This window comes from Allobrachymonas sp., assembly GCF_041912815.1.
Classification (GTDB): Bacteria; Pseudomonadota; Gammaproteobacteria; order Burkholderiales; family Burkholderiaceae_C; genus Brachymonas.
Genome location: NZ_JAYRLV010000003.1, coordinates 167,529 through 223,201, shown reverse-complemented (window position 1 = coordinate 223,201; position 55,673 = coordinate 167,529). Strand labels below are relative to the sequence as shown.

Below are 55,673 nucleotides of genomic sequence, written 5' to 3'. Positions count from 1 at the left end.
ACAGCTTCAGGGTCATGCCCAAGCGCTGGGTGGTGGAGCGCAGCTTTGCGTGGCTGGAGAAGAACCGCAGGCTCTCGAAGAACCATGAGCGATGGCTCAACACCAGCTTGCAGTTCGTTCACTTGGCATTCTTGGCTCTTTTGCTCAGAAGATTGTGAACACGTTCTGAGGCGCAGGCGAGGCGAGGCGAGGTGCAGGCAAGGGTCAGTCTCTTGCCACCCCCGTGACGCCGGGGCTGGCTGCAGGACGGGCCTTGCGGACTCTGCGCGAGCCTTACCGGGGCCACAGCACCCAGAGCTGCAGGGGCTGGCGCAGGCGATGGGCCAGGTCGGCGGCTTCGGGGCTCCAGCCGGCGAAGTAGTCGGCGCGCACGGCCCCGCGGATGGCATTGCCCGTGTCCTGCGCCAGCACGAGGCGGTGCAGACTGGCGGTGGGGCCGCTGGAGCTGAGCCACACCGGCGTGCCGTAGGGGATGCTGGAGCGGTCCACGGCAATCGAGCGGCCCGGGGTAAGGGGCACGCCCTGCGCCCCGCGCGGGCCGGCATCGGCATCGAGGGCACTGATGGGCTCCTCGCGGAAAAAGACATAGCGCGGGTTGCTCCATGTCATCTCCTGCACGAGTTCGGGATGCTGCACCGCCCACGTGCGAATGGCGTTCCAGCTGCCGCCCCGGCCCCCATGGGCACTGACCCAGGCCGAGGGGCTGCGGAAGGGGCGGTTGTTGGTGCCGGCATAGGCGAGCCGCACGTCGCGCTGGCGGCCGTCGGGTTCGGTCACGCGCAGGCGCCCCGAGCCCTGCACGTGCAGGATCATGGCGTCGATGGGGTCGGCCAGATAGAGAATCTCCCGGCCGCGCAGCGTGGACTGGGCCTGGGGGTCGGTCTCGATCTGCTGGCGGGTGAACCACGGGCTGCGCGGTGCCCCGCCCAGCGGCACGCCGTAGATCGGCACGCGGCGTGCGGACGTGGGCCGGCGGCTGCCTTCCAGCACGGGTTCGTAGTAGCTGGTGAGCAGGCCCTGGGCGTTGCCGCCGTGGCTCTCCACCCGGTAGGGCTGCAGGCGCTCCATCATCCAGCGGCGCTTGTCGGCATCGCTGGCGGTGCGCAGGCTGGCCGCCTCGCGACATACGCGGGCAAAGACCGGACCCGGCTTGGCACAGCTGCGCAGCCAGGCGTGCCAGGCCTCCCCGACGCGGTCGTCGGCAAAGCCGGGCACTGCCGTCCAGGGCACAGGCACCCAGCGGCTCGCTCCCTGCTCGATGACGCTGCCCGACACTCCCGGCGCTGCTGGCGTGCGCGAGGGGGTGCTGCTGCAGCCTGCCAGCAGGGCGGACACCACGGTCCCCACGGCTGCCAGGGCACGCCACCCCCAGCCGCCCGCCGTCGGGGTTGCGGCACGGGGGCGTGAGCAAAGCAGGCGCTGCCCCCCGGCAGGCGGGAGCAGGGCAGAGCCGGACAGAGACCAGAGGGAAAGGGCAGGGGCCGAGGCGGGAGTGGAGCGCATGGGCTCTACTGTAGCGAACTTGGCTGGCGCAGGCGTGTCAGGCCGCCAGCACGCGGCGGCTCACCCACACCAGGGGCCGCTCGACCATGCGCTCCACGCCCGGCGGCAGTGCCATGGGCTTGAGCAGCATGCGGGCCGCCTGATCGAGGGGCAGGCTGTGGCTCACGAGCGAGTAGATGCGGCCGCTGATGCGCGGAAAGTCGTCCGGCCCCTGGTCGAATCGGGCCGGTCGGTGCGCCCACACATGCCGCAGGGCCACGTCCGAGTCGCTGTTGCGCATTTCCTGCAGGCGATCCCACAGCACGCGTCCCACCTGCAGGCGGCTGCGGTGGGACTGGGTCTGGAGCGAACGGAAGTAGCGGAAGAAGTACTTGTAGTGCTGGACTTCGTCGGTGCGGATGCGCGTGACCAGATCGGCCAGCACGGGTTCGTCGGTCAGGGCATGGATGGTCTGGTAGTAGGTGGTGGTGCCGGTTTCCACGACGCAGCGCGCGGCCAGCTCCAGCACGCGGTCGCCTTCGAGCTCCTCGGTGGTGCACAGGCGGGAATATTCGGCAAAGAAGCTGTCGTAGGCTGCGGGCCAGTCGAACTCGGGCCACACCGCCTCCACATAGCGGCGCAGGGCACGACCGTGCTGCAGTTCCTCGGGCTCCCAATGCTGCTGCAGCCACTCGGCCAACTCGGGATAGGCAGCGTAGTGCGCCACCAGGTTGCGGGTGTAGGTGTCAGACCCCGTCTCGATGAAGGAGGCACTCGCCAGCATGTAGAACAGGTCTTCGCGGTCGCGGATGCGGGACTGGTCGATGTGGTCGTATGCAATGTCTTCGAGATGCCAGCGCATGCGCGGGACGTGCGAGGGGGAAACGGAGGCTGTGGACGGAGTGGTGGACATGGCAGAGCTCGTCTGGAAGGGCGGGGGTGCGGACGCGGGGCAGTCCCGTCAGGGCGGCTGCCTGCGCGCTGTGCAGGACACGCCTGCCACGTGCACACGCCAGCCGGGAAGGCATGAACCCATTGTGCAGGTGCCCGGGCGCCGATCCTGCGCCCAATGGTGTGCAAATGTGACCATCCTCGCCCAATCCCACGCCGCGTCCACGCCCCGTGCGAAAGGGGCACGGGGGTGGGTGGCGCCGTGGATCGTGACTGGGGCAGGACAGGGCAGGGGTGCGTGACGGAGGCGGCCCGGCCTATACTGGCGTGTGGTGAGGCGGGGCCTGCGCGCGTGGTGTGTCTGCGGGTCCGCTGCCTGTCTTTCTGCAAGGTTTTTTCGATGGCTTCCCCCGCATCTCCCGATACCTCCGCTCCCCATGCCCATGACCTGAGTGCCCGGCTGCACCGGCAGCCGCTGCCCGATGCCCTGCGGGAGGCGCTGGTGCAGCGCTTCGGCCCGCAGTTCAGCGTGGCGCTGGCCGTGCGCGAGCAGCACGGGCGGGACGAGTCGGTGTTCAATGTGCCGCCGCCCGAGGCCGTGGTGTTTGCCGAAACGACGCAGGATGTGGTCGATGCCGTCTCGCTGGCTGCACGCCACGGGGTGCCCCTGATTCCCTTCGGGGCGGGATCGTCCGTCGAGGGGCATCTGCTGGCGGTGCAGGGCGGTATCAGCCTCGACGTGAGCCGCATGAACGCCATCCTGTCCATCCACTCCGAGGACCTCACCGTCACGGTGCAGCCGGGGGTGACGCGCAAGCAGCTCAACGAGGCCTTGCGGCATGAGGGGTTGTTCTTCCCGATCGATCCGGGGGCCGATGCCAGCATCGGCGGCATGTGCGCCACCCGCGCGAGCGGCACCAACGCCGTGCGCTACGGCACCATGCGCGACAACGTGCTGGCGCTGGAAGTGGTCACGGCTGCCGGCCAGGTGGTGCGTACCGGCACCCGCGCCCGCAAGAGCAGCGCCGGCTACGATCTCACCCGGCTCATGGTGGGCAGCGAAGGCACGCTCGGCATCTTCACCGAGGTGACGCTGCGCGTGCATCCCCTGCCCGAGGCGGTGTCGGCTGCCACCTGCATGTTCCCCTCCATCGCCGAGGCGGTGCACACGGTCATCCAGACCATTCAGCTCGGGGTGCCGATTGCGCGCTGCGAGCTCATCGATGCCAACACGGTGCGCATGGTCAACGCCTACAGCAAGACCACGCTGGCCGAGCGGCCCATGCTGCTCATGGAGTTCCACGGCTCTCCCGCCAGCGTGCAGGAACAGGCCGAGACGGTACAGGCCCTGGCGAGCGAGCATGGCGGCGAGGCGTTCGAGTGGGCGTCCACGCCCGAGGAGCGCACCCGGCTCTGGACGGCGCGGCACAACGCGTTCTTTGCCGCCGTGTCCTCGCGGCCGGGCTGCCGCGCGATCAGCACCGACACCTGCGTGCCCATCAGCCGGCTCGCCGACTGTCTGCTCGTGTCGGTGGAGGAGGTGGAAGCCTCGGGCATTCCGTACTTCCTCGTGGGGCATGTGGGGGACGGCAACTTCCATTTCGGCTACCTCGTCGATCCGCACGATGCCGACGAATGTGCCCGGGCCGAGCAGCTCAACCAGGCACTGGTGCGCCGCGCCATCCGCATGGAGGGAACCTGCACGGGCGAGCACGGCATCGGCCTGCACAAGATGCGCTTCCTGCCCGAGGAAGCCGGCGAGGCCGCGCTCGACATGATGCGTGCCATCAAGCAGGCGCTCGATCCGCACGGCATTCTCAATCCCGGCAAGATCTTCGACTGAGGCGCGCAGGGCTCTCTGGCGTGTCTGCGCTGCCGGGAGGCGGCAGCCTGTTGCGCGTCAGGCGGGGGTGTTTCGCAGCAGTGCCAGCAGGGCAGCCGGAGGCGGGCGGCGCAGCGGCCTGAACACGGCAGGGTCTGCACGGAAAGCCGGCTCCGTGTCGGCTGCGGCCCACCAGCCCGGCACGCCCAGTACAGGGAGGTGGGCAAAGGGCTTGTCCGCCAGCCGCTCGGCCGTCAGCGTGCTGGCCAGCCAGGCATCCCAGCGTGCGCGCCAGTCGGTCGCATCCGGGGCACACAGCGAGGCGGGCACCGGGTAGACATGGGCGGTCAGGGCCTTGTAGGGGTGCACCAGCTGTTCGAGCAGCGCATGCCCGAACAGTACCAGCCGCGCCGATTGCCACAGCGGCCGCATGGCCGCCCCGAACAGGTCCGGCCAGCGCTTCCAGGCCAGGGCGTCCCACAGGGCATCGGGGGCCTGCAGCAGGGCCACGTTCTCGTCGAACAGGGTGAGTGCATCGCGCACGGGGCCACGCGTGGCCTGCACGCCGCCCATGCGGGCAAGCTCAGCGGCCTGCAGCGCATTGAGGCGCAGCTTGGTGCGCGGAAAATGCAGCCACATCAGCCCGTTGTAGAAATCGTGCAGGTTGTCGCGCGTGGGCACCTGCCGCGTGTCATGGATGAACTGCTCGTAGGCCATGCCGTCCGGCAGCCGGTGCTGGGGCACGAACTGCACCGGCGCGGCGCAGGGAAACGCGCCCAGAGCCGCCGCACAGGCGCCCTCGGGGTGCCCTTCGGAGCGGCTGCGGAGTTCGCACGGGCCGGCCTGCCAGACCTGCCACACGGCGGGCGCCAGGGGCTGCAGAGGCGCATGCCAGGGAGCCTGCCAGTCCGGTGCGGCAGGGAGACGATCCGCTGCATGCGTGGCAGCAGAGGGCGTGACGGGCAGGGCCATGGGCAGGGTGCGTCCCGGAGAGCCCGGAACACAGGAGAAGGGGGCGGAAATTGTAGACTGGGGGCGCTGCCTTCTCCCGGCCCCCGGCAAGCCGGAACCTTTTCCCCCTGAGTGAGCCCCCATGCCCGCTTCTCTCCTTCTGTTCCTGCATCTCGCGCTCGTGGGAGGCTTTGGGCTGCGCATCCTGCTGCGCGAGGACCTGGCCCCCGATGCGCGCATGGCCTGGATCGTGGTGCTCATGGTGCTCCCCTACGTGGGCGGGGTGCTCTATTTCCTGCTCGGTGAGGTGCACATCGGGCGCAACATCGCACGGCGCCACCGGCAGGCACTCGCCTCCATTCAGGCGCAGCTCATCGACGAGGCCGAGATCCGCCGCGTCATGGGCACTCCCGAACAGGTCGATGCGCTCATTGCGCCCCCGTTTCGGGGCGCCTTCCGCTATGCCGGGTCGATCAACGGCTTTGCGCCCATGCCCGGCAATCGCGCGGAGCTCATGCCAGACGGGGCCACCGCCCGCGCCCGCATGATCGCGGACATGGAGGCCGCCCGCCACGAAATCCACGTGCTGTCCTACATCTGGCTCGACGACGACACCGGCACCGCCGTGGCCGAGGCGCTGATCCGTGCCGCGCGCCGGGGCGTGACCTGCCGCGCCATGGTCGACGGCCTGGGGTCGCGCCTGCTGCTGCGCACACCCCTGTGGCGCGCCATGGGCGAGGCGGGCGTGCACACCGCCGTGGCTCTGTCCATCGACCACCCTCTGCATGTGCTGCTCACCAGCCGCATCGACCTGCGCAACCACCGCAAGATCACCGTCATCGACGGCCGCATCACCTACTGCGGCAGCCAGAATCTGGCCGACGAAGCCTTCCGCATCAAGGCCCGCTACGCTCCGTGGGTGGACATCATGCTGCGCATGGAGGGGCCTGTGGTCACGCAGAACCAGCTCCTCTTCGCCAGCGACTGGATGCCCGCCACCGGCGAGGGCATTGCCCGCTTCATGCGGCCTCAGGAGCCGCTGCCGCAGGGGTTTGCCGCCCAGGTGGTGGCCGACGGGCCCACCGAGCGCAGCCGCGCCACCCCTCAGCTCGTGGCGACGCTCATTGCCGCCGCGCGGCGGCAGCTCACCATCACCACCCCCTATTTCGTGCCGGATGCCACCGTGCTCGAAGCTCTGTGCGCAGCCGCCTGGCGGGGGGTGCAGGTCACACTCGTGCTGCCCCAGCGCAACGACTCGCGCGTGGTCGCCGCAGCCAGCCGCAGCACCTATGTGCGCCTGCTCGATGCTGGCGTGGCCATCCATGAATACATCGGCGGACTGCTGCACGCCAAGACGCTCACGGTCGATGGCGAGATCACCCTCATCGGCTCCACCAACCTCGATCTGCGCAGCTTCGACCTCAACTACGAAAACAACGTCCTGCTGCAGGACGCAGCCCTGACCCAGGCCATCATGGCGCGCCAGCACAGCTACATGGCACAGTCGGATCGCGTGCTGCTCACCCATGTCCAGCAGTGGCCGTGGTACCTGCGTATCTGGAACCACCTGCTCTCCACCATGGGCCCTGTGCTGTAGCGCGGCCGCATGCATGTCCATCGGCGTCCGTCGATGCCGGAGGGGTCTGCACCGGTGGCGGGTGAGCGGGGCATTCAGCCAGGCTGGCGCAGGCGCAGCACCATCAGGCCGAGCACGGCCAGATTCACCCCCAGCACGGCCGCCGCGATGGCACCCGGGCGGTGCAGCAGATGTTCCAGCTCGAAGGGCAGATAGATGGCAGTGGAGAGCGCTGCCAGCCAGGCCGCCCAGCGACGTCCGTGCCACAGTCCCCAGCTCTCCGTGAACCGCATGGCGGCATACAGGGCGGCCACCGCGCCGATCTGTCCGGCATGCACTTCCTGCAGGTGGTCCACCCCCTGCAGCGCCAGACTCGGCCACAGCGCATGGGGGTGCAGTCGCACCCTTCCGGCCAACGCCACGGCCAGCTCGTGCAGACCGCCGTCACGTTCGGCCGTCAGGAGCCCCAGCACCAGCAGCACGACCGCCACCCCCTTGAGCGCCTCGAACCCGGCCACGCTGCGCACCGAGCGCCGCAGCCAGGCAGGGGAGGATGCCGTTGCGTCCGGCATCCGTGTTCCGGGAGCCTCCTGCACGGCGTGCCTTCTCACTTCTTCGGCAGATGGGACTCGATGCGGGCGCGCAGTTCGGTGAGCTGTTCGCCGACCTCTTCCTTCCAGGTGTCGAACTTGGCGAGCCATTCTTCCTCATGGCGCTTGCGCAGCACCGTGCGGGCTTCCTGCGCCGCGACCTCCTCGGCCTCCTGGGCGACCTCGACCTCGCGCATCACGGCTTCGGCCGGACGGCGCAGCACCAGCGCGCCGAGCGTGCGGGCAATGCCGTCGACCACGGCGGTGCCGTCTTCTTCGACACTGGCAAACAGCGCCGTGGAGCCGACGGGCACCGAGTGGCCCATCTGTTCGAGCAGGCTCAGACGTTCGTCCACCGTGTCGAGCGAGGCCAGCGAGCCGAGCGCTGCGCCTGTGGCACCCACCAGCAGCACGCCCAGCGGGCCGGCCATCACGCCCAGCAGTCCGCCCAGCAGCCCGCCCACGAGCGTGGCGTCCACCGGGGCGCCGTCGCTGAAGCCGTCCCGCACCTTGAGTGCGCCTGTCGCGTCGCGGTCGACCACGGCAGCGGTCTTGAGCTGGAGCTTGTCCTGCGCATGGGCTTCCTTGAGCTCGCCCAGTGCCTGATAGGCCTTGCTCGGTTCGCTGAAAGTCAAGAGGATGATGCTGTCCTGCATGGTGTGTGCTCCTGTTCGTAAGGTGGCAGAAAAAAGAAAAAGAAACCTCTCTCCCGGTGGCCCTCTGCGGCGAAGCCTGGGCAGGTGGCCGGAGCCGGGACGGTGGCCCCATTGTGGCCCACCTACTGCGGCAGGCAAGGACAGATGCACAAAGATGCATCTGCCCGAGGGGCTGTCCCTGTCGCGCCTGCTGCCCCCCCCTGGCGGCCCCCTGTGCGATGGCTGGGGGCTTGGAGGGGCGCTGCGGGCAGGGCGAGCCGGCGCTGCACTACAATTGAAAATCAGTGTCTTGCGCCCGCAGGCGGCGCGCGAGGCTGTGCGCAGGTCGCGGCAGGGCCGCACGGACGCGGTGCGTTGCGTGTGATCCCCGGCCCCCTGCTTGTCGGCATCCAGAGCATCCGGAATCACCATGCAAGTCTTGAAAGCACCCCAGGCCCAGGTTTTGAACGCCCTGCAATCGGTTGCGGGCATCGTGGAGCGGCGCCACACCCTGCCCATCCTGGCCAATGTGCTCCTGCGCAAGCATGGCGAAACGCTCCAGCTCATCACGAGCGACCTCGAAATCCAGATCCGCACCACGGCCGAGCTCGGCGGCGATCCGGGCGACTTCAGCACCACCGTGGGTGCGCGCAAGCTCATCGACATCCTGCGCACCATGCCGTCGGACCAGACCGTCACCCTCGAAACCAAGGACAGCAAGCTGCTCCTCAAGGGCGGCAAGAGCAAGTTCACGCTGCAGACCCTGCCGGCCGAGGACTTTCCGCTCGTGCAGGAATCGGCCAACTTCGGCCCCGTATTCAGCGTGCCCCAGAAGACGCTCAAGCAGCTCCTCTCGCAGGTCTCCTTTGCCATGGCGGTGCACGACATCCGCTACTACCTCAACGGCATCCTGTTCGTGGCCGAGGGCAACACCCTGAGTCTCGTGGCCACCGACGGTCACCGGCTGGCCTTCAGCAGCGCCACGCTGGAAACCGAGGTGCCCAAGCAGGAAGTGATCCTTCCGCGCAAGACCGTGCTGGAGCTTCAGCGCCTGCTGAGCGACGCGGACGGCGCCATCGAGATGCAGTTCGCCAACAACCAGGCACGCTTCACCTTTGGCGGCATGGAGTTCGTCACCAAGCTCGTCGAGGGCAAGTTCCCCGACTACAACCGCGTCATTCCCAAGGACCACCACAACCACCTCACCGTGGGACGCCAGCCCTTCCTGAGCACGCTGCAGCGCATCGCCATTCTCACGAGCGACAAGTTCAAGGGCGTGCGCCTCACCCTCGAAAACAACACCCTGCGCGTGGCCTGCAACAATGCCGAGCAGGAAGAGGCCGTGGACGAGCTCGACGTGGACTACGAGGGCGACCCGATCGAGATCGGCTTCAACGTCACCTATCTCATGGACGTGCTGGGCAACATGGGTCAGGAAATGGTCACCGTGGCCCTGCAGGACGGCAACAGCTCGGCCCTGTTCACCATTCCCGACAACGACCGCTTCAAGTACGTCGTGATGCCCATGCGCATCTGAGCAGCGCACCGTTCCCCTTGCTCTGTGGCCCTCCGCGTGGAGGGCGTGGCTGCCGCCCCGGTCAGGGGAGGCAGCTTTTTTTGCGCGCTCGCTCGCACGGCACAGCACAAGGCGAGGCGAAAGCGTTCACGCGCCATCCGAAATGGTGCATGAATCTCCCCTTCGGTGCATGCCGAGCGCCTGGGACACCGACGCTGGCATGGGGGCTGCGCAGCGGCGGGGAGCGTTCGGAGGCACGCCAGCGCCACCTCAAGCGCCGTCTGTCTGGCCCGCAGGGGCCGAAATCTTCCACGTTCCTCTGTCTGTCATGAAGGGAGATGCACGTCATCTGCATCTTTGGCATCGAATTTGCTTGTACTGGTCTACCCAGCAGCACACCGTGGCAATGGCGGGCTGCAATGCACCACTCTGGATCAACTGTGAAGGTATTTTTGACATGGCGAAACCGCGACTGGTACTGATAGGCAATGGCATGGCCGGCATGCGCACGGTGGAAGAGCTGCTGGCACTCGAGCCTGACATGTACGACATCACTGTCCTGGGCGAGGAACCCTATCCCAACTACAACCGCATCCTGCTGTCGCCCGTGCTGGCAGGAGAGCAGCAGGTCGAGGACATCATCCTCAACCAGGTGCAGTGGTATGCCGACCACGGCATCCAGCTCGAACTCAACACCAAGGTGTCCCACATCCACCGCGGCCGCCGCACCGTGGAGACCGAAGACGGACGCCAGTTCCCGTATGACCGTCTCCTGATCGCGACCGGCTCCAATCCCTTCATCCTGCCCGTGCCGGGCGCGGATCTGCCCGGGGTCATCAGCTACCGCGACATCAAGGACACCGAGGCCATGATCGAGGCCGCCCGCGTGTATCGCCATGCGATCGTGATCGGCGGCGGCCTGCTGGGTCTGGAGGCGGCCAACGGCCTCAAGCTGCGTGGCATGGATGTCACCGTGGTGCACATTGCGCCCTGGCTCCTGGAACGCCAGCTCGACGAGACTGCCGCACGCCTGCTGCAGAAGTCGCTGGAGGACAAGGGTCTGCGCTTCCTGCTGCAGAAGCAGACGGCCGAGCTCGTGGCGGGTGAATCTGGCCGCGTGGCCGCCGTGCGCTTCAAGGACGGCGAGGTCGTGCCCGCCGATCTGGTGGTCATGGCCGTGGGCATTCGTCCCAATGTGACCGTGGCCGAGGCGGCCGGGCTGTACTGCAACCGCGGCATCGTGGTCAACGACACCATGCAGACCTATGACCCGCGCATCTATGCCGTGGGCGAGTGCGTCAACCACCGTGGCACGGCCTACGGCCTCGTGGCGCCGCTGTTCGAGCAGGCCAAGGTCTGTGCCAACCACCTGGCCAACTTCGGCATCGGGCAGTACAAGGGCTCGGTGCTGTCTACCAAGCTCAAGGTCACGGGCATCGACCTGTTCTCGGCAGGAAACTTCATGGGCGGAGAGGGTACGGAGGAGATCGTGCTGTCCGACCCGGCCAGCGGCATGTACAAGAAGCTCGTCCTCAAGGACGACAAGTTGGTCGGGGCCTGCCTGTATGGAGACACGGCCGACGGCGCCTGGTACTTCAAGCTCCTGCGCGAACAGCGCGACATCGCCGACATGCGCGAGCAGATGATCTTTGGCGAGACCAACCTCGGCGACACCGGCCACCAGGGCCAGAACCGTGCGGCTGCCATGGCCGATACCGACGAGGTCTGCGGCTGCAACGGCGTGTGCAAGGGCACGATCGTCAAGGCGATCAAGGAAAAGGGCCTGTTCACCATCGACGAGGTCAAGAAGCACACCAAGGCGGCCAGCTCCTGCGGGTCCTGCTCCGGTCTGGTGGAGCAGATTCTCATGAACTGCCTGGGCAGCAGCTACGAGGAATCTCCCCGCCTCAAGCCCATCTGCGGCTGCACCAGCCACACCCACGAAGAAGTGCGCATGGCCATCCGCGAGCACAAGCTGCTCACGCACCGCCAGGTCTACGACTTCCTGGAATGGCGCACGCCCAACGGCTGTGCCAGCTGCCGCCCGGCCATCAACTACTACCTCGTGTCCACTTGGCCCCATGAGGCTACGGACGATCCGCAGAGCCGCTTCATCAACGAGCGCGCGCACGCCAACATCCAGAAGGACGGTACCTTCAGCGTGATCCCGCAGATGAAGGGCGGTGTCACCAGCCCTGAGCAGCTCCGCCGCATCGCCGACGTGGCCGACAAGTACGAAGTGCCCATGGTCAAGCTCACCGGCGGCCAGCGCATCGACCTGCTGGGCGTGCGCAAGGAACAGCTCGTGCCCATGTGGCGCGATCTGGGCATGTCTTCCGGCCATGCCTACGGCAAGTCCATCCGCACGGTCAAGACCTGCGTGGGCAGCGAGTTCTGCCGCTTCGGCACCCAGAACAGCACCCAGATGGGCATCGATCTCGAAACCATGCTGGGCAACATGTGGAGCCCCCACAAGGTCAAGCTTGCCGTCTCCGGCTGCCCCCGCAACTGCGCAGAGGCCAGCATCAAGGACGTGGGCGTGATCTCCGTGGACAGCGGCTGGGAAATCTATGTCGGCGGCAACGGCGGCATCAAGACCGAGGTGGCCCAGTTCTTCGTCAAGGTGAAGACGCCCGAGGAAGTCAAGGAGTATTCCGGCGCCTTCCTGCAGCTCTACCGCGAGGAAGCCTGGTATCTGGAGCGCACCGTGCACTGGCTCGAACGCGTCGGTCTGGACTACGCCAAGGCCAGGGTGCTCGACGACGAGGCCAACCGCAAGGCGCTCTACGAACGGCTGCTTTATGCTCTCAAGGATCTGCCCGATCCGTGGAAGAAGCGCGTGGAAGGCTTCCAGGCCAACGAGTTCACGCCGCTCACCGTGCCGGCCTGAGTATCCGGTCCGTCCGTCCGCATGCCCGGACGGACAGACGGCGCGGACGCGCGGAACCAGGAGGTGCCCCTGTGGGCGCCTCGGCGTTCCGTAGCGGTCGCGGGCACTCCTTTTCTCTGCCGCAGCAGACCTCCCGTAACCCCTGATTCATCCATCATGGAAACCACTCTCAACGCCGACAACCTCTCCTCCGCCGTCCACTGGGTGCGCATCTGCACCGTGGAAGACATCCCGCTGCTGGGCAGCCGGGTGGTGGAGCGCGCCAGCGGCAACATCGCCATCTTCCGTACCGCCGACGGCAACGTCTTTGCCCTGCTCGACAAGTGCCCGCACAAGGGCGGCCCCCTCTCGCAGGGCATCGTCGCTGGCGAAAGCGTCACCTGCCCGCTGCACAGCTGGAACATCGACCTCAGCACCGGCGAGGCCAAGGCGCCCGATGTGGGCTGCGCCCGCCGCTATCCCGTTCGTGTCGAAGCCGGCAGCGTGCTGCTGGCGCTGGAGTAAGGAGTAAGGCCCATGGGCAGCCCCGCGCCGAGCGCTGCATCGCGCATTCCCGACCTGGAAGCCACCGGCACCCAGCCGATCCGTCTCGACCTCCAGACTGACCGAGAGGGGAGCCGGGGCGCCAGACAGGAAATCGCCTCGACCTGCTGCTACTGCGGCGTGGGCTGCGGGGTGCTCATCGAGACCGACGGCGAGCGCGTCACCGGCGTGCGTGGCGACCCCAGCCACCCCTCCAACGCCGGGCGACTGTGCAGCAAGGGGCTCAATCTGGCGCGCACCGCCGCCAGCCTCACCGGGCGCCTGCTCACACCCGAGCTGCGCACCGAGCGCAATGCCGAACGCCGCCCCGTGAGCTGGGACGAAGCGCTCGACCATGTGGCCGACCGCTTTGTCGACATCATCCGCACCCACGGACCCGATGCCGTCGCCTTCTACCTTTCGGGCCAGCTCCTCACCGAGGACTACTACGTCTTCAACAAGATTTCCAAGGGCCTCATCGGCACCAACAACGTCGACACCAACTCGCGCCTGTGCATGTCCAGCGCGGTCATGGGCTACAAGCTCGCCTTCGGTGCCGACGGCCCGCCCAACTGCTACGAGGACATGGAGCTCGCCGACTGCGTGCTCTTTGCCGGCACCAACACGGCCTGGGCGCATCCCATCCTCTTCCGCCGGCTCGAAGAAGCCCGTGCCCGTCGCGGACAGAAGTGGATCGTGGTCGATCCCCGCCGTACCGACACCGTCAGCCAGGCCGACCTGCACCTCCAGATCCAGCCCGGCACCGACGTGGCGCTGTTCAACGGCATGCTCCACCACCTCATCTGGGAGGGCAAGACCGATCCGGCCTACATCGCCGCCCATACCGAAGGCTTCGAGGCCCTCAAGGCCGTGCTGCGCGACTACCCCCCGCAGCTGGCAGCCGACATCTGCGGCATCCGCGTCGAGGACCTGCGCCAGGCAGCCGACTGGCTTGCCGACAGCCCTGCGAGCCTGTCGCTCTACACCATGGGCCTGAACCAGTCGAGCCGCGGCACCGACAAGAATCTCGCCCTCATCCACCTGCACCTGGCCACTGGCCAGATCGGCCGTCCCGGAGCCGGCCCCTTCTCGCTCACCGGGCAGCCCAACGCCATGGGCGGCCGCGAAGTCGGCGGCATGGCCACCATGCTGGCGGCGCACCGCGACATCGCCAACGACCAGCACCGGGCCGAGGTCGCGCAGCAGTGGGGCATCCCCTTCGAGCGCCTGAGCGCCACCCCGGGCCTGCCGGCCATCGACCTGTTCGAGTCCATCCGTTCCGGCAAGGTCAAGGCCGTCTACATCGCCTGCACCAACCCCGCACACTCCATGCCCGACCTGCCCCTCGTGCGGCAGGCCCTGCGGCAGGCCGAGCTGGTCGTGGTGCAGGACTGCTTTGCCAACATCGACACCATGGCCTACGCCGACGTGGCCCTGCCCGCCACCACCTGGGGCGAAAAGCAGGGCACCGTCACCAACACCGAGCGCCGCATCTCGCGCGTGCGTCCGGCCGTGCCGGCCCCCGGCCAGGCCCGTGACGACTGGCGCATCGCCATCGACTTCGGCCAGCGTCTGCAGGCACGCCTGCATCCCGATGAGCCCGATCTGTTCGCCTGGCCCGACCAGGCGAGCCTGTACGACGAATACTGCCGCCTCACGGCAGGACGCGACCTCGACATCTCCGGCCTCAGCCACGCGCTGCTCGACCGCGAAGGCCCCCAGTTCTGGCCCTATCCGGCTGGCGCTTCCACCGGCCAGGCACGCCGCTACACCGACGGGCAATTCGTCACCGCCAGCGGCAGGGCACAGTTCTTCCCCACCGCCTACCAGCCCGTGGCCGACGCCACCAGCGCGCGCTACCCCTTCCACCTCACCACCGGCCGCCTGCGCGACCAGTGGCACGGCATGAGCCGTACCGGGCGTGTGGCGCAGCTCTGGCAGCATGCCCCCCTTCCCGAGCTGTCCATGCATCCACGCGATGCCGCCAGCCGCGACCTGCAGGCCGGGGCCCTGGTGCGTGTGTCGAGCCGGCAGGGCGCCTTCGTCATGCCGCTGGCCGTGACCGAGGACGTCCCCCCCGGCACCGTGTTCGCTGCCATGCACTGGAGCGGGCAGGTGCTCAACACCAGCGGCTCCAACGAGACCATGGGCAGCGCTACCTGTCCGCAGTCCCGCCAGCCCGAGCTCAAGCACACCGCCGTGCGCATCCAGCCGCTCGAAGTGGCGTGGCACTGCACCCTGGCCTGCCATACCTCCGACGTCATCGCGCTCCAGCAGAAGCTGCAGCCCCTGCTGTCGCAGGTCGACTACGCCAGCTTCAGCCTGGCGGGTGAGCAGGTCGTGGTGGTGCGGGCTGCCGCCCTCAAGGCCCATCCCCGCTGGCTGCAGGAGCTGGTGCGGCTGGCCGATCTGCCGGCCGGAGACGACGCCCTCGAATACCGCGACGAGCGGCGCGCCATCTACAAGCGTGCAGGCTGGCGTGGCGACTACCTCGAAGGCGTCGTGATGGCCGGCCCCGAGGCCCCCCAGTGCGATGCCCTCATCGCCCAACTGGTGGAACGCTCTCCCTGGCAGGGACCGCACATCACCGTGTTCGCCGCGCCCCGCGCAGGCGCCGTGGCCGACCGCGTGGTCTGCAGCTGCAAGGGCGTGCGGCAGTCCCAGATCGAGGCGCAGTGGCGCGAGGAACCCGACATGGCCGTGCTCCAGGCCAAGCTCGGCTGCGGCACCGTCTGCGGCTCCTGCAAGCCCGAGCTGCAGCGGCTGTGCGGCGCCATTCCGGTGGCCACTGCCAGCTGATCCGGTCGGGTCGGCAGGGCAGGCCGCAGCCTCCCTGCAGGCCCGCTGTTGTGGCCGCTCGGGCCAGCGGCTGGCGTGCTCGGCGCAGGAGGCACGGTGACTGCCCCGGCAAGTGGCCCAACCCCTTGCCGCCGCACGGATTTTTGCCCATTCCCCCATCGTGTGCAGGGGGTGCGGGAGAGGGGTAAATCTGCGAAAATGAAAAGATGAGCGAATCGCAGAATCCTTCCACCAATCCCTCCCCCAACCCAACCTCTCCCGGTGCCGACGGCTACGGGGAAGGGGCCATCCAGATTCTCGAAGGGCTCGAAGCCGTGCGCAAGCGCCCCGGCATGTACATCGGGGACACCTCCGACGGCACCGGCCTGCACCATCTGGTCTTCGAGGTGGTGGACAACTCCATCGACGAGGCTCTTGCCGGCTACTGCGACGACATCCTGGTCACCATCCATACCGACAACTCCATCAGCGTGGTCGACAACGGACGCGGCATCCCCACCGGCGTCAAGATGGACGACAAGCACGAGCCCAAGCGCAGCGCTGCCGAAATCGCCCTCACCGAGCTGCACGCTGGCGGCAAGTTCAACCAGAACAGCTACAAGGTCTCCGGAGGCCTGCACGGCGTGGGTGTGTCCTGCGTCAACGCCCTCTCCACCAAGCTGCGCCTCACCGTGCGCCGCGAGGGCAAAATCCACACCCTGCTGTTCGCCCATGGCGTGGTGCAGGACCGCATCCTGGAGCAGGTCGACGGTGCAGAAATCTCCCCCATGCGCATCACCGGCGACACCGACCGCCGCGGCACCGAGGTGCACTTCCTGCCAGACACCGAAATCTTCAAGGAAAACAACGAGTTCCATTACGAAATCCTCAGCAAGCGCCTGCGCGAACTGAGCTTCCTCAACAACGGCGTGCGCATCCGCCTCAAGGACGAGCGCACCGGCAAGGAAGACGATTTCGCCGGCAGTGGCGGCGTCAAGGGCTTCGTCGAATTCATCAACGGCAACAAGAAAGTCCTGCACCCCAACGCCTTCTACGCCACCGGCAGCCGGCCCGCCGAAAGCTACGGCGGCATCCCCGGCACCGAGATCGGCGTCGAAGTGGCCATGCAGTGGAACGACGGCTACAACGAACAGGTGCTGTGCTTCACCAACAACATCCCCCAGCGCGACGGCGGCACCCACCTCACCGGCCTGCGCGCGGCCATGACCCGTGTCATCAGCAAGTACATTGCCGACAACGACCTCGCCCGCAAGGCCAAGGTCGACGTCACCGGCGATGACCTGCGCGAAGGCCTGTGCGCCGTGCTCAGCGTCAAGGTGCCCGAACCCAAGTTCAGCAGCCAGACCAAGGACAAGCTCGTCTCCAGCGAAGTGCGCGCCCCGGTCGAGGACATCGTTGCCAAGGCCCTCACCGACTACCTCGAAGAACGCCCCAACGACGCCAAGATCATCTGCGGCAAGATCGTCGAAGCCGCCAAGGCCCGCGAAGCCGCCCGCAAGGCCCGCGAAATGACCCGCCGCAAGGGCGTGCTCGACGGTTTCGGCCTCCCCGGCAAACTCGCCGACTGCCAGGAAAAAGACCCCTCCCTGTGCGAAATCTACCTGGTGGAGGGCGACTCCGCCGGCGGCTCCGCCAAGCAGGGCCGTGACCGCAAGTTCCAGGCCATCCTGCCCCTGCGCGGCAAGATCCTCAACGTCGAGAAGGCCCGGTACGAAAAGCTCCTCACCAGCAACGAAATCGTCACCCTCATCACCGCGCTCGGCACCGGCATCGGCAAGGCCGCCGAGGAAGCCAACGGCAAGAACTCCGGCAGCGACGACTTCAACATCGACAAGCTCCGCTACCACCGCATCATCATCATGACCGATGCCGACGTGGACGGCGCCCACATCCGCACCCTGCTGCTCACCTTCTTCTACCGCCAGATGCCCGAACTCGTGGAGCGCGGCCACATCTACATCGCCCAGCCGCCGCTCTACAAGGTCAAGGCCGGCAAGGAAGAGCTCTACCTCAAGGACTCCGTTGCGCTCGACGGCTTCCTGCTGCGCGTGGCCCTGCGTGACGCCAGCGTCTACACCGGCGGCAGCCAGCCGCAGACCCTCTCGGGCGACACCCTGCAGACCCTGGCCACCCGGCACCAGCTCGCCGAGCGCGTCGTGCACCGGCTCTCCGCCTTCCTCGACGCCGAAGCCCTGCGCGCCATCGTCGACGGCGTGGACATCCGCCTCGACACCACCGCTGAGGGCGAAACCAGCGCCCGCGCCCTGCAGGAACGCCTGCGCGAACTCGACACCACCGGCGAACAGGCTACCGTCACCTACGAGCACGACCCCCACACCGACAAGCCCTTCCTGCGCATCAGCCGCCACCACCACGGCAACATCAAGAGCAGCATCCTCTCGCAGGAATTCGTCCACGGCGCCGACTACGCCACCCTGGCCGAGGCCGCACACACCTTCCGTGGACTCGTGGGCGAAGGCGCCCGCGTCGTGCGCGGCGAGGGCGAGCGCCGCAAGGAGCAGGAAGTCACCGACTTCCGCAGCGCCATGCTCTGGCTCCTCAACGAGGCCGAACGCACCACCAGCCGCCAGCGCTACAAAGGCCTGGGCGAAATGAACCCCGAACAGCTCTGGGAAACCACCATGGACCCCACCGTCCGCCGCCTCCTGCGCGTCCAGATCGAGGACGCCATCGAAGCCGACCGCGTCTTCACCATGCTCATGGGAGACGAAGTCGAACCCCGCCGCGACTTCATCGAATCCAACGCCCTGCGGGCGATGAATATCGATGCGTGAATAAGGACGGGATTTCACCATGCTGCTCAAGCGCGCAGATGACAAGACCAAGCGGATGGCTCTGCTCAAGGACCTGCAGCAGTCTCCTTGCCTGGACAGCAGCCAGAGAAAATGGCTGGCAGAGGAGCTGAGCAACCTTGCCAAGGGGATGACGGGCGAGCGAGAGGCTGCGTATTACCTCGACAGCTATTTCAAGGAGAGTCCCAACCACATGGTGCTGCACGATCTGCGGCTCATGGTGCAGGGTGAAGTGGTTCAGATCGACCATCTGGTCATTGGCCGTGCCTTCATCTATCTGGTGGAAACCAAGAACTGGGCCTGCAATGTGTGGATCAACGACCATGGAGAATTCACAGTCGAATACGGCAATCATTCCAGGTTCGGGGTGGCTTCTCCCATTGAACAGAGCCATCGGCACGAGCGTGCGCTGCGCGCCGTGCTGGATCAGCTCGGCTTCAAATCCCGTTTTGGCACGGCAGTGGACATTCGCAATGTGGTGATGTTCCATCCCCAGGCCATCATTCACCGACCGGATGCCAAGGCATTTGACACCAGCATGGTGATCAAGGCAGATGCCTTCCCTTCCTGGATCAATCGTTTCGTGGAACGTGAACTCGGAGTGGGAGCGACGCTGAAGGCCCTGGCCACCCTGCGGGGGCAGGACACGATTGCCGAGTGGGGCAAGGCGCTGATGCGCTGCCACCAGCCGGTGGACCTTTTGGCTCTGCCGGATTTCATGCGTCCCCAGTCTCCGCCTGTACCCGCTCCCGTGTCTTACGAAGCGGCACCTGCGCCTGCCCGTCGAAAGGTGCAGGAGCCAGCCGCTGCAGTGACACGGCGACCTTCCCCCAGGAGCAGACAGCCTGAGGCCAGACACGCACCTCCCCCGGATAGCCAAGTTCCCATGCCTTATGCTGTGCCGGGCGAAAAGAAGTGCATCTGCGCCCATTGCGGCTGCAAGATCAGCTACGAAGAAGGCATGTATTGCTGGCATCACAGCCAGCGCTTCCACGGACAGCAGTTCTGCCGCGAGCATCAGAAGCTTTTTCCATTTGCATCCAGGGAAGCGGTGCGGTAGTCCGGTTGCCGGAGTGCTGTGGCATCCGTGGCTCTGAATATGGAATGGGCCAGAGTCAGGCACTGGTCACGCTGCCGGCGTCTGGGGGTCTTCAGGCTTCATCCGCTGGCACCTGCCTTTCCAGACATTCGCGCGTGACGATGTCGGCGAGCCAGTGGCAGAACGTGCGGACACGGGGAGATAGATGCCGGCGGTGGGGATACACGATCTGTATCGGCATGGAGGGGGCGGGCCATTCGGGGAGCACTTCCACCAGCGCTCCGGCTTCGAGGTGTTCGCGGACATCGAAGGCGGGGATCTGGATCAGGCCCATGCCGGCGAGGCTGCAGGCGATGTAGGTTTCGACGTTGTTGGCCGCGACGCGGGACGGCATCGGCTGTACATGCCGTGCGCCGTCGGCCATCCATTCCCAGGGAGCAGCCCTGTGGCTGGCAGACGAGATGTAGTTCACCGCAAGATGGTGCACCAGATCGCCGGGCTGGCGGGGCACGCCATGGCGGTCGAGGTATGCCGGGCTGGCGCAGTTGATGAGCCGGATGCTTCCCAGCGGCCGTGCCACCAGGCTGCTGGCTTCCATCTCGCCCACGCGCAACGCGCAGTCGATGCCTTCGCGCACCAGGTCCGTGAGGCGATCACTGGACCCGATTTCCAGTTCGATGCCGGGATACCGTGTCAGAAAATCCGGCAGGGCGGGGGCCACCTGACGGCGAGCGATGCGGCTGGGCAGGTCCACGCGCAAGCGCCCCTGCAGGGATTGATCGGCAGGGCGGAAGAGTTGTTCCAGTTCCTCGCTGTCGGCCACCAGCGCGGCAGCCCGTTCCAGCAGGAGTTCGCCGTCCGGGGTCACGTTCACGCGCCGCGTGGTGCGATGGAGCAGGCGTGTGCCCAGCCGGGATTCCAGTTGCCGGATGGCGAGCGAGACGGTAGGGCGCGGCACGCCCATCTGTTCGGCTGCTGCGGTGAAGCCGCCGCTTTCCGTCACTCGCCTGAAGATGCGGAGTTGTTCGATCAGATCCATGATTGGTAGTGATTCATGTACAGATATGTGGAAAATCGCTGATTTATTGGATTATTTTCGCTCAATAGAATCTTCTGCATCCCATCACTCACCATGCAGAGGTTTCCCATGTCCACACACAGCATCCAAGACAAGGTCGTCCTGATCACGGGCGGAGCCAAGAATCTGGGAGGGTTGATTGCACGCGATCTTGCGGCGCAGGGTGCGCGGGCAGTGGCCATTCATTACCACCGCGCGGCGGACAAGGCCGATGCGGAGGACACGGTGGCTGCGATCGAGAAGGCCGGTGCCAGAGCCGTGGCGTTTCAGGCCGATCTCACCACGGCGGGCGCGATGGAGCAGCTTTTCTCCGACACGGTGGCGGCTGTAGGGCGGCCCGACATCGCCATAAATACCGTGGGCAAGGTGCTCAAGAAGCCCATTGCGGACATCACCGAGGGCGAGTATGACGAAATGAGTGCGATCAATGCCAAGTCTGCCTTCTTCTTCCTCAAGGAAGCAGGCAGGCACGTCAATGACAATGGCAAGATCTGCACACTGGTCACCTCGCTGCTGGGGGCGTTCACTCCGTTCTATGCGGCCTATGCGGGCACCAAGGCGCCGGTCGAGCATTTCACCCGGGCGGCAGCCAAGGAGTTCGGGGCGCGCGGCATTTCGGTGACGGCTGTCGGCCCGGGGCCGATGGATACCCCCTTCTTCTACGGGCAGGAAGGGGCTGATGCCGTGCGCTATCACAGGACGGCGGCTGCGCTTTCGGCCTTCAGCCGGACGGGGCTGACGGATATCGAGGATGTAGTGCCATTCATCCGCCATCTGGTCAGTGAGGGCTGGTGGATCACGGGGCAGACGATACTCATCAATGGAGGCTACACCACCAAGTAATTTCCTGCATGTCCCTGCTGCGTGCGCTGCAGGCTGCTGCCCCGGTCGCTGTCCAGGCGCCGGGGCAGTGCGTTTTTTGGGGGGGCTGGTCTGCAGCCTGTCCTGCTTTCCTCCCCCGATGTGAAGTCCCGATGCCTTGAGGACTGTTTGCCCCGTCTACAAAAAAGCCGCCCCGAGGGGCGGCGAAGAGGTGAAAAAGAGGTTGTTGTTATGGGGTTCGGGTTCCGGCTCAGACGCGGCGGGGGCGGACGAGCTGCCAGGCGCGGGTGAGGTAGGTGACGCTGGCGAAGCCGCTCCACACGTGCACGAGGCGGGTGAAGGGGAAGATCACGAACAGCGACATGCCCATGAACAGGTGGAACTTGAACACGGGGGAGGCTTCGGCGATGAAGCTGGCGGCGTCTCCCCGGAAGGTGACGATGTGCTGTGCCCAGGTCATGAGCTGCACCATTTCGTGGCCGTCCAGGTGCTGGGCGGAGACGAAGATGGTGGACAGGCCGAGCAGGAGCGTGACCAGGATCCAGCCGACGACGAGCTTGTCGCGCCAGGTGGTGTTGGCGGCGAGGCGTTCGTTGCCGAAGCGGCGGAAGATCAGGATCAGCAGGCCGGTGAGGCACATGAGGCCCATGACGCCGCCGGCGAGCATGGCGAACACCTGCTTGGCGCTGTGGGGCACGCCGAGCGCGTCCCACACGGCCACGGGGGTGAGCAGGCCAACGAAGTGGCCGAAGAACAGACCGATGATGCCGACGTGGAACAGGATGCTGCCGATGCGCAGGCTGCCGCGGTGGAGCAGCTGGCTGGATTCGCTCTTCCAGCTGTATTGCTCGCGGTCGAAGCGGATGAGGCTGCCGAGCAGGAAGATGGACAGCGCGATGTAGGGATAGATGCCAAAGACGAATTGATGCAGATAGCTCATGAGAGGCTCCTTGCGCTTACGCGGCGTGTGCTGCGGCGGGCGGGTAGAAGTGGATCGGCGCCATGGCCGGCATGGCGGGCTTGAGCAGGGGTTCGACGCCGTCGGGGCCGGGACCGAAGGTTTCCATGGCCTCGTCCATGTCGCGCACGGGCGGCACGGTCAGGGGCTGGGGCTCGACGGGCGAGAGGCTGACGGCGGCCTGCAGCGGTGCGGCATACGGAGAGCCGTCGGCTTGCAGGCGGCTGGCGACGTGGTGCAGGACGTGCACGGCGTCTCCGAGCAGGTGGGCTGCTTCCCCGGCTTCGCACTGGGAGAGGAATTCGAGGAACAGCGGCACGTAGTCGGGCAGCTCGCTGGTGACGGGCTCGAAGCCTTGCGACTTGTACTCCTCGAGCAGGTCGACCATGGCCTGGCCGCGGGCGCGGTCTTCGCCGTGAATGTGCTCGAACAGGTGCAGCGAGTGCGAGGGGTTGCGGTCGAAGGTGGCGACGTATTCTTCCTGGAGGGAGATGAGGTCGCCGGCTTCGAGGTGGGCGATGAGCGGTTCGATCTGCGCGGCGATGGCGGGGGCCGTGGCGAGTGCGGCACGGATCTCGCCAAGCGCGTCGAGCAGGTCCTGCTCGGGGTAGCTCAGCAGGGCCGAGAAGGCCTGAAAGTGCATGGGGGTCATGGGGTGTGCTCCTTGCGGCCGGGGCCAGCCGGGTGCCGGGTGAGGGCGGCAGGCTGGCGTCCGGCGGGCGAAAAGGTCATTTCTCGCGGTTTTCCTTGAGGGCGCGACGCATGTCGTGGAACACGATGGGCGAGGCCTTCTTGCGGCCGAACAGGCTTTCGGGCGTGACGCCGTCGGAGCAGCCGTTGCCGAAGCTGAAGCCGCAGCCGGCCTTGTCCTCGAAGGTGTTTTCCACCACTTCCTTGTGGCTGGTGGGGATGACGAAACGGTCCTCGTAGTTGGCGATGGCCATGACCTGGTACATCTCCTCGACCTGGGCCGGGGTGAGATGGGTGCCGGCGAGCGTGGAGGGGTCGGTGACCTTCTCGACGCTCTTCTTGCGCATGTAGCGGCGCATGGCGACCATGGTTTCGAGTGCCTTGATGACGGGCTCTTCCTTGCCTGCGGTGAGCAGGTTGGCCAGGTACTGGATCGGGATGCGCAGGTCCTTGACGTCGGGGATGATGCCGTTTTCGCCGATGAGGCCGTTTTCGAGCGCGCTCTGGATCGGGGACAGCGGCGGGATGTACCACACCATGGGCAGGGTGCGGTATTCGGGGTGCAGCGGGAAGGCGACCTTCCATTCCATCGCCATCTTGTAGACGGGCGACTTGCGGGCGGCGTCGAGCCATGCTTCGGGGATGCCCTGCTTGCGGGCTTCGGCGATGACGGCAGGGTCGTTCGGGTCAAGGAAGACGTCGAGCTGAGACTGGTACAGGTCCTTCACGTCGGGGGTGCTGGCGGCCTGCTCGATCTTGTCGGCGTCATACAGCAGCACGCCCAGGTAGCGGATGCGGCCGACGCAGGTCTCGGAGCAGACGGTGGGCTGGCCGGCCTCGATGCGGGGGTAGCAGAAGATGCACTTCTCGGCCTTGCCGGAGGTCCAGTTGTAGTAGATCTTCTTGTAGGGGCAGCCGGAGATGCACATGCGCCAGCCGCGGCACTTGTCCTGGTCGATCAGGACGATGCCGTCATCTTCGCGCTTGTAGATGGAGCCGGAGGGGCAGCTTGCCACGCAGGTGGGGTTGAGGCAGTGCTCGCACAGGCGGGGCAGGTACATCATGAAGGTGTTCTCGAAGGCCGAGTACATCTCCTTCTGGATGCCTTCGAACAGGGCGTCCTTGGCACGCTTGGCGAATTCGCCGCCGAGGTCGTCTTCCCAGTTCGGGCCCCATTCGATCTTGTCCATCTTCTTGCCCGTGAGCACGGACACCGGCCGCGCGGTGGGCTGGGTCTGCATCTCGGGGGCGTTCTGCAGATGCTCGTAGTCGTAGGTGAACGGCTCGTAGTACTCGTCGATCGCGGGCAGGTTGGGGTTGGCGAAGATGTTGGAGAGGATCTTCGCCTTGCCGCCCTGGCGGGGGCGCAGCTTGCCGTTGGCGTCGAGTTCCCAGCCGCCCTTCCACTTGTCCTGGTCTTCCCAGTTCTTGGGGAAGCCGATGCCGGGCTTGGTTTCCACGTTGTTGAACCAGGCGTATTCCACGCCGTCGCGGCTCGTCCAGACATTCTTGCAGGTGACCGAGCAGGTGTGGCACCCGATGCACTTGTCCAGATTGAGCACCATGCCGATTTGGGCTCTGATTTTCATTGTCAATTCTCCTGAATCGAGGGTCCGGTTCTCAGTCTTGCTTGGACGCGGGCTGGTCCATCCAGTCCACATGCTTCATCTTGCGCATGACCACGAATTCATCGCGGTTGGCGCCGACGGTGCCGTAGTAGTTGAAGCCGTAGGCGAGCTGGGCATAGCCACCGATCATGTGGGTGGGCTTGGGCACGGTCCGGGTGACGGAGTTGTGCATGCCGCCGCGCTGGCCGCTGATTTCGGCGCCGGGGATGTTGATGATCCGTTCCTGGGCGTGATACATCAGCGTCATGCCTTCGGGAACCCGCTGGCTGACCACGGCACGGGCCGTGATGGTGCCGTTGACGTTGAAGATCTCGATCCAGTCGTTGTCCTCGATGCCTGCCTTGCGGGCGTCGACCTCGGACAGCCAGACGTGCGGGCCGCCGCGAGACAGCGTGAGCATGCGCAGGTTGTCGGAGTAGGTGCTGTGGATGCCCCACTTCTGGTGCGGGGTGATCCAGTTGAGCAGGATCTCGGTGTTGCCGTTGGGCTTGTGGTTGTGCAGGGGCGCCGTGGTCTTGAGGTTGACTGCGGGCTTGTACAGGCACAGACCTTCGCCGAAGGCGCGCATCCACTGGTGATCCTGGTAGAACTGCTGGCGGCCGGTGAGCGTGCGCCATGGGATGAGCTCGTGCACGTTGGTGTAGCCGGCGTTGTAGCTGACTTCCTCGCTTTCGAGGCCCGACCAGACCGGCGAGGAGATGATCTTCCTCGGCTGGGCCTGGATGTCCCGGAAGGTGATGTGGTCGTGCTCGCGCGGGATGGCCAGGTGCGTGTGGTCGCGGCCGGTGACCTTGCCGAGTGCTTCCCAGGCCTTGACGGCGACGTGGCCGTTGGTTTCGGGGGCCAGGGTCATGATCATTTCGGCGGCGTCGATGGCGGTGTCGAGGCGGGGCTGGCCCTTGCCGGCACCCTCGCTGGCCACCTTGTTCATCTTGCGCAGCTGCTCGATCTCGTGGCCGGTCTTCCAGGCCAGGCCCTTGCCGGCGTTGCCGACCTTTTCCATCAGCGGGCCGATGGTGGTGAACTTGTCGTAGATCGCGCCGTAGTCACGCTCGACCACGGTCATGGCGGGCATGGTCTTTCCGGGGATGGGGTCGCATTCGCCCTTCTTCCAGTCGCGCACGTCGAAGGGCTGGCCCAGCTCCTGCGGGCTGTCATGCATCAGCGGGGTGAGCACGAGGTCCTTCTGGACGCCGAGGTAGTCCTTGCCGATGGCGGAGATCGCCTTGGCGAAGCCCTTGTAGATTTCCCAGTCGGTCTTGCTCTGCCACAGCGGCTGCACGGCCTCGGACAGGGGGTGGATGAACGGGTGCATGTCGGACGTGTTGAGGTCGTCCTTTTCGTACCAGGTGGCCGTCGGCAGCACGATGTCGCCGTACAGGCAGGTGGTGGACATGCGGAAGTCGAGCACCACCAGCAGGTCGAGCTTGCCTTCGGCGGCGGGGCGCATCGTGACCTCGGTGGGCTTGATGCAGGCCGTCTCGTCGCTCATGACCGCGTTCTTGGTCCCGAGCAGGTACTTGAGGAAGTACTCGTGGCCCTTGCCGGAGGAGCCCAGGATGTTGCTGCGCCACACGAACAGGTTGCGCGGGAAGTTCTTGGGGTTGTCCGGGTCGTTGCAGCTCATGTCGAGCGAGCCGTTCTTGAGCCCTTCGACGGTGTAGCTCACGACATCCTTGCCGGCTTCGGCCGCCATGCGGGTGATGTCGAGCGGGTTGGTGGTGAGCTGCGGCGAGGAGGGCAGCCAGCCCATGCGCTCGGCCTTGGCGTTGTAGTCGATGAGCGACATGTTGGCCATGCTGCCATCGGCGGTCGGGCACAGGATCTCGTTGACGCCCAGCTTCTCGTGGCGCCACTGGCTGGTGTGGGCGTAGAAGAAGCTCGTGCCGTTCATCTGGCGCGGCGGACGGTGCCAGTCGAGGCCGAAGGCCAGCGGCAGCCAGCCGCTCTGCGGACGGAGCTTTTCCTGGCCGACATAGTGGGCCCAGCCACCGCCGGACTGCCCGATGCAGCCGCACATCATCAGCATGTTGATGATGCCGCGATAGGTCATGTCCATGTGGTACCAGTGGTTGAGACCGGCGCCCACGATGACCATGCTCTTGCCGTGGGTCTGGTCGGCGTTGTGCGCGAATTCGCGGGCCACCTGAATGACCATTTCGGGCTTGACGCCGGTGTGCTTCTGCTGCCAGCCGGGCGTGTAGGGCACGTCGTCGAAGTAGTCGCTGGCGACGTTGCCGCCGCCCAGGCCGCGGTCGATGCCGTAGTTGGCGGCCATCAGGTCGAACACGGTGGCCACGAGGGCACTGCTGCCGTCGGCCAGCGTGATGCGCTTGACGGGCACATTGCGCACCATCACGTCGTCATGCTCGGCGCCGAAGTAGGGGAAGCCCACGCCCACGACCTCGTCCTGCTTGCCCAGGAGGGACAGGGTGCCCTTGACTTCGCGGCTGGCCCCGCCTTCGCGGGCTTCGAGGTTCCAGCGGCCGGTCTTGCCTTCGGGCTGGCCCCAGCGGAAGCCGATCGAGCCATTGGGCACCACCAGCTCACCCGTGAGCTCGTCGAGCATCAGGGTCTTCCAGTCGGGGTTGTTGTCCTGGCCGCACTGGTCGGCGAGCTGGCTGGCGCGCAGGAAGTATTCGGGCAGGTAGCGGCCCCCTTCTTCCCGGAGCTTCACCAGCATGGGCATGTCGGTGAGGCGGCGGATGTAGTCGGTGAAGTATTCGGAAGGATTTTCGAGGTGGAATTCCTTGAAGATCACATGCCCCATGGCCATGGCCATGGCCGCATCGGTGCCCTGCTTGGGTGCGAGCCATATGTCGCCGAACTTGGCCATTTCGCCGTAGTCGCTCGACACGGCCACGGTCTTGGTGCCCTTGTAGCGCACTTCGGTGTAGAAGTGGGCATCGGGTGTGCGGGTCATCGGGACGTTGGAGCCCCAGACCATCAGGTAGGTGGAGTTGTACCAGTCGGCCGATTCGGCCACGTCGGTCTGCTCGCCCCAGATCTGCGGGCTGGCCGGAGGCAGGTCACAGTACCAGTCGTAGAACGACAGCGGCGTGCCGCCGATCAGGCTCAGGTAGCGGCTGCCGGCCGCGTAGCTGACCATGGACATGGCCGGAATGGGGGAGAAACCCACCACGCGGTCCGGGCCGTAGGTCTTGATGGTGTAGGCGTTGGCTGCGGCCACCATTTCGTTGACTTCATCCCACGAGGCGCGCACAAAGCCGCCCTGGCCACGACGGCTCTTGTAGGCTTTGGCCTTCTCGGGGTCCTGGCTGATGCTCTCCCAGGCCGCCACCGGGCCGAGGGACTTGCGGGCCTCGCGCCACATCTGCATGAGCTTGCCGCGCACCATGGGGTACTTCACGCGCTGGGCGGAGTACACGTACCAGCTGTAGGAAGCGCCACGGGGGCAGCCACGGGGTTCGTGGTTGGGCAGGTCGGGCCGGGTGCGTGGGTAGTCGGTCTGCTGGGTTTCCCAGGTGATCAGGCCGTTCTTGACGTACACCTTCCAGCTGCAGGAGCCGGTGCAGTTCACGCCGTGCGTGGAGCGCACGATCTTGTCGTGCTGCCAGCGCTGGCGGTAGGCGTCTTCCCACTTGCGGTCTTCCTTGACTACCGCGCCGTGGCCATTGGAGAAGGTGGATTTCACCTTGCTCATGAATTTCAGTCGGTCGAGAAAATGGCTCATAGTGCCTCCAGAGTCGCCGTGTGGCGCGCGGGGCGCGCCGTATGGGCCGATGAACAGAAGTCTATAAAAGTGCCGTCCGGGGGACTATTCGCCAGTGGGGGCGCCCGGGTGCGGCAGAGGAGCTAAACCGTATCCGCCAATTGGGGAATACGGCGGGAGAGTCCTGCAGCCAAAAGGGATGGCAGTGCAGCCATCTCCATGGTACAGAACAGGTTTGCCTGAGCGTATCAGCAGGGTACTTCAGCTCCCTTGCGGGCATAGAACCACCAGTTCACCAGCGCGCAGGTGGCATAGAAGGCGATGAAGGCATAGAGCGCTGCATCGACGCTGCCGGTCATTTCGAGCGAGGTGCCATAGCTCTTGGGGATGAAGAATCCGCCGTAGGCAGCCAGGGCAGCCGAGAAGCCGAGCACGGCAGCCGCTTCTTTGTTGGCTTCGCCCATGGCCTTGTGCTGCGCAGCCTCGCCCTTGCCGGCCGCCATGCGCTGGTGCAGCGTCAGGAAAATGGTGGGTACCTGCATGAAGGTCGAGCCGTTGCCGATGCCGGTGAGGGCGAACAGCGCCAGGAAGCAGACAAAGAAGCCCCAGAAGTTGCCGCCCTGTCCGGCGTGCGGCAGGAAGGCGATCACGCCGAAGACGCCGACGATCATGCCGAGGAAGACGAACTGCGTCACACGGGCGCCGCCGATCTTGTCGGCCAGCCAGCCGCCGAAGGGACGGGTGAGACCGCCGATGAGCGCGCCCAGGAAGGCGTATTGCGTGGGATTGATGCCCGTGAACTGGCTCTTGATGAGCAGCGGGAAACCTGCGGCAAAGCCGATGAACGAGCCGAAGGTGCCCAGATACAGCCAGCACATCAGCCAGTTGTGCTTGCGCTTGAAGATCACGGCCTGATCGGCAAAGGAGGCCTTGGCCGAGGCGATGTCGTTCATGCCGAACCAGGCTGCCAGCGTGGACAGAATGATGAACGGCACCCAGATGTAGCCGGCGTTCTGCAGCCACAGGTGCTTGACCTGCGCGCCCTTGGTCCAGGTCTGGGGCTCACCGCCGAGCGCGCCGAACACGCCCATGGTGATGATGAGCGGCACCACGAACTGCACGATGGACACACCCAGGTTGCCCAGGCCGGCGTTCATGCCCAGCGCGGCACCCTTTTCGGCCTTGGGAAAGAAGAAGCTGATGTTGGCCATGCTGGAGCTGAAGTTGCCGCCCCCGAAGCCGCACAGCAGCGCGAGCAGCATCATGCTGGCGTAGCTGGTCTGGGGATCCTGCACGGCCATGCCCAGGCCGATGGCGGGAACCAGCAGGCTCGCCGTGGTGAGCGTGGTCCAGAGCCGGCCACCGAAGATGGGCACCATGAACGAGTAGAAGATGCGCAGCGTCGCGCCCGACAGGGCCGGAGCCGCTGCCAGCCAGAAGAGCTGGTTGGGGGTGTACTTGAAGCCGATGTTGGGCAGGTTGACCACGACCACGCTCCAGACCTGCCAGATGGCGAAGGCGAGCGTCAGTGCGGGGATGGAAATCCACAGGTTGCGGCGAGCAACGGCGTGGCCTTCCTTTTGCCAGAAGACCGGATCTTCCGGCTCCCAGCGGGTCAGGACATGAGATGACATGAGTAGAACCTCCCGGGCCCCATGGGACCCCTATGGTCAGAAAGAATGCATGCAGCCTCGGCAGATACCCCACCGATCTGGTGCCTCCAGTCTAGGAAGGGGCATGCCGCGCGCCCATACCCCAGTGGGGGCGAAGGGGGGCGGCAGAGGAGCTAAGCCATCTCCCCCTTTTGGGGGAGCCCGCCATGATCCCCCCTGTGTGTTACATGAACGTGGCGCTGCGGTTCTCTGAATCGGGTAGGGGGAGCAGACGAAAAAAAGCCCGGCCGCAGGGCGGTCGGGCTGGGGTGCCTGTGGCTCCTCCCGGGGCAGGAGGAGTGCGGCAGAGGGAATCAGGCCTGGGCGGCAACGGCCTTGCGGGCAGCGTCGTCCTTTTCGCCGTAGTGGTGCTTGCGCTCGGCAAAGTTCAGCCACACGGCACCCACCAGGGCACATCCAAAGAGGAGCATGAAGGCCGTGCTGCGCACGCCGGTCATGTCGAGCAGCGCGCCGAACATGATCGGGAGCAGGAAGCCGCCCATGCCGCCCGCCAGACCCACGATGCCGGACACGGCACCGATGTTGCCCGGGAAGTCGTCGGCCACGTACTTGAACACGGAAGCCTTGCCCACGGCCATGGCCACGCCCACGAAGAACAGCAGGATGGTGAACCACTCGTGCGTGATGCCGAGGTGGTAGGCGGTGGCGCCCTTGGTGGTCTGGATCACGAAGTCGGTTTGCGGATAGGACAGGATGAAGAACACCAGCATCATGACCCACAGCACCACTTCGGTCACCTTGTGGGCGCCGAACTTGTCGGAGAACCAGCCGCCCAGTGCACGCAGCACGCCGCCGGGCAGGGAGAAGGCTGCAGCCAGGAACGCGGCATGCTTGAGGTCGAAGTGGTATTCACCCACGTAGTACTTGGTCATCCACAGCGCGAGGGCCACATAGCCGCCGAACACCACGGAGTAGAGCTGGCTGTACAGCAGTACCTTGGGGTTCTTCATGAGCGCGAGCTGCTCGCCGAGCGTGACCTTGCTGGACACGATATGGCTGGGATCGGAGTAGGTCATGACCCAGAACAGCAGGGCCGTGCCGAGCAGAATGGCGGCGTAGACCGTGGGAACCATCTGCCAGCCGGCAGCCACGATGATGACCGGAGCCAGCAGCTTGGTAAGGGCGGCACCGGCGTTGCCGGCACCGAAGATGCCCATGGCCAGACCCTGCTGCTCCTTGCGGAACCAGCGGGCCACGTAGGGAGTGCCGACCGAGAAGGAGCCGCCAGCCAGACCGATGACCAGACCGATGGCGAGGAACTGCCAGAATTCGGTGGCGAACTGCAGCGCAAAGACCGGAATCACGCAGGCCAGCATCAGGGCAAAGAACACGATGCGACCCCCGAAGCGGTCGGTCCAGATGCCCAGGGGCACGCGGATCAGGGAGCCGGAGAGCACGGGCGTGGCAGCCAGCATGCCGAATTCGGTGGCGTTGAGGCCCAGTTTCTGCTGGATCGGGATGCCGATGACGGCAAACATCATCCAGATCATGAAACAGACGGCGAACGCCAGCGTACTGGCGAACAGTACGGAGTACTGCTTGTATTTTTGCGAAGCCATGATGCGATTCCTTGGTCGAGAACAATGCCACGATAGCGCCGGGAGGGGGGCAGTCACTATCCGCCGCATGGGAGGGGCGTGCAGCCCCGAAGGGCTAGACGGCAATTCACAGAAGTGCGGGGGCAGTCTACCCCGTTTGGGGGAAACCCTTGTCAAGGGGACACTGCACTCAGGTATTGCTTGTCAAGACTTTGTGGATGTTGTTACGCCTTTTTCTGGCATCAAGGGGGTGCGTGGGCGCCATCAATTGGTGCAGTGCATGGGCATGTTTCTGCGGGTATGGTGCACCCAGAATGCCGCATTTCATAATTCCTCATGAATTCATGCGGTTGCGAGAGCCTTTTTGGGGAATGGCGACATCGTGCTCCAAAATGGGGACGACAAAAAACCCGCCATGCGGCGGGCTTGAGAAGACTCTTTGTTGTAAAAAAACAAAGAAAAAAGAGGTTTGTTACACGCCCCAGACAATGTCCTTGCCCTGCTGGTGGCTGACCTTGAGCAGATCCAGGAAGGGCTGGGCGCGGGCATAGAAGGGCACGCTGTCGTCGGCATCGGCCTCGCCCTGTTCGTCCACGTCCTGATCGGGCTTTCTGGCCTGGGCTTCAGAGGCCTTCATGGCCTGTTCGAGGGCGGTGATGGCGGCGGGCATGTCCGCTGCCAGGATCACGCCGCGCTCGGCCGGTTCCTTGCCGATGGCTTCGAGCACCTGGTGGGCATGGGGGGCCAGCATGATCACGTCGCCTGCGGCCTGGGATTTGAATTTGAACAGCATGCCTATCTCCTTGCTTGTCTGTGATGGGGGTATGGAATGATGGCCTTCATTCTACGGGGGTTCCATGGTCTGGCAGCGCGGCAGACCGTGTGCCGGTGCTGCATTCGGCGCTCCCAGAGCTGCGCAACGGAGGAGCGTTTCTTGCTTGTCGATGTGCGGGTGGGGAGGGACATCCGTGCGGTGCTGTGGACAAGCAACGCCACTGTCGGCATCTGGTGCCATCCAGAGCGTGACTTATGGCACGCGGCTGCACGATATGCGCAGATAGCGGTGTTTTGGACAGATGTTCATCTCCACAATGGCAATCCCATATGACGGAAAGCCATGCGAGGGGCATGGCAGCGGCCCGGAGGGGGCTGTTCCGTCGTCACAGAATGCTCTGACATCGCCATCATGGACAAGATCACCTGGAATGAATCCATCGCGCTCGGCTTTCCGGAAATCGACCAGCAGCACAGGGAGCTGATCGATATCTACAACGAGCTGTGCGACGCCGTGGAGCAGCACGCCAGCAGCGAGACGACGCTGCGCATCCTGGGCCACCTGGGCCACTACACGTCGGTCCACTTTGCCACCGAAGAGTCCCTCATGCGCATCCTGAACTTCAAGGACTATGCGGCGCACAAGCGCGCCCATGACCGTCTCCTGGCCGAGCTGCGGGTGCTCAGCGAGCAGGCGGCGATGGCGCCCATGGGGGTGAACCAGCAGCTCATGCAGATCATTGGCCAGTGGCTGCGCGACCATATTCTGAAGCCGGATGCCAAGTTCGTGGCCAGCCTGGAGCGCCGTGGGCTACATCCGTCCGTGAAGGCCGAGCGGGCCATTCAGCGGTGGTGGCACCGGTTCCGTTTCACTCGCAGGCGCCGGTGACCCGGCTGGGGGCGCAGGGCCCCCGGCCCGGGATCACTGGTCCTTTTCGCGGTACCAGTAGGTGCGGTAGCGCTTGCTGTTGATGGGAATCGTGGGCTTGACGGCGCCGAAGGCCGACTGGCTGCCCGGTCCCCCGATCACGAAGGGCAGTGTCACGTCCTGGCCGTTGACGGTGACGTTGACGAAGCCGGTCACGGGCGAAGGCGGCAGACCTCCGCCGTCGAGCACGTTGCTCACCAAGGCTCCCGTGAGGTAGTTGACCGAGTAGGACCGTGCCACGCCCAGGTTGGCGTTGCACTGACCGGACTGGACCGACTGCGGCTGGTTGGTGCCGAAGTAGGCCACACCCCCGAAGGCGGTGGGCGCGTTGACGCCCTTTTCGCCCGCGCCGCCCGCCAGCGAGACAAAGAAGCCCTGTCCGCTGCCGTCGTAGGTGGCGCTGGTGGCGTTGAACAGGTTGGTGGGCGTGTCCGTCGAGGTGGAGCTGGTGGCGTCATTTACGCCATTTGGCACCGACGGATCAGAGGAGGCATAACGTTGTTCGATATAGCCTGAGTCATCCTTGAGCATGTAGAAACGGTTGATGATTGCATTGGCCTTGTAGCTCTGCGTGGTGTAGGTGGGGTGCTCGCGGTCGCCGGTGATGGCCAGCACGGCGTCGTAGGTCTTGCCCGGGGCTACGTCCGGGGGGTAGAAGAACTTGCGGGGCGTTGGGTCGGTCGGCAGCCCGCCCAGAGCGGCGATCTGCGTCACGCGCCAGGTGTTGAAGGCGCCCGTGCCGGTGGGTTGCATGTCCACCCGCCAGATGTTGCCGCCCGTGTCGGCCGTGTAGAGGCGGTCGATGTAGCCGTCGTAGTCGCGGTCCACCAGCGTCACGTCGGCCGGAATGGCATGGGTCATGCCGGGTACGTTGACGTTGCAGGCGTTGGTGCCGGAGGTGCAGGTCGTGGTGTTGGTAGTGGCGCTTGCACTGGCCGACCACAGGAGCGCACCGGTGTCTGCGTCGAGCACGAAGATGCCGCGTCCCATGGTGTCGCTGCGCCGGGAGGCGTTGGCATTGGCCGAGTTGTAGTTGCCCCGACAGATCGGGTCGTTGACCTTGGTGGGCGGGTCGGTGGTGTAGTCGGTGCAGCCCGGGGGTTCGCCGTCCTCGTTCTGGTCATAGCCGGCGCCGAAGATCAGCACGGGCTTGGCTACCGTCTTGGTGGTGGTGGTGCCATCGGCATTGGTCACGGTGACGGTGTGGGTATAGCCCTTGAGGAAGGCCACCTTGGGCTGTGACCAGGTCTGGCCGAGCTCGGACATGCCTGAGGAGTTGTTGTCGAGCTTCCACTTGAATTTGGGGGCAGTGGGGTTGCTGACATCCAGGGCATAGAGCAGCCGGCCGCCCCGGCGTGCCGAGAGGAAGAGCCAGACCTTCTTGTTGTTCGGGTCGGTGGTGAAGTCCTGGTAGTAGCTCGGGGAGCCGTCGAAGAAATAGGGCTTGGGACGCGTGGCGAACGTGCCATCCGCATTGAGCACGGAGGGGCCGATCGGGGGGCTGTTGAGGTACAGGCGGCCGAGCGGGGTGTTGGGCTTGGGCGAGGTCTGGCTGGTATAGAACTCGGGGGCGATGAAGCCCCAGAGCGTGCCGCCGGGCTCGGTGGTGCCGATGGCGCAGGTGTTGGAGAGCGTGCAGGTGCCGAGCGGGGCGGGGCTGGTGTTGCTGGAGGGGGGCTGGTTGCCGTTGACGGCGCGGAACACGCCGTCGTTGGCGCCATAGAACACCACCACTCCGGTGGTGCCGCCGTAGTTCACCACGGCCGGCCGCGAGTGCAGCACGTCGCCATGGATCGAGCCGCGCACGGTGATGGCGGTGTCGGGCGAAGTGACCACGGGCGGGGCGCTCATTTCGGCGCCGGCCAGGGTGTCGCTGACCACGGAGGGGTCGCGGCCCAGCGTCCAGCCGATGAGCTGCTTGATGTTGGCCACGGCATTGGCGACCAGCTTGGAAAAGTCCAGGACGATGGCCGGGCTGGAGCTGGCGGTGGTGGCACTGAAGGGCATGCTGCTCAGAGTCGTGTTGCTGCCGTTGGAGCAGCCGCTCGTGGTGCAGGTGTAGAGCGGAATGGTGGTGCTGTAGTTGCCGCTGGTGTCGGACGTGTTGGTCAGGTACCTGAGGCGCAGCCGCTGGCTCACACCGCCTTTTTCCACGATCTGGCCGTCGGCCCAGTCATAGCCGTCCTTGCCGCCCTGGATGGTGGTGGCATTGGTCCAGAAGCCGCCGTAGGCATCGGGAGAGTGGCTGGTGTCCTTGGAGGTCCAGAAGCTCACGGCCGAGGGCGAGATGAAGCCCGTGCCCGCCGAGCTCAGGGCCGCGTTGGAGTCGAACCCGGAAGGGTAGGGACCCCACGAGGCGTCGGCCAGATAGAGCTGGGTGTTGAAGGCGTCGGTGGTGTTGACGCCCATGCGGTATTGCTTGAGGTTGCCCATCCAGCGCGGGTTGGCGTTGGGGTCGGGGCGGAACATGCCGATGAAGACCTGGTTGGCGTAGGAGCCCTGTGCGTTCGAGCTCACGGGCAGCACCGGGGCCGCGAACACGCTGTTGACGGCCTGCACTTCCAGAAAGATCTGGGTGAGGGCGTTGGTGAGCTGGCTGATGGCCGAGGTGGAGTTGGGGTTGATGATGAAGTATTTGCCCCCGCTGTTGCTGGCCATGCTCACGACGGCCTGCTCGTAGTCGGGGTTGGTGCCATCGCTCAGGATGATGGTGTAGGTGGTGATGGCGTTGTTGTAGCGCGACATGAACTGCGCCCACTCGTCGCTCGGGTCACTCTGGTACTTGCTGGAGGCCGTGACGCCGGAGATCGGGGATTTCCAGTTCTGCGGCCACTGGGGAGAGACGATCTGGGGGTAGCTGGAGGAACCGCCGCTGGCGCTGGCATAGGCGGTGTTGAGCGCGCTGGCGGCCAGTCCGCCCGGGTCCTGCGGCTTGGTGGCGTTGCCGTTGCCGTTGCCGGCTGCCGCAGTGATGTAGAGCACGAACTTCTTGGCGCAGTTGGCCGAGCTGACGCCGGGGTAGGTCAGGCCCGACAGCCCCGTGTGTCCGCCATAGAACGCCCAGGACTCCTGCATGGTCTGGCCCATCTGGTTGTTGTTCGATTTGTCGGTGGCCAGGCTCAGGTTGAACAGCGAGGTGAGCATGGTGCCGATGCCGCCCGTGCCGCCAGCAACGCTGTAGGAGGTCGTGGTGGTGTTGCCCTTCGTGGTCGTCTTGGCGGTGATGGTCGGAGCAGTGCCGCTCATCGACAGCAGGGTCGACGGCGTGGGCGAGTAGGCCGGCACCACGAACTGCCCGCCGTTCTTGATGGCGTTGGCCGTGGGAAAGTACATCAGCCCCAGGTTGATGTTGCCGTACAGCACCGGGTTGCTCACGATGGACGACACGGCGTTGTAGATCGCGCACTTGTCGATGCCGAAGACCTTGGCGGCATCGAACGGCAGGTTGGTCACCGGGCAGCTGAAGCTGTTCACCGACGAGTCGGCTGCAGCCGAGTTGTCCAGGATCATCAGCAGGTTGGGCGGCGCGTTGGACTGCACGCCGTTGTAGATGTCGATGTCTTCGGTGTGGCCCTGGAGCGCGCACAGCGCGAGCAGCGAAGTCAGCAGCGAGGTGCGAAGGAGGTGTCGGACGTTCATGATGAAGGGTCCCAGAAAGGCCAGTCTCGGGTTCGGTTCAGTTGGGGCAGGAGGTGCCGGCGAGCACGCGCATGGCCATGCCCTGATGGAGGGTGGTGCTCGTGGCGCTGCCGGTGCTGCCTGCGGCGCTGGAGCGCAGGTCCCAGTTGGAGTTGGAGCACAGCGAGGCCCCGGTCGATGAGGTGCCTGCGATGCCGGAGGTGGTGGAGGCCAGGCTGCCGGTGCAGGCGTTGTCCGAGCTGCTGGAGAGATCCAGCTGGTTGAGCAGGATGGGGCGGATGCCAAGGCACGTGGGCACCTGGACCGTCACCGTATACTGGGCGCCGGTCTTGCCGCTGTCGTTGGAGTCGACCAGCATGGTGTAGGCCGAGGTCATGGTCGAGAAGTCGTTGCTGACCGTGTACTCCAGCCCCTGCTGGGCTGCCAGGTCGGCTTCGGTCTGGAACTGCTGGTTGCTCACGATCTTGGTGTTGAGCGTGGCCACCTTCATGGCGGACAGCGCCACGATCATCATGATGACCAGAAACACAAGGGCCACGATCATGGTGATCCCCCGCTGATGGCGGGCGGAGACATGCGGGCGACGGGCAAGGGGATGGAGACGGGCTGCCATGGATTCACTCCCTCTGGCCGGCGATGTTGTAGAGGCGGGCCGTGGCGGTGTAGACATGGCGCTTGTAGGCATCGCGGTAGGGGCCATCCGTCACCAGGGTAGTGCCGGTCGCCGGCAGGCCCATCTGGTAGGTGCGGGTATCGGTCCAGCCGGGGCTGGTTTCGGTGCTGCGGGCCAGCACGTGCACACGCACCGTCACTACGTTCTTCCAGTTGTTGGCCGGGGTGGTGAGCCAGTCATAGCCCGCTGTGGGCAGGGGGCAGCGGGTGGAAGTGATCTGTGTCACATCGGGAGCTCCGGGCGCATGCACATAGCAGTCGGGCGAGCCGTTGCTGTCCATGTCGATGCCGTAGTCGAACTGCAGATCCTGGATACCGTCGACCAGCGGGGTGACGGTGTAGGCGCCGTTCACGAACTCGGCCACCTTGAGTGTGGGCACGTGGTCGTTGGTGGTGGTGCCGCAGTCGTTGCACGTGGCCAGGTAGTAGATGCGCTGCATCACCTTGTGAACCGGAGCCTTGGTGCTGCAGTCCTTGGTGGTCAGGGTATAGGGGGTGCCGCCGGATGCGGTGGTGGCTGCGATGAAGGGCTGGGTTTCGCTGCTGCACAGCGAGGTCTGCAGATACGTCTCGCCGGTGACGGCACTGGCGGCAGCCAGTTCCACCGACGACACCCGCGACACGATCAGCACAGGCGTGGTGGTGCTGGCGTTGGGCAGGCAGGTGGAGCCAGGGATGGTGCCCGGATCGTAGACCGGAAAAGGCAGGGTGGACGAGGCCCCCGAGGTGGTGGTGGAGGAATAGCCCAGGGCGCTCACACCTGTGGCGCAGGCCGTGGGAGCCACCGCGGCATACGACTTGGCACTGAGGTAGTTGAAGTACCCGGCCTGTTCGATTTCCTGCGTGAGCAGCTGCACGGCATAGCGGCCGTTCTCGATCTGGCGGGAGGAGCGGTCCAGCTCCGTGCGCGTGTTGGTGTTCGACACCAGCAGGCTGCCCAGTGCCGCCATGATGAACAGACTGATGGTGATGGCCACCATCAGCTCGATGAGGGTCAGGCCGCGCTGCCGGCGCCCGGACACGGGGAACAGGGTCGAGCGCGTCATGACAGTTTCCCTATGCGCACCTTGGCGGTGACGATGCGGTGCAGCTTTTCGTTGCTGTACTGGCCGTTGCCGCACGGGAAGGGCGTCACCCCGTCGGACAGCAGGGGGCGGCGGTGGGAGCCAATCCCTGCCACGACACCGTCACCATGTAGACATTGTTGGTGGCGTCGTCGAGCGTGATGCAGCCGCGCGCGCCGATCATGGCCCCGATCCTGGAGGTGCCGCTGAGCTCGGCACTGCCCTTGAGCAGGGTGTCCCACTCGGTGAGGTCGTTGGTGGCCTGGGTCTGCTGTGCCGAGGACCCGGTGCCGCAGGTGGGGATCGAGGTGGCGCCCGTGCCCAGGGTGACACCCGTGGTGCTGTTGGAATAGCAGCTGGCCACCTGGCGGTTGGCGTTGAGGCGGCTCACCATGTCGTTCATGAGCTGCAGGGCCTGCACGCGCTGGTAGGACTCCATTTCGGACTGGTTCGAGTGGGCCACGAGGCCCGCAAGCCCGAGCAGCCCCACCAGCAGGATAATCAGCGTGACCAGCACCTCGATCAGCGAGATGCCTCTCTGTCGGGCGTTCATGAGCATGCTCCTGTCTTGGCGCTCGGCATGCCGTTGAGCGCGATGGTGACGCAGCGCGGCGACACACCGTCCAGGGCGGGGGATGCCTGCACCGTGAACCGGGTGGCCGCGGTGGAGGTGCGGCCGTTGGGGGCGTAGGTGACGGTGCTCAGGCTGGCGGAATCGGAAATCGACACACCCGTCACTGCCATGTTGCGTTGCAGGATGGTGGTGCCGTCCGTCACGTTCCAGCCCCCCATCCAGCCGCTGCCGGACGAGCCGCTCTGCACCATGCTGACGTTGCGGTTCTCGGAAATCGCCTGGCTGCGTGCGAGCAGCAGGGTGGCTGTCAGGTCGAAGGAGGCGTTGCGCACCCGCTGGTTGACCACGAACTGCCGGAAATTCGGAACGGCAAACGCCGCCAGGATGGCCACGATGACCACCACCGTCATCATTTCGATCAGGGTGAAGCCCCTGACCCTGGGGCGGTGCACTACCAGCATGACGCCGCTCCTGCGCTGCCGGAGGCCGTCTTCTGGTTGGCCTGATCCAGGGTGATGGTGCCGCAGTCCGTGTCGGCCAGCTGGGCGCCGATGGGCGTGGCAGTGAGCGTGAAGCCCGGCGGCGTGGAGGTGACGGTGGCCGTCACGGTGTAGCTGCTGGTGAGGTTGGAGGGCACCGAGGTGCCGAGATCGGTGGACAGGTTGGCCGTGTAGCTGCGGGCGTCGAGCAGATAGCGCTGCTCCAGGTTGGCCACTTCCATGAGGTAGCTCTCGACGGCGTTGCGCTTGCTGCGCAGCACGTAGCGGGTATAGCTCGGGTAGGCGATTGCCGCCAGGATGGACACCACTGCCACCACGATCATGACTTCCACCAGCGTGAAGCCCCGGTGCGCGATGGATGCGGACTTGGAAGGAGTTTCAGGATGGAAGGACAGCATGGTGGCGACTCGTGAAAAGGGGGCGCAGTACGCACATGGCACGATCTGGACGGCAATGTTTCAAATATCGGCGAAATGAACGGGCGTTTTATTCAGGCATTGCGTCCATGAAAGCATGGAGATATTGATTTTCCATGCATCATAAATCAGGCTTTGGATGAGAAGAAGCGTATCTGGCGAAGACGGGATGATAGAAGCATTCCCCTTCATTCATATTAATGATAAATGAATGAAAGAAGGGCGTCTGTATGTGCGCAATCCCGTACCTCACCGGGATGTGCGCTGCGGCGAACAGCAAGAATGCGGGCTGCACTTTACATGCAACCTGTTGTTTTTGTTTGATTTATCGCAAGGTGTCGAGGAACTTTCTGGAAGCTGCCTGGAACGATTCTTTTATATTTTTTAATAACTTAAACGAAGTTCCTATGCTGCTTGCGCGTGGCTGGATGGGGCAGGACGTGGGAAATATTCTACATTAATAAAATGAAAAGCAAGAATCGTGCCTTTGCATTGTGAATATTTGTAACTCAAAAGTTTTATATATCAAGTGCCATTCGTGCACCAGAATGGAAATCGAGCCGGAGCAGTGAATGAAAATAATGAAGCATGAAAGATATATTAAATCCATCGCCTGTTGAATAATGTGAATATCACATAGCGGAGCGATTTTTCAGCCCATGCCGCACCGACGTCTTGGATGCGGCGCCGACAAAAGCAGGGCGATGCGGGACCTCCTGGAGGCGGCAGGAGGGCGCAGGGGCTGCTCTGGGGCTATCGAGAAGTCAGAGAGAGGATCGGCCCCTATACGGCTGCGGGCATGGAACAGGCGCCAGCATGAGCGGCCCTAGACAAAATAAAACCGCCCGGGGCAGAGCACCGGGCGGCAGAGGGGCGCCGTCTTGCAGACGCTCGTGACACGGAGCCGCGGAGAGCCGTTTACAGGTCGAGCTGGTGTGCGAGGGCGCGTTCGACCTCGGGGAGGGGTGCACCGCTGCGCTCGGCCAGATCGCGGACCTGGTCCATGCCGATCTTGCCCACGCTGAAGTAGGTGCTCTCGGGGTGGCTGAAATAGAAGCCGCTGACGCTGGCTGCAGGCGTCATGGCGTAGCTTTCCGTGAGGCCCATGCCGATGCTTTCGGCCTGCAGCAGCTCGAACAGCGGCTTCTTGACCCGGTGATCCGGGCAGGCGGGGTAGCCCGGTGCAGGTCGGATGCCGCGGTAGGACTCGGCGATCAGGGCGGCGTTGTCGAGGGCTTCGTCGCGTGCGTAGCCCCACAGGTCGGTACGGACGCGCTGGTGCAGGTATTCGGCAAAGGCTTCGGCCAGCCGGTCCGCCAGGGACTTGAACAGGATGCTGGAATAGTCGTCGTGCGTGGCGGCATAGACGGCTTCCCGCACTTCGGCCCCGATGCCGGCCGTGACCGCAAAGGCGCCCAGATAGTCGCGGCCCGGTTCCCCGTCCGCAGGGAAGTCGGTGGGAGCCGGTACCGGCAGGCGGTCGCGCGGGGCAACGAAGTCCGCCAGGCAGCGGCTTGGACGCTGCACGCCGCCGATCACCTGTTTTTCGGTCTGCTGGCGCACGCCGTGCCACACGAGCAGCGGGGTGGAGCGGGACTCATCGGCATAGAGAGCGATGTCGTCGTGGTGCACCGTGTTGGCGGGCCACAGCCCCATCACGCCGTTGGCGGTCAGCCAGCGGTGCTCGATGATCTGGTCGAGCATGGCGAGGCCGTCGGCATAGACCTTGCGGGCCTCCTCGCCCACCACCTCGTCCTGCAGGATGGCCGGGAAGCTGCCGGCCAGATCCCAGGTCTGGAAGAACGGTCCCCAGTCGATGTAGGGCCGCAGCGTGGCCAGATCGACGTGGCGGAATTCGCGTCGCCCGATGAAGTGCGGGCGAGGCGGCACATAGGCCGTCCAGTTGATCGGCGTGGCGTTGGCACGGGCCTTGCTCAGCGGCCACAGCACCTGCTGCTTCTTGCCGGCGTGCTGCTGGCGGATGCGTTCGTAGTCGGTGTGCAGGTTCTCGACGAAGCCATCGTGGCCGTCGCCGAGCAGGTTCTGGGCCACGCCCACGCTGCGCGAGGCATCGGGCACGTAGACCACCGGGCCTTCGTAGTGCGGGGCGATCTTGACGGCCGTGTGCACCCGGCTCGTGGTGGCGCCCCCGATGAGCAGCGGAATGTGGCGCAGGCGGAAGTGGTCGTCCTTCTGCATCTCGGAGGCGACGTACTGCATTTCCTCCAGGCTCGGGGTGATGAGCCCGGACAGGCCGATGATGTCCGCCCCTTCGGCCTTGGCGCGGGCCAGGATCTCGTGGCAGGGCACCATGACGCCCATGTTCACGACCTCGAAGTTGTTGCACTGGAGCACGACGGTGACGATGTTCTTGCCGATGTCGTGCACGTCGCCCTTGACGGTGGCCATGATGATGCGGCCGCGCGACTTCACGTCCATGCCGGCGGCTTCCTGCTGGCGCTTTTCCTCTTCTATGTAGGGCACCAGATGCGCCACGGCCTGCTTCATGACGCGGGCGGACTTGACCACCTGCGGCAGGAACATCTTGCCCTGGCCGAACAGGTCGCCCACCACGTTCATGCCGTCCATGAGCGGGCCTTCGATGACATGCAGCGGGCGGCCGCCCTTGCGCAGCACCTCCTGGTAGGCTTCCTCGGTGTCCTCGACGATGAAGTCGGTGATGCCGTGCACCAGGGCATGGCTCAGGCGCTCGTTGACGGGGGCGTTGCGCCATTCGAGCTTGCGGCTGTCGTCGCGGGCGGCGCCCTTGGCGGATTCGGCGATTTCGAGCAGGCGCTCGGCGGCATCGGGGCGGCGGTTGAGCACCACGTCCTCGACGCGGGTGCGCAGATCGGGATCGAGCTCGTCGTACACCCCGATCATGCCGGCGTTGACGATGCCCATGTCCATGCCCGCCTGGATGGCGTGGTAGAGGAACACGGTATGGATGGCCTCGCGCACCGGCTCGTTGCCGCGGAAGCTGAAGGACACGTTCGAAACCCCGCCCGACACCTTGGCGCCCGGCAGGTGGGCCTTGATCCAGCGCGTGGCCTCGATGAAGTCGACCGCGTAGTTGTTGTGCTCGTCGATGCCGGTGGCAATGGCGAAGACGTTGGGGTCGAAGATGATGTCTTCGGGCGGAAAGCCGATCTCGTCGACCAGCAGCCGGTAGGCCCGCTCGCAGATGGCGGTCTTGCGCTCGTAGGTGTCGGCCTGGCCCTGTTCGTCGAAGGCCATGACCACCACGGCCGCGCCATAGCGCTTGCACAGCAGGGCCTCGTGGCGGAACTTCTGCTCGCCTTCCTTGAGGCTGATGGAGTTGACGATGGCCTTGCCCTGGATGCAGCGCAGACCGGCCTCGATGACCTCCCACTTGGAGCTGTCCACCATGATGGGCACGCGGGCGATCTCGGGTTCGCTGGCGATCAGGTTGAGGAAGCGCACCATCGCGGCCTTGCTGTCGAGCATGGCCTCATCCATGTTGATGTCGATGATCTGGGCGCCGTTTTCCACCTGCTGGCGGGCCACCGCCAGGGCCTCCTCGTACTGGCCGTTGAGAATCAGCCGGGCAAACGCCTTGGACCCCGTGACGTTGGTGCGTTCGCCGATGTTGACGAAAAGATGGCCCTTGCCGATCACCAGGGGTTCGAGCCCCGACAGGCACATGGCCGGGGGTGTGGTGGTATCGGGTGTGTCGGAAATAGGGGCCTCGCCCGCAGTGGAAATGGAAGACAAGATGCGACCTCGGGAATGATCATCTCCGCATGCGCCGCGCAAGGCGGGCACCGGAAGGGGCTCGGCCCCCGGAGCAGGGGCGGCAATGACTGTGGATGATACCTATCCCGCGATGGCCTCGGCCACCCTGGGCGCTTCCGGAGCGGCGTCCGGCCGTGCGCGAGGCATGTGCCAAGGCGGCTCCAGAGGCCCCGTGCGCGGATGCCATGGACGTCCGGGTGCAAACACAGGATACATTTCGCACTGTATTGGTGCGCCCGTGCCCCGTGAGGCACCGTACCGAGCAACAGGCCGGTACAGGGGAACCAGAGGCGTGCCGTAAGCTGCCGGAAAGCTCCATGCTGCGCTGCAACCTCCTCTGGCGCAGGCACAAAAGCAGGATGCGTATCTGCATCTTTTGCGTGGGGTGCTTGCGCAAGAATGAAGGACAGGGGCGGTGCGTGCTGGCCGGGGCGGACAGGCCGGCCAGCCCGGGGCTCCGGCAGGCGCCCCAAGTTGCACCTGGCACCGGCTGACTGGCGGATGGGGTGCACCATGCCGGATGCACGTCCCTGGTGCACCTGGTGCCAAAATGTGTTGGCATGGTTCCTGCTACACCGTCCGCATCATCAACTGCAATGGAAGCAACGTCCATGAAGAAATCGCTCCTCTCCCTCGCCGCACTGGCTGCTGCCGCTTCCTGCGGCGCCGTCTGGGCTGAAGATGCAGCCGCTCCTGCTGCCGCAGCTCCCGCTTCTGCCGCCGCCACCCCGGCGCCTGCGGCAGAGGCCAGCTCCCCGCTGTCCTTCAACATCGGTCTGGTGAGCCTGTACAAGTACCGTGGTCAGGACCAGTACTTCACGGGCAGCGAGCATTATTCCCGTCCGGCTCTGCAGGGCGGCGTGGACTACGCGTTCTCCAATGGGCTGTATCTCGGCAACTGGAACTCCACCATCAAGCTGCCCGATCCCACCAGCACCTCCGGCAAGAATGCCAACGTGGAAATGGACTTCTACGGCGGCTACAAGTTCGCCACCGGCCCCCTGGGCTGGGACGTCGGCGTGCTGCGCTACCAGTACCCCGGTGCCAATGCCCTGAGCACCACCGAGCTGTACGCAGGTGCCACCTATAAGGAACTCACGCTCAAGTACTCGCACACCGTGTCGAGCAAGTACTTCGGTCTTGAGAACGGCCGCAACACCGGCTACCTGAACCTGGCCTGGGCGCATCCCCTGCGTGACGGCCTCACGTTCAACGCCTCCGTGGGCCATACCTTCATGACCAGCGACGTGCGCGCCGCCGGTCTGCCCAGCTACACCGACTACAGCGTGGGCGTGGCCTGGGACTTCATGCCCAAGACCACCCTGACCGCTGCCTTCGTGGGCGCCGACAAGTCCAGCAACTATGGCTACGTCAACAAGGGCAAGGCCATCCTGGGCGTCAAGTACACCTTCTGATCATCTGAACAAGGATCCATACACCATGAAACTCGTGACCGCCATCATCAAACCCTTCAAGCTCGACGAAGTCCGCCAGGCACTGTCGGATGTGGGCGTGCAGGGCATCACCGTGACCGAGGTCAAGGGCTTCGGTCGCCAGAAAGGCCACACCGAGCTGTACCGCGGCGCCGAATACGTCGTCGACTTCCTGCCCAAGGTCAGGGTCGAGGCTGCCGTCGAAGACACCCTGGTCGACCAGGTTGTCGAGGCTATCGAGAATGCCGCCCGCACCGGCAAGATCGGCGACGGCAAGATTTTCGTGTCTCCGCTGGAGCAGGTCATCCGCATCCGCACCGGCGAGACCGGCAGCGTGGCGCTGTAAGGGCCGCAAGGCTGCAATCCATCGAGGAATTTCATCATGAAGAAATCGTTCCTTCCCTTCCTGGCCCTGGCCGGTGCCGGGCTGGCTCTGGCCAGCGGCAGCACCTGGGCGCAGGACGCCGCTTCCGCAGCCGCTCCGGCTGCCTCGGCTGCGGCTTCTGCCGTCAAGGCCACCGTCAACAAGGGCGATACCGCCTGGCTGTTGGTGTCCACCGTGCTCGTCATCATGATGAGCATCCCCGGTCTGGCGCTGTTCTACGGCGGTCTGGCCCGTGCCAAGAACATGCTGTCCGTGCTGATCCAGGTGTTCGTGGTGTTCTCGCTGGTGAGCGTGCTGTGGGCCCTGTACGGCTACAGCCTGGCGTTCAACGGCGGCGGCTACTTCATCGGTGACCTGGGCAAGGCCTTCCTGGCAGGCGTCACGCCGACCTCTCTGGCCGACACCTTCAGCCCCGATGCCAAGCTGCCCGAGCTGGCCTTTGTGGCCTTCCAGTGCTCGTTCGCTGCCATCAGCGCTGCGCTGATCGTGGGTGCCTTCGCCGAGCGTGCGCGCTTTGTGGCCGTGCTGGCGTTCTCCGCCCTGTGGTTCACCTTCAGCTATGCGCCGATCGCCCACATGGTGTGGAGCGGCAATGGCTACCTGTTCAAGGCGGGCGCACTCGACTTCGCCGGCGGCACCGTGGTGCACATCAACGCCGGTATCGCCGGTCTGGTGGGTGCCTACGTCATCGGCAAGCGCACCGGCTTCGGCAAGGAAGCGTTCATGCCCCACAGCCTGACGCTGACCATGGTGGGTGCCTCTCTGCTGTGGGTGGGCTGGTTCGGCTTCAACGCCGGCTCCGCTCTCGAAGCCAACGGCATCGCCGCTCTGGCCTTCGTGAACACGCTGCTGGCGACCGCCATGGCTGCCATGTCCTGGATCGGCACCGAAGCGCTCAAGAAGCACAAGCCCTCCATGCTGGGTGCTGCCTCCGGCGCCGTGGCCGGCCTCGTGGCCATCACGCCGGCTGCCGGTACCGTGGGCCCCATGGGCGCCATCGTCCTCGGCCTGATCGCTGGCCCCGTCTGCCTGTGGGGTGTGACTGGCCTCAAGCGCCTGCTCAATGTCGATGACGCCTTCGACGCCTTCGGCGTGCACGGTGTCGGCGGTATCCTGGGCGCCCTGATGACCGGCGTGCTCACGGCTCCCAGCCTGGGTGGCACCGGCGCGGCCGACTACAACATGGCTCACCAGATGTGGGTGCAGTTCCAGGGCGTGATCATCACCATCCTGTGGTCCGGCATCGTGTCCTTCATCGCCTACCGTCTGGTGGATCTGGTGTTCGGCCTGCGTGTGCCCGAAGACGAAGAGCGCGAAGGTCTGGACATCACCAGCCACGGCGAAGCAGCCTACAACCGCTGAGCAAGCTGATGCATGTGCTCCGGGCCCTGTGCCCGGGGCCGCATCTCCCGAGCCGCCACGGAATTCCGTGGCGGCTTTTTTTCGTGGCAACGGCTGGGCGCAAAAAAGGCCGGCACTGTCGTGCCGGCCTGGGGACGCCTGTCTGGCGTTCTGGGGGATGTCTCCTCGTCCCTCGTGGCTGCACCGGAATGCAGATCGAGTGGCGCCACTGTAAGGCCGCGCGCAGTCCCCGTCGCTCCGTACTTACCCTTGCTGGCTCCCGGCGGGTGGACGAGGGGAGAGGTGGGACGTCGCGGGGCGCTGCGAGGCCGTCTGCTGGGCGGACTGTCTTGTTTTCGTCATGGATGAGGCACAGTTTGTTACGAATGACCGGGCTATGGTACATAGAAAAGGGCGAGTGGAGCCGATGGGTACCGTCCCGAGGGCGGATGCGAGCGATGTGTCTTTACATGAGCTGGGCCTGCTAAGTGCATGCGGGATCGGCATAAAGACGGAGTGCGACGGGAGAAATACGGCGTTTGTTACAAGATGACCATATGTAAATAAATGTTTCTCAGACAATCGAACCATCTGCTCGCACTGCACAACAACGATTACAGGCGATGCTTTGTCCGTCGCAGGGAGGTCTGCCATGAGCCATTCGATCTGCCGTCGTGCGCCCCCGTTCCCTCGGGCCCGGGAGGCGTCATGGAAAGGGGTAGCCATGGCTGCGCTGCTGGCCGGTGCCGCCCCCTGGGCACAGGCGCAGGAGGGTGGTGCACCCAGGGCGCCGGAGCGGCAGCCCGCAGCGTCCGATGCGGACAGGCCGGCGCCCTACAGCGCGCAGGCGCATGACGCGCTGGTGGCGGACTGGCGCGCGGGCCGGGCGCGGGGCGATCAGGTCTTTGCCACGCTGCGGGGCTGGGCGCAGGAGCTGCCAGCCGGGCCGGAGCGTGTGCGTGTGGTGGCCGACGCCCTGGTGGTAGGGCACCGCGTGGCGCTGGACCGGCAGGTCGTGGCCCTGGCGGCGTCCCAGGGCGGCACGGCAGGCGAAGGCTGGGCGGACTATGCCCTGCCTGCGCTGCTGGCGGCATGCCGCACCGTCCGGCAGACGGAACTGCAGGGCCGGGTCATCGCCCGCATGGAGGCGCTCTTGCCGGGCGCGTGGGAGCCGGCCATGCGGCGTGTGCAGTGGATGATCGATGCCGGGCAGCAGACCGAGGCCGGCCCGGCGCTCGAAGCCCTGCAGGCCCGCGCAGCCCATGGCCCGCTCCGGCAGCGGCTCGATGTGCTGGAGCTGCGGGCGGCACGGGCCGAGGCGCAGGGCGATCTGCTGCAGGCCGTGCAGTGGTACGAGGCGGAGCTGGCGCTCGACCCCGACAACGCCTATGCCCAGCATGCACGGGTGGCGGCCCTTCTGGCACTGCGTGCTCCGGGGGCCCTGAGCGACGATGCGCGCGATCCGCAGGGCCGCATGCTGACCACGCTCGGTCCGCTGGACCGGCAGCGCATTGCACTGGCCGGTCTGGCTGCGCGTCTGCGCTGGGCCGTGGCGAGCCGGGATCAGCACACCGGGGCCGCCCGCTTCGAGGCGCTCAATGCCCTGGATGCCGACTATGCCCGGCAGGATGCCGGCATGCGTGCAGCAGCGGGAGCCGACTGGGACACGCCCGCCTGGAAGGCTCTGCGTGCATCTGCGCTGGCCGACCGGATGCAGGCCGACAGGGAGCGCGAGCAGCCGGAGGCCATCGAGCAGCTGGCTGCACGGGCGCAGGCCGAAGGACTGCCACTGCCGTATTACGGCAAGGCCGCGCTGGCGTGGGCCCATGCGGCCCGGCAGGAGGCACGGGTGGCGGCCGGGCTCTACGACGAGGCGCTGCGCGAGGGGGGCAGTGCCATTGCAGTGCCCTCCGACCTGTACACCGATACGGTCTATGCCTATGTGGACGCCGGGCGGTTCGGCGACGCGGACCGCATGGTGGCGTGGATCGCAGCGCGCACGCCCCGGCAGCAGCGTCTGGCGCCCGTGGCCGGCACCCACAACGCACAGTATGACGAGGTGCAGCAGCTCAGGGCCAACACCTTGCTCTACAGCGACCGGCTGGCCCAGGCCGAGCAGGCCTATGCCGCGCTGGTGGAGGCGGCTCCCGGCAACGTCGGCTTTGCCGCAGGGGCGGCGCAGGCCCAGGCCATGCGACAGCGTCCCGAGCGGGCGCGGGCCCTGTACCGGGCCCTGCTCACCGACCACCCGGAATCCCGCGAGGGCCGTGCCGGCTATGCCCATGTGCTGATGGAATCGGGCGACATGGGAGAGGCCCGGGAGCAGATCGCCCAGCTGCGCACCCAGGAAGGGGACAGCATGCGGGTGCAGCGCATGGAGCGCGAATACGCGCAGCGGGCTGCTGCCTATGTGCAGATCGACATGGCGGCCGGCCGCGACGGTGGCACGCTCGCCAATGACGACCGGCTGGTCGACACCCGGCTCTACTCACCGCTGCTGCGCGACCACTGGCGGCTGTTTGCCCACCATGTGTGGGCCAGCGGCACCTATGACGACCAGCACCCGCTGCACGGACGGGTGGGGCTGGGGGCGCAGTGGGTGTCGGGGCCCTGGGCCGTGCAGGGCGAGCTCAACCAGTCGCTGCATGGCCGTCATGGCAACGCGACCGGCGTGGCGCTCGACGGCAGCTACCGCCTCACCGACGCCTGGCAGATCCATGCGGCAGCGGACACCAACGTGGTGGATGTGCCCTGGCGCGGCTGGGATGCCGGGGTGTCCGGCAAGCGCTACGAGGCCGGCGTGCGCTGGGCGCCCAGCGAATCGCGGCGCGTCGAGGGGAGCTACAGCCAGCTGCGGCTCGGCGACGGCAACCGGGGCCACGAGTGGGTGGCCGGCTGGGAGGAGCGCTGGTACAGCGGGCCCGTGGTGCAGTTCGGCACCCGCCTGAGCGTGACCGATGGCGGCTTCGGCCGGCAGGACGTGGCTTATTTCAGTCCCGAGCACTACACGCATGTCCGCCTGGGAGGGCGGCTGCAGGTGCTGACCTGGAAGGACAGCGACCGCCGCATGATGCAGACCCTGGAGGTGGGGGTGGGCTCCTACCGGCAGCGGGGCTACGGCAGCCAGGGCACCCTGGATGTGCGCTACCAGCACGACTGGGCACTGTCGCCTGTGACCGGGTTCTATTACGGGGTGAGCTGGGCCGACCGCCCCTTCGACGGGGTGAAGGAGCGCAGGCGCGCCCTCTTTGCCGGACTGACCTGGGCGCTGAGGTGACATCATGCACACGATTCCTGATCCTGTCCCTGCCCCCGGCCCTGCAGACTTCTCTGCGGAATTTTCTGCCTCCGTCCCTGAGCCGTCGGCCGGGCGCCGCAGGTTCCTGCGCATGGCCGGGGCCCTGCCGGTGGTGGCGGCGCTGCCCGCCCGCGCGCTGACCCTGGTCGACGATCCCGACGATGGCCGCACCTTCCGTGCCATCGTGTTCCACGACATCCGTGCCGACGTCAAGGCCAGCTTTGCCGTCGACCCCGAGGATGCGGCGGTCAACAGCGCCTCGCTGGCGGAATTCTTCGAGTGGCTGCGCTACAGCGGGCATCATCCGGTGGGCGTGCAGCAGCTCCTCGATGCGCGGGAGGGGCGCACACCGCTGCCCGCGCGGGCGCTGCTGCTCACCTTTGACGACGGCTACGCCAGCTTCTACCAGAAGGTGTACCCGCTCCTGCGCATGTACCGCTATCCGGCCGTGCTGGCGCTCGTCACCCGCTGGATGGAGACGCCCGCCGGCGGACAGGTGCCCTACGGCGACCGCCTGCGCCCGCGTGCCGACTTTGTGAGCTGGGCCGAGGCCCGCGAGATGGTGCAGTCCGGCCTGGTCGAGATCGCCAGCCACAGCCATGACCTGCACCACGGCCAGCAGGCCAACCCCCAGGGCAACCAGCTGCCCGCCGGGGTGTCTCTCGCCTGGGATCCGGCCACCCGCCGCTATGAAACCGTGGCGGCCTACCGGCAGCGGGTGGAGCGTGACCTGGCCACCAGCAGCCAGATCATTGCCCGGCAGGTGGGGCAGCGGCCGCGCATGGTGGTCTGGCCCTACGGCAGCTACAACGCGCATACGCAGGAGGCGGCCCGCAGGGTCGGCCTGCCTGTCATGGCCACGCTGCGCGACGGACCGAACCGCGTCGATGCCCCGCTCGATGCCATCGGCCGCGCCTACGCGTCCTACTCCACCACCATGGCCGACTACGCCGCCCTGCTGCGGCAGCCGGACTCCGATGCCGGTATCCGGCCCGCCCAGCGCGTGCTGCACGTCGACCTGGACTACGTGTACGACCCCGACCCGGCCCAGCAGGAGCGCAATCTTTCGGCCCTGCTCGACCGCATCAAGGCCGCAGGCCCCCGCACCGTGTTCCTGCAGGCCTATGCCGATGCCGACGGGGACGGTGTGGCCGACGCGCTGTACTTTCCCAACCGGCACCTGCCCATGCGGGCCGACCTGTTCAGCCGGGCCGCGTGGCAGATCCGGACGCGCGCACAGGCCGACGTGTACGCCTGGATGCCGGTGCTGGCATTCCGCCTGCCGGCAAGGCATCCGCTGGCTGGGCGCGTGGTCCGGGCCGATGCCCGCGTGCATGCCGAAGCCGTGCACAGGGGCGGCGCTGCCCACCAGGACCGCTATGCCCGGCTCTCGCCCTTCGATGCCGACGTGCGGCGCCTGATCCTCGACCTCTACGACGACCTGGGCAGCCATGCCGCGTTTGCCGGCGTGCTCTTCCATGACGATGCCACCATGGCCGACGACGAGGACGCCAGCCCTGCCGCGCTCGACACCTATGCCTCCTGGGGCTTGCCGCGCGACATTCCGGCCATCCGGCGCGATCCGGCGCTGGCCGCGCGCTGGGCTGCCGGCAAGACCGAAGCGCTCACCCGCTTCACCCTGGAGCTGGCGGCACGCCTGCGGCAGTGGCAGCCCCGGCTGCGCACCGCCCGCAACCTGTACGCCCGCACCGTGCTCGAACCTGCCGCCCGCGACTGGATGGCCCAGGACTACCGCGAGGCCCTGCGCAGCTACGACTACACCGCCGTCATGGCCATGCCCTTCATGGAAGGCGCCACCGACCCCGACCGCTGGCTGGCCGAGCTGGCGCACCGTGCCCTGGCCGAGCCCGATGCCGCCCAGCGGGTGCTGTTCGAGCTGCAGACCCGCGACTGGCGCACGCGCCAGCCGGTGCCCGACGACGTGCTCGTCGCGCAGACCGCGCTGCTGCGCCGCAGCGGCATCCGGCACATCGGGTGGTATCCCGACGACTTTCCGGCCAATCAGCCCTCGCTCGCGGCCCTGCGTGCGGGGCTGTCGGTAGCCACCGAGGCCACGGGCCTGGCGCTGCCGCGTGCCGCCGCACCGTCCGCCGCTGGCCGGCCCCCCTTCACCGGTCTGCAGGGAGCCGCATCATGAACGCCTTCTCCTGGATCCATAGGCCTCTACCCACGCTGGCAGATGTGATGTCGGCCTTCGTCTTCTACTATCCGTTCCTCATGGCTTACATCTGGATGGCCGGGGGGCTGGCATTCGCCCTCATCTTCGAGCGCCGGCGCCACTGGCACCAGAACCCCGTGACGCTGCTGCCCTCCACCCCCATGGTGAGCGTGCTCATTCCCTGCTACAACGAGGCCGCCCACATCCGCGAGGTGGTGCGGCAGCTGCTGCGCAGCCGCTATCCTGCGTTCGAGATCATTGCCGTCAACGACGGCAGCACCGATGCCACCGGCACCCTGCTCGACGAGCTCGCCAGCCTGCATCCCACCCACCTGCGCGTCGTCCACAACGCGCACAACCAGGGCAAGGCCGTGGGGCTCAACACCGCCGCGCTGCTCGCCCGGGGCGAATACATCCTGGGCATCGACGGAGACGCCCTGCTCGACACGGACGCCATCGGCTGGCTCATGGACACCATGCTGGAAGACCAACGGGTGGGCGCCGTCACCGGCAACCCCCGCATCCGCAACCGCACCACGCTGCTCGGCCGCATGCAGGTGGGCGAGTTCTCGGCCACCATCGGCCTCATCAAGCGCTGCCAGCAGCTCTGGGGGCGGCTGTTCACCGTCTCGGGCGTCATTGCCATGTTCCGGCGCAAGGCCCTGCTCGAAGTCGGCCTGTGGCACCCCGGCATGATGACCGAGGACATCGACGTGAGCTGGCGCCTGCAGCTCGCCGGCTGGCGGGTGTGCTTCCAGCCCCGGGCACTGGCCTGGATTCTCATGCCCGAAACCCTGCACGGGCTGTGGAAGCAGCGGCTGCGCTGGGCGCTCGGGGGCATCCAGACCGTGCTGCGCCACATCCCGGCGCTGCTGCACTGGCGCCAGTGGCGCATGTGGCCGCTGTGCATGGAATACCTCCTGAGCGTGTTCTGGTCCTACTGCTTCCTGTGCCTGACGTGCATGGCCATCGTGGCCCGGGTGGTGGGCACCGACGTGCTGCCCGGCTGGAGCACGGCCCTGCTGCCGCACTGGCATGGCGCGTTGCTGGGCACCACCTGCGTGCTGCAGATGCTCGTGAGCCTGTGGATCGACCGCTACTACGACCGCGACCTGCTGCGCTACGCGGTCTGGACCATCTGGTATCCGATCGCCTATTGGCTCATCAACACGGTGAGCATCATCACCGCAGTGCCGCAGGCCCTGCTGCGCAGCGGTGCACAACGCGCCATCTGGCGCAGCCCCGACCGGGGCATCGGAACAGGAGAAACGACATGAGCACACAATCCGACCCCCTGCTGCACGACCCCCGCCCCAGCCAGGCACCCCAGGAGGAAGCGCTTTCGCCCGAATACGAGCAGGCCATCCTGGCCGCGCGCAAGGCCGACATGCCCATCATCGACATCTCCCAGGAATCCATGAACCGCTACCGCCGGCGCTGGCCGCGCCGTGCCGAGCACTACTTCGTCTGGTTCCACTACCTGCGCCCCGTGGTGCTGGTGGTGTGCTGGGCGCTGGTGGTGTGGTATGTATGGGCGCAGGTATCCGGCGCACCCCTCGGCGGCACGGGGCTGGGCCTGTTTGACCTCTACCTGCTGGTGATGCTCACCGTCGCGCTGATGCTGATGCTCTCGGTGGCGTGGAAATGGCTGGAAAGGCGCAACGAGGACGACCGCCTCGGGGCTCCCCGCGGGCCGAGCACGCTCGAAGAAGTCTCCCACTACGCGGGCATTTCGACCGACGAGCTGGAACGCTGGCAGGCCGAGCGCGTGGTCATGGCCCACCATGACGCGCTCGGGCAGTTCGTGGCCACCAGCACCTCCGCCAGGCCACCGGCCGCCGTGCCGCCCCTCACTACCGATCCCGCCACCTCCGACGACATCCAGCAGCCTCCCTGCATGCGCTAGCCATACCGCAGCCATGCCGCACCGCACTGCTGCAGCCGTGGAGCCGCAGCACAACCCGGGCACAGTGCCGAAAGCAGTGCCGTGCACGGGCCTGCCCCCTCCGCATCACCGCGCCCCTGTGGTGATGCGGCGGCGGTGAACCTGCAGTGATCCGTGGCAGGGCCTGCCCTACACCCGGTCCAGAAAGCGCTTGCGCCAGAACCACAGGCTCAGCGCCACCGTGATGAGCGCCATCGCCCCCAGGGTGATCCAGAAGCCGTCCTGCCAGTCGAGCGCCGGCATGTTCTTGAAGTTCATGCCGAACACCCCGGCAATCAGGTTCAGTGGCAGAAAGATGGCCGTGAGCGTCGTGAGCACCTTCATGATGTCGTTGGTGCGGTTGCTCTGCACGCTGAAGTGAATCTGCACCGCCGTCTCGGCCGACTGCTCCAGCCGCTGCACGTGGTGCACCACGCGCTGGATGTGCTCGATGATGTCCCGCGCGCGGGCAATGAGCTGGTCGTGCTGCAGCTGCGCCAGGCGCCGCGCCTCCTTGGTCGCCCCGGCCGCCAGCGGCTGCTCGCGCAGGCTGTCGAGCCACTCCTGCATGGCATCGTGCTGCTCGTCGCACAGGTCTTCGAGCATGTGCAGCTGGTTGCGCGCCATCAGCAGGGTGCTCCAGTCGGTGAACTGGCTCGTCGTCTTGAGCAGCGCCTCCTGCCAGTGGTCGAGCTGCTGCGTCAGCTCGCGCCGCACGTCGAGGTAGCTGTCCACCATGGTGTTGATCATGCGCAGCACCAGATCGGCCGGGCTGAACGGCAGGCGGCTGCGCACCCCCGTGGGGGTGGATGCAGATGCAGCCGCAGACGCGCCGCCGCTGTCCACACTCAGCTGCGCATCGGCCAGGTAGCGGTCGATGTACTCGTGTGCCGAGTGGCAGTGCAGCGGGTGCACGCTGATGAGCAGCCGGTCGAACACCGCAAACCCCACCGCCATCGACCGGATGCGGCGGAACGTCGCCAGCGAGGCGCGGCCCCCTTCGCGGGCCTCCTCGCCTTTGGGGCTTCCGCCCCGGGCCGCGCTCGCGGAGGAGGGGACTGCCGTCAGGTCCTGCAGCTCCCGGTCCTCGGCGCTGCCGCGCATCTCGCCCTTGGTGGCCAGACGGCGGAAGATGATCAGGTCATACACCGAGGTGTAATCGTAGTTCGACGGATGGGCCGCATACGCCAGATCGCGGCAGTGC

General features: G+C 66.0%; 39 protein-coding genes and 1 pseudogene (1 of these 40 only partly in view). 19 read left to right on the top strand and 21 right to left on the bottom strand.

Going from position 1 to position 55,673, the window contains the following annotated elements; translation table 11 throughout:
• Positions 1-158: transposase (locus ACE3P9_RS04840; protein WP_374492152.1), on the top strand; the 158-nt coding region annotated here is incomplete at its 5' end.
• A 115-nt stretch (positions 159-273) separates the two neighbouring features.
• Here ACE3P9_RS04840 and ACE3P9_RS04835 read toward each other — a convergent pair.
• Together ACE3P9_RS04835 and ACE3P9_RS04830 are read right to left on the bottom strand one after the other, a co-directional pair.
• Positions 274-1,503 (bottom strand): murein transglycosylase A, encoded by a 1,230-nt coding sequence (locus ACE3P9_RS04835; RefSeq protein WP_374492140.1) that lies wholly within the window; start codon positions 1,501-1,503, stop codon positions 274-276.
• Positions 1,504-1,540: 37 nt separating this feature from the next.
• Positions 1,541-2,395: a ferritin-like domain-containing protein gene (locus ACE3P9_RS04830; protein ID WP_374492139.1), complete on the bottom strand. Its 855-nt coding sequence runs from the start codon at positions 2,393-2,395 to the stop codon at positions 1,541-1,543.
• Positions 2,396-2,773: 378 nt separating this feature from the next.
• On the opposite strand from ACE3P9_RS04830, the gene ACE3P9_RS04825 reads away from it, so the two are divergent.
• The gene (locus tag ACE3P9_RS04825) at positions 2,774-4,216 is read left to right on the top strand and encodes an FAD-binding oxidoreductase (RefSeq protein WP_374492138.1); all 1,443 of its coding nucleotides are present in this window, start codon (positions 2,774-2,776) and stop codon (positions 4,214-4,216) included.
• A 57-nt stretch (positions 4,217-4,273) separates the two neighbouring features.
• Here the strand turns inward: ACE3P9_RS04825 and ACE3P9_RS04820 are convergent, their stop codons facing one another.
• A complete protein-coding gene (locus tag ACE3P9_RS04820) occupies positions 4,274-5,167 on the bottom strand; it encodes a DUF3025 domain-containing protein (RefSeq protein ID WP_374492137.1) in 894 nt (297 codons plus the stop codon).
• Positions 5,168-5,288: 121 nt separating this feature from the next.
• On the opposite strand from ACE3P9_RS04820, the gene cls reads away from it, so the two are divergent.
• Entirely contained in the window at positions 5,289-6,743 is a 1,455-nt protein-coding gene (gene cls / locus ACE3P9_RS04815; protein ID WP_374492136.1) for a cardiolipin synthase, read from the top strand.
• 74 nt (positions 6,744-6,817) lie between these two features.
• Here the strand turns inward: cls and ACE3P9_RS04810 are convergent, their stop codons facing one another.
• Both ACE3P9_RS04810 and ACE3P9_RS04805 read right to left on the bottom strand, forming a co-directional pair.
• Complete coding sequence (locus tag ACE3P9_RS04810; RefSeq protein WP_374492134.1) at positions 6,818-7,294, bottom strand: DUF2127 domain-containing protein; 477 nt, start codon at positions 7,292-7,294, stop codon at positions 6,818-6,820.
• 35 nt (positions 7,295-7,329) lie between these two features.
• Positions 7,330-7,968: a hypothetical protein gene (locus ACE3P9_RS04805; RefSeq protein WP_374492133.1), complete on the bottom strand. Its 639-nt coding sequence runs from the start codon at positions 7,966-7,968 to the stop codon at positions 7,330-7,332.
• Between the two features lie 409 nt (positions 7,969-8,377).
• Here ACE3P9_RS04805 and dnaN point away from each other — a divergent pair, with 409 nt between their 5' ends.
• The 6 genes from dnaN (at position 8,378) to ACE3P9_RS04775 (ending at position 19,547) form a co-directional block, all read left to right on the top strand.
• The gene (gene dnaN, locus ACE3P9_RS04800) at positions 8,378-9,484 is read left to right on the top strand and encodes a DNA polymerase III subunit beta (protein ID WP_374492132.1); all 1,107 of its coding nucleotides are present in this window, start codon (positions 8,378-8,380) and stop codon (positions 9,482-9,484) included.
• A gap of 436 nt (positions 9,485-9,920) precedes the next feature.
• Positions 9,921-12,353, top strand: a complete 2,433-nt coding sequence (nirB, locus tag ACE3P9_RS04795; protein WP_374492131.1) for a nitrite reductase large subunit NirB — start codon at positions 9,921-9,923, stop codon at positions 12,351-12,353.
• A 156-nt stretch (positions 12,354-12,509) separates the two neighbouring features.
• Positions 12,510-12,857, top strand: coding sequence for a nitrite reductase small subunit NirD (gene nirD / locus ACE3P9_RS04790; protein WP_374492130.1), 348 nt, complete (start codon positions 12,510-12,512; stop codon positions 12,855-12,857).
• 12 nt (positions 12,858-12,869) lie between these two features.
• A complete protein-coding gene (locus ACE3P9_RS04785; protein ID WP_374492129.1) occupies positions 12,870-15,674 on the top strand; it encodes a molybdopterin-dependent oxidoreductase in 2,805 nt (934 codons plus the stop codon).
• Between the two features lie 206 nt (positions 15,675-15,880).
• A complete protein-coding gene (gene gyrB, locus ACE3P9_RS04780; protein ID WP_374492128.1) occupies positions 15,881-18,469 on the top strand; it encodes a DNA topoisomerase (ATP-hydrolyzing) subunit B in 2,589 nt (862 codons plus the stop codon).
• A 19-nt stretch (positions 18,470-18,488) separates the two neighbouring features.
• Positions 18,489-19,547 (top strand): NERD domain-containing protein, encoded by a 1,059-nt coding sequence (locus ACE3P9_RS04775; protein ID WP_374492127.1) that lies wholly within the window; start codon positions 18,489-18,491, stop codon positions 19,545-19,547.
• A 91-nt stretch (positions 19,548-19,638) separates the two neighbouring features.
• On the opposite strand, the gene ACE3P9_RS04770 is transcribed toward ACE3P9_RS04775, so the two are convergent.
• Positions 19,639-20,565, bottom strand: a complete 927-nt coding sequence (locus tag ACE3P9_RS04770; RefSeq protein ID WP_374492126.1) for a LysR family transcriptional regulator — start codon at positions 20,563-20,565, stop codon at positions 19,639-19,641.
• A gap of 108 nt (positions 20,566-20,673) precedes the next feature.
• On the opposite strand from ACE3P9_RS04770, the gene ACE3P9_RS04765 reads away from it, so the two are divergent.
• A complete protein-coding gene (locus ACE3P9_RS04765; protein ID WP_374492125.1) occupies positions 20,674-21,447 on the top strand; it encodes an SDR family oxidoreductase in 774 nt (257 codons plus the stop codon).
• A 229-nt stretch (positions 21,448-21,676) separates the two neighbouring features.
• On the opposite strand, the gene narI is transcribed toward ACE3P9_RS04765, so the two are convergent.
• The 7 genes from narI to ACE3P9_RS04730 all read right to left on the bottom strand — a co-directional run bounded on the left by narI (position 21,677) and on the right by ACE3P9_RS04730 (position 32,379).
• Positions 21,677-22,366: a respiratory nitrate reductase subunit gamma gene (gene narI, locus ACE3P9_RS04760; protein WP_374492123.1), complete on the bottom strand. Its 690-nt coding sequence runs from the start codon at positions 22,364-22,366 to the stop codon at positions 21,677-21,679.
• A 16-nt stretch (positions 22,367-22,382) separates the two neighbouring features.
• Positions 22,383-23,036 carry a nitrate reductase molybdenum cofactor assembly chaperone gene (gene narJ, locus ACE3P9_RS04755; protein ID WP_374492122.1) on the bottom strand — a complete coding sequence of 218 codons (654 nt, stop codon included), beginning with the start codon at positions 23,034-23,036 and terminating at the stop codon, positions 22,383-22,385.
• A gap of 76 nt (positions 23,037-23,112) precedes the next feature.
• On the bottom strand, positions 23,113-24,663 hold the full coding sequence (narH, locus tag ACE3P9_RS04750; RefSeq protein ID WP_374492121.1) for a nitrate reductase subunit beta: 1,551 nt from the start codon (positions 24,661-24,663) through the stop codon (positions 23,113-23,115).
• A gap of 31 nt (positions 24,664-24,694) precedes the next feature.
• A complete protein-coding gene (locus ACE3P9_RS04745) occupies positions 24,695-28,396 on the bottom strand; it encodes a nitrate reductase subunit alpha (RefSeq protein ID WP_374492120.1) in 3,702 nt (1,233 codons plus the stop codon).
• Positions 28,397-28,623: 227 nt separating this feature from the next.
• Positions 28,624-30,009: a NarK family nitrate/nitrite MFS transporter gene (locus ACE3P9_RS04740; RefSeq protein WP_374492119.1), complete on the bottom strand. Its 1,386-nt coding sequence runs from the start codon at positions 30,007-30,009 to the stop codon at positions 28,624-28,626.
• A 332-nt stretch (positions 30,010-30,341) separates the two neighbouring features.
• Entirely contained in the window at positions 30,342-31,607 is a 1,266-nt protein-coding gene (locus ACE3P9_RS04735; RefSeq protein ID WP_374492118.1) for a nitrate/nitrite transporter, read from the bottom strand.
• 451 nt (positions 31,608-32,058) lie between these two features.
• Positions 32,059-32,379, bottom strand: a complete 321-nt coding sequence (locus ACE3P9_RS04730) for a DUF1840 domain-containing protein (protein WP_374492117.1) — start codon at positions 32,377-32,379, stop codon at positions 32,059-32,061.
• Between the two features lie 393 nt (positions 32,380-32,772).
• On the opposite strand from ACE3P9_RS04730, the gene ACE3P9_RS04725 reads away from it, so the two are divergent.
• Positions 32,773-33,249 (top strand): bacteriohemerythrin, encoded by a 477-nt coding sequence (locus tag ACE3P9_RS04725; protein ID WP_374492116.1) that lies wholly within the window; start codon positions 32,773-32,775, stop codon positions 33,247-33,249.
• 33 nt (positions 33,250-33,282) lie between these two features.
• Here the strand turns inward: ACE3P9_RS04725 and ACE3P9_RS04720 are convergent, their stop codons facing one another.
• From ACE3P9_RS04720 to ACE3P9_RS04695, 6 genes and pseudogenes are all read right to left on the bottom strand, one after another.
• Positions 33,283-36,927: a pilus assembly protein gene (locus tag ACE3P9_RS04720; protein ID WP_374492115.1), complete on the bottom strand. Its 3,645-nt coding sequence runs from the start codon at positions 36,925-36,927 to the stop codon at positions 33,283-33,285.
• 37 nt (positions 36,928-36,964) lie between these two features.
• Positions 36,965-37,540, bottom strand: a complete 576-nt coding sequence (locus tag ACE3P9_RS04715; protein WP_374492113.1) for a PilX N-terminal domain-containing pilus assembly protein — start codon at positions 37,538-37,540, stop codon at positions 36,965-36,967.
• A 4-nt stretch (positions 37,541-37,544) separates the two neighbouring features.
• The gene (locus ACE3P9_RS04710; RefSeq protein WP_374492112.1) at positions 37,545-38,645 is read right to left on the bottom strand and encodes a PilW family protein; all 1,101 of its coding nucleotides are present in this window, start codon (positions 38,643-38,645) and stop codon (positions 37,545-37,547) included.
• Positions 38,642-39,222, bottom strand: a pseudogene (gene pilV / locus ACE3P9_RS04705) (type IV pilus modification protein PilV). The gene ACE3P9_RS04710 and the pseudogene pilV overlap by 4 nt, the downstream one beginning before the upstream one ends.
• The gene (locus ACE3P9_RS04700; RefSeq protein ID WP_374492110.1) at positions 39,213-39,698 is read right to left on the bottom strand and encodes a GspH/FimT family pseudopilin; all 486 of its coding nucleotides are present in this window, start codon (positions 39,696-39,698) and stop codon (positions 39,213-39,215) included. The pseudogene pilV and the gene ACE3P9_RS04700 overlap by 10 nt, the downstream one beginning before the upstream one ends.
• Positions 39,689-40,135: a type IV pilin protein gene (locus ACE3P9_RS04695; RefSeq protein WP_374492109.1), complete on the bottom strand. Its 447-nt coding sequence runs from the start codon at positions 40,133-40,135 to the stop codon at positions 39,689-39,691. The genes ACE3P9_RS04700 and ACE3P9_RS04695 overlap by 10 nt, the downstream gene beginning before the upstream one ends.
• Before the next feature lie 229 nt (positions 40,136-40,364).
• On the opposite strand from ACE3P9_RS04695, the gene ACE3P9_RS04690 reads away from it, so the two are divergent.
• Positions 40,365-40,541, top strand: a complete 177-nt coding sequence (locus ACE3P9_RS04690) for a hypothetical protein (RefSeq protein WP_374492108.1) — start codon at positions 40,365-40,367, stop codon at positions 40,539-40,541.
• 530 nt (positions 40,542-41,071) lie between these two features.
• On the opposite strand, the gene metH is transcribed toward ACE3P9_RS04690, so the two are convergent.
• Complete coding sequence (gene metH / locus ACE3P9_RS04685; protein ID WP_374492151.1) at positions 41,072-43,879, bottom strand: methionine synthase; 2,808 nt, start codon at positions 43,877-43,879, stop codon at positions 41,072-41,074.
• 641 nt (positions 43,880-44,520) lie between these two features.
• On the opposite strand from metH, the gene ACE3P9_RS04680 reads away from it, so the two are divergent.
• The 7 genes from ACE3P9_RS04680 to ACE3P9_RS04650 all read left to right on the top strand — a co-directional run bounded on the left by ACE3P9_RS04680 (position 44,521) and on the right by ACE3P9_RS04650 (position 54,451).
• A complete protein-coding gene (locus tag ACE3P9_RS04680; RefSeq protein ID WP_374492107.1) occupies positions 44,521-45,324 on the top strand; it encodes a TorF family putative porin in 804 nt (267 codons plus the stop codon).
• A 25-nt stretch (positions 45,325-45,349) separates the two neighbouring features.
• Positions 45,350-45,688 (top strand): P-II family nitrogen regulator, encoded by a 339-nt coding sequence (locus tag ACE3P9_RS04675; protein ID WP_374492106.1) that lies wholly within the window; start codon positions 45,350-45,352, stop codon positions 45,686-45,688.
• Between the two features lie 36 nt (positions 45,689-45,724).
• A complete protein-coding gene (locus ACE3P9_RS04670; protein ID WP_374492105.1) occupies positions 45,725-47,089 on the top strand; it encodes an ammonium transporter in 1,365 nt (454 codons plus the stop codon).
• Between the two features lie 631 nt (positions 47,090-47,720).
• Positions 47,721-50,345, top strand: a complete 2,625-nt coding sequence (locus ACE3P9_RS04665; RefSeq protein ID WP_374492104.1) for a tetratricopeptide repeat protein — start codon at positions 47,721-47,723, stop codon at positions 50,343-50,345.
• A gap of 112 nt (positions 50,346-50,457) precedes the next feature.
• A complete protein-coding gene (gene pgaB, locus ACE3P9_RS04660; RefSeq protein WP_374492103.1) occupies positions 50,458-52,524 on the top strand; it encodes a poly-beta-1,6-N-acetyl-D-glucosamine N-deacetylase PgaB in 2,067 nt (688 codons plus the stop codon).
• Positions 52,521-53,822: a poly-beta-1,6-N-acetyl-D-glucosamine synthase gene (gene pgaC / locus ACE3P9_RS04655; RefSeq protein ID WP_374492102.1), complete on the top strand. Its 1,302-nt coding sequence runs from the start codon at positions 52,521-52,523 to the stop codon at positions 53,820-53,822. Before pgaB ends, pgaC begins: the two co-directional genes overlap by 4 nt.
• On the top strand, positions 53,819-54,451 hold the full coding sequence (locus ACE3P9_RS04650; RefSeq protein ID WP_374492101.1) for a PgaD family protein: 633 nt from the start codon (positions 53,819-53,821) through the stop codon (positions 54,449-54,451). Before pgaC ends, ACE3P9_RS04650 begins: the two co-directional genes overlap by 4 nt.
• Positions 54,452-54,619: 168 nt before the next feature.
• On the opposite strand, the gene ACE3P9_RS04645 is transcribed toward ACE3P9_RS04650, so the two are convergent.
• Positions 54,620-55,673 carry the 3' portion of a magnesium transporter CorA family protein gene (locus ACE3P9_RS04645; RefSeq protein WP_374492100.1) on the bottom strand. The gene runs 173 nt beyond the window's last position, so the window shows 1,054 of its 1,227 coding nt (coding positions 174-1,227); its start codon lies beyond the right edge, outside the window; it ends in the stop codon at positions 54,620-54,622.

Coding starts and splice junctions, on each gene's coding strand:
- narH (WP_374492121.1), bottom strand. CDS start 24,663: ATGAAAATCAGAGCCCAAATCGGCATGGTGCTCAATCTGGACAAGTGC.
- ACE3P9_RS04770 (WP_374492126.1), bottom strand. CDS start 20,565: ATGGATCTGATCGAACAACTCCGCATCTTCAGGCGAGTGACGGAAAGC.
- ACE3P9_RS04670 (WP_374492105.1), top strand. CDS start 45,725: ATGAAGAAATCGTTCCTTCCCTTCCTGGCCCTGGCCGGTGCCGGGCTG.
- gyrB (WP_374492128.1), top strand. CDS start 15,881: ATGAGCGAATCGCAGAATCCTTCCACCAATCCCTCCCCCAACCCAACC.
- ACE3P9_RS04740 (WP_374492119.1), bottom strand. CDS start 30,009: ATGTCATCTCATGTCCTGACCCGCTGGGAGCCGGAAGATCCGGTCTTC.
- cls (WP_374492136.1), top strand. CDS start 5,289: ATGCCCGCTTCTCTCCTTCTGTTCCTGCATCTCGCGCTCGTGGGAGGC.
- nirD (WP_374492130.1), top strand. CDS start 12,510: ATGGAAACCACTCTCAACGCCGACAACCTCTCCTCCGCCGTCCACTGG.
- ACE3P9_RS04695 (WP_374492109.1), bottom strand. CDS start 40,135: ATGCTGTCCTTCCATCCTGAAACTCCTTCCAAGTCCGCATCCATCGCG.
- ACE3P9_RS04650 (WP_374492101.1), top strand. CDS start 53,819: ATGAGCACACAATCCGACCCCCTGCTGCACGACCCCCGCCCCAGCCAG.
- ACE3P9_RS04835 (WP_374492140.1), bottom strand. CDS start 1,503: ATGCGCTCCACTCCCGCCTCGGCCCCTGCCCTTTCCCTCTGGTCTCTG.
- ACE3P9_RS04825 (WP_374492138.1), top strand. CDS start 2,774: ATGGCTTCCCCCGCATCTCCCGATACCTCCGCTCCCCATGCCCATGAC.
- narJ (WP_374492122.1), bottom strand. CDS start 23,036: ATGACCCCCATGCACTTTCAGGCCTTCTCGGCCCTGCTGAGCTACCCC.
- ACE3P9_RS04785 (WP_374492129.1), top strand. CDS start 12,870: ATGGGCAGCCCCGCGCCGAGCGCTGCATCGCGCATTCCCGACCTGGAA.
- pgaC (WP_374492102.1), top strand. CDS start 52,521: ATGAACGCCTTCTCCTGGATCCATAGGCCTCTACCCACGCTGGCAGAT.
- ACE3P9_RS04665 (WP_374492104.1), top strand. CDS start 47,721: ATGAGCCATTCGATCTGCCGTCGTGCGCCCCCGTTCCCTCGGGCCCGG.
- ACE3P9_RS04735 (WP_374492118.1), bottom strand. CDS start 31,607: ATGGCTTCGCAAAAATACAAGCAGTACTCCGTACTGTTCGCCAGTACG.
- ACE3P9_RS04805 (WP_374492133.1), bottom strand. CDS start 7,968: ATGCAGGACAGCATCATCCTCTTGACTTTCAGCGAACCGAGCAAGGCC.
- ACE3P9_RS04690 (WP_374492108.1), top strand. CDS start 40,365: ATGAAAGAAGGGCGTCTGTATGTGCGCAATCCCGTACCTCACCGGGAT.
- ACE3P9_RS04675 (WP_374492106.1), top strand. CDS start 45,350: ATGAAACTCGTGACCGCCATCATCAAACCCTTCAAGCTCGACGAAGTC.
- ACE3P9_RS04720 (WP_374492115.1), bottom strand. CDS start 36,927: ATGAACGTCCGACACCTCCTTCGCACCTCGCTGCTGACTTCGCTGCTC.
- ACE3P9_RS04680 (WP_374492107.1), top strand. CDS start 44,521: ATGAAGAAATCGCTCCTCTCCCTCGCCGCACTGGCTGCTGCCGCTTCC.
- ACE3P9_RS04810 (WP_374492134.1), bottom strand. CDS start 7,294: ATGCCGGACGCAACGGCATCCTCCCCTGCCTGGCTGCGGCGCTCGGTG.
- ACE3P9_RS04775 (WP_374492127.1), top strand. CDS start 18,489: ATGCTGCTCAAGCGCGCAGATGACAAGACCAAGCGGATGGCTCTGCTC.
- ACE3P9_RS04830 (WP_374492139.1), bottom strand. CDS start 2,395: ATGTCCACCACTCCGTCCACAGCCTCCGTTTCCCCCTCGCACGTCCCG.
- ACE3P9_RS04700 (WP_374492110.1), bottom strand. CDS start 39,698: ATGCTGGTAGTGCACCGCCCCAGGGTCAGGGGCTTCACCCTGATCGAA.
- ACE3P9_RS04820 (WP_374492137.1), bottom strand. CDS start 5,167: ATGGCCCTGCCCGTCACGCCCTCTGCTGCCACGCATGCAGCGGATCGT.
- ACE3P9_RS04765 (WP_374492125.1), top strand. CDS start 20,674: ATGTCCACACACAGCATCCAAGACAAGGTCGTCCTGATCACGGGCGGA.
- nirB (WP_374492131.1), top strand. CDS start 9,921: ATGGCGAAACCGCGACTGGTACTGATAGGCAATGGCATGGCCGGCATG.
- dnaN (WP_374492132.1), top strand. CDS start 8,378: ATGCAAGTCTTGAAAGCACCCCAGGCCCAGGTTTTGAACGCCCTGCAA.
- ACE3P9_RS04715 (WP_374492113.1), bottom strand. CDS start 37,540: ATGGCAGCCCGTCTCCATCCCCTTGCCCGTCGCCCGCATGTCTCCGCC.
- pgaB (WP_374492103.1), top strand. CDS start 50,458: ATGGCCGGGGCCCTGCCGGTGGTGGCGGCGCTGCCCGCCCGCGCGCTG.
- ACE3P9_RS04725 (WP_374492116.1), top strand. CDS start 32,773: ATGGACAAGATCACCTGGAATGAATCCATCGCGCTCGGCTTTCCGGAA.
- narI (WP_374492123.1), bottom strand. CDS start 22,366: ATGAGCTATCTGCATCAATTCGTCTTTGGCATCTATCCCTACATCGCG.
- ACE3P9_RS04745 (WP_374492120.1), bottom strand. CDS start 28,396: ATGAGCCATTTTCTCGACCGACTGAAATTCATGAGCAAGGTGAAATCC.
- ACE3P9_RS04730 (WP_374492117.1), bottom strand. CDS start 32,379: ATGCTGTTCAAATTCAAATCCCAGGCCGCAGGCGACGTGATCATGCTG.
- ACE3P9_RS04710 (WP_374492112.1), bottom strand. CDS start 38,645: ATGACGCGCTCGACCCTGTTCCCCGTGTCCGGGCGCCGGCAGCGCGGC.